This window comes from Luteibacter sp. (assembly GCF_009912395.1).
GTDB lineage: Bacteria > Pseudomonadota > Gammaproteobacteria > Xanthomonadales > Rhodanobacteraceae > Luteibacter.
Genome location: NZ_WNDO01000004.1, coordinates 173015 through 228855, shown reverse-complemented (window position 1 = coordinate 228855; position 55841 = coordinate 173015). Strand labels below are relative to the sequence as shown.

Annotated in this window: 56 protein-coding genes, 1 pseudogene and 1 riboswitch (2 of these 58 running past the window's edge); of the genes and pseudogenes, 29 read left to right on the top strand and 28 right to left on the bottom strand. The window is 66.2% G+C overall.

From position 1 onward, the window contains the following. The 3 genes in view from aroQ to accC are tightly spaced (at most 57 nt apart) and all read left to right on the top strand, a layout consistent with a single transcriptional unit that may run on beyond the window. Positions 1-152, top strand: the end of a protein-coding gene (gene aroQ, locus GAK28_RS06560) for a type II 3-dehydroquinate dehydratase (RefSeq protein ID WP_291776385.1). 298 nt of this gene lie to the left of the window's left edge; only the last 152 of its 450 coding nucleotides appear in the window; its start codon lies beyond the left edge, outside the window; it ends in the stop codon at positions 150-152. A 57-nt stretch (positions 153-209) separates the two neighbouring features. Beyond that, positions 210-677 carry an acetyl-CoA carboxylase biotin carboxyl carrier protein gene (gene accB, locus GAK28_RS06555; RefSeq protein ID WP_291776383.1) on the top strand — a complete coding sequence of 156 codons (468 nt, stop codon included), beginning with the start codon at positions 210-212 and terminating at the stop codon, positions 675-677. Positions 678-687: 10 nt separating this feature from the next. Next, positions 688-2058, top strand: coding sequence for an acetyl-CoA carboxylase biotin carboxylase subunit (gene accC, locus GAK28_RS06550; protein WP_291776381.1), 1371 nt, complete (start codon positions 688-690; stop codon positions 2056-2058). 227 nt (positions 2059-2285) lie between these two features. Here accC and prmA read toward each other — a convergent pair whose 3' ends face one another. Continuing rightward, positions 2286-3185, bottom strand: a complete 900-nt coding sequence (gene prmA / locus GAK28_RS06545) for a 50S ribosomal protein L11 methyltransferase (RefSeq protein WP_291776379.1) — start codon at positions 3183-3185, stop codon at positions 2286-2288. 65 nt (positions 3186-3250) lie between these two features. On the opposite strand from prmA, the gene GAK28_RS06540 reads away from it, so the two are divergent. The 3 genes from GAK28_RS06540 to purH all read left to right on the top strand — a co-directional run bounded on the left by GAK28_RS06540 (position 3251) and on the right by purH (position 6202). Continuing rightward, positions 3251-4084 carry a zinc-ribbon and DUF3426 domain-containing protein gene (locus GAK28_RS06540; protein ID WP_291776377.1) on the top strand — a complete coding sequence of 278 codons (834 nt, stop codon included), beginning with the start codon at positions 3251-3253 and terminating at the stop codon, positions 4082-4084. A gap of 177 nt (positions 4085-4261) precedes the next feature. Further along, the gene (locus GAK28_RS06535; RefSeq protein ID WP_291776376.1) at positions 4262-4543 is read left to right on the top strand and encodes a helix-turn-helix domain-containing protein; all 282 of its coding nucleotides are present in this window, start codon (positions 4262-4264) and stop codon (positions 4541-4543) included. Positions 4544-4612: 69 nt separating this feature from the next. Beyond that, entirely contained in the window at positions 4613-6202 is a 1590-nt protein-coding gene (gene purH, locus GAK28_RS06530) for a bifunctional phosphoribosylaminoimidazolecarboxamide formyltransferase/IMP cyclohydrolase (protein WP_291776374.1), read from the top strand. A gap of 84 nt (positions 6203-6286) precedes the next feature. Here purH and GAK28_RS06525 read toward each other — a convergent pair whose 3' ends face one another. After that, positions 6287-7276, bottom strand: coding sequence for a bile acid:sodium symporter family protein (locus tag GAK28_RS06525; RefSeq protein WP_291776372.1), 990 nt, complete (start codon positions 7274-7276; stop codon positions 6287-6289). A gap of 97 nt (positions 7277-7373) precedes the next feature. Between GAK28_RS06525 and GAK28_RS06520 the strand changes: the two genes are divergently transcribed. Together GAK28_RS06520 and GAK28_RS06515 are read left to right on the top strand one after the other, a co-directional pair. Further along, entirely contained in the window at positions 7374-8264 is an 891-nt protein-coding gene (locus GAK28_RS06520; RefSeq protein ID WP_291776370.1) for a LysR family transcriptional regulator, read from the top strand. 42 nt (positions 8265-8306) lie between these two features. Beyond that, the gene (locus tag GAK28_RS06515) at positions 8307-9005 is read left to right on the top strand and encodes a glutathione S-transferase (protein WP_291776368.1); all 699 of its coding nucleotides are present in this window, start codon (positions 8307-8309) and stop codon (positions 9003-9005) included. A 57-nt stretch (positions 9006-9062) separates the two neighbouring features. Here the strand turns inward: GAK28_RS06515 and GAK28_RS06510 are convergent, their stop codons facing one another. Continuing rightward, a complete protein-coding gene (locus GAK28_RS06510; RefSeq protein ID WP_291776365.1) occupies positions 9063-9578 on the bottom strand; it encodes a DUF2782 domain-containing protein in 516 nt (171 codons plus the stop codon). Between the two features lie 94 nt (positions 9579-9672). Between GAK28_RS06510 and polA the strand changes: the two genes are divergently transcribed. Further along, the gene (polA, locus tag GAK28_RS06505; RefSeq protein WP_291776364.1) at positions 9673-12408 is read left to right on the top strand and encodes a DNA polymerase I; all 2736 of its coding nucleotides are present in this window, start codon (positions 9673-9675) and stop codon (positions 12406-12408) included. Positions 12409-12429: 21 nt separating this feature from the next. Here the strand turns inward: polA and GAK28_RS06500 are convergent, their stop codons facing one another. Together GAK28_RS06500 and GAK28_RS06495 are read right to left on the bottom strand one after the other, a co-directional pair. After that, positions 12430-13944, bottom strand: coding sequence for a hypothetical protein (locus GAK28_RS06500; RefSeq protein WP_291776362.1), 1515 nt, complete (start codon positions 13942-13944; stop codon positions 12430-12432). 420 nt (positions 13945-14364) lie between these two features. Next, complete coding sequence (locus tag GAK28_RS06495) at positions 14365-15099, bottom strand: AraC family transcriptional regulator (protein WP_291776360.1); 735 nt, start codon at positions 15097-15099, stop codon at positions 14365-14367. 439 nt (positions 15100-15538) lie between these two features. Between GAK28_RS06495 and GAK28_RS06490 the strand changes: the two genes are divergently transcribed. The 5 genes from GAK28_RS06490 to GAK28_RS06470 all read left to right on the top strand — a co-directional run bounded on the left by GAK28_RS06490 (position 15539) and on the right by GAK28_RS06470 (position 22061). Next, entirely contained in the window at positions 15539-15757 is a 219-nt protein-coding gene (locus GAK28_RS06490) for a hypothetical protein (protein WP_291776358.1), read from the top strand. A gap of 55 nt (positions 15758-15812) precedes the next feature. Further along, entirely contained in the window at positions 15813-18011 is a 2199-nt protein-coding gene (uvrD, locus tag GAK28_RS06485; RefSeq protein ID WP_291776356.1) for a DNA helicase II, read from the top strand. Positions 18012-18113: 102 nt separating this feature from the next. Beyond that, positions 18114-19829, top strand: a complete 1716-nt coding sequence (locus GAK28_RS06480) for a molecular chaperone HscC (protein WP_291776354.1) — start codon at positions 18114-18116, stop codon at positions 19827-19829. Positions 19830-19833: 4 nt separating this feature from the next. After that, positions 19834-20889 (top strand): hypothetical protein, encoded by a 1056-nt coding sequence (locus tag GAK28_RS06475; protein ID WP_291776353.1) that lies wholly within the window; start codon positions 19834-19836, stop codon positions 20887-20889. Next, the gene (locus GAK28_RS06470; protein ID WP_291776351.1) at positions 20886-22061 is read left to right on the top strand and encodes a hypothetical protein; all 1176 of its coding nucleotides are present in this window, start codon (positions 20886-20888) and stop codon (positions 22059-22061) included. Before GAK28_RS06475 ends, GAK28_RS06470 begins: the two co-directional genes overlap by 4 nt. A gap of 9 nt (positions 22062-22070) precedes the next feature. Here the strand turns inward: GAK28_RS06470 and GAK28_RS06465 are convergent, their stop codons facing one another. Genes GAK28_RS06465 through GAK28_RS06455 form a run of 3 tightly spaced genes read right to left on the bottom strand, consistent with a single transcriptional unit; the run spans position 22071 to position 25282 of the window. Further along, on the bottom strand, positions 22071-23324 hold the full coding sequence (locus GAK28_RS06465) for a heme biosynthesis HemY N-terminal domain-containing protein (protein ID WP_291776349.1): 1254 nt from the start codon (positions 23322-23324) through the stop codon (positions 22071-22073). Next, on the bottom strand, positions 23321-24466 hold the full coding sequence (locus GAK28_RS06460) for a uroporphyrinogen-III C-methyltransferase (protein ID WP_291776347.1): 1146 nt from the start codon (positions 24464-24466) through the stop codon (positions 23321-23323). Before GAK28_RS06460 ends, GAK28_RS06465 begins: the two co-directional genes overlap by 4 nt. Before the next feature lie 45 nt (positions 24467-24511). Continuing rightward, positions 24512-25282 carry a uroporphyrinogen-III synthase gene (locus GAK28_RS06455; protein ID WP_291776345.1) on the bottom strand — a complete coding sequence of 257 codons (771 nt, stop codon included), beginning with the start codon at positions 25280-25282 and terminating at the stop codon, positions 24512-24514. A gap of 124 nt (positions 25283-25406) precedes the next feature. Here GAK28_RS06455 and GAK28_RS06450 point away from each other — a divergent pair, with 124 nt between their 5' ends. Genes GAK28_RS06450 through GAK28_RS06440 form a run of 3 tightly spaced genes read left to right on the top strand, consistent with a single transcriptional unit; the run spans position 25407 to position 26807 of the window. Then, on the top strand, positions 25407-25871 hold the full coding sequence (locus GAK28_RS06450; protein ID WP_291776344.1) for a YiiD C-terminal domain-containing protein: 465 nt from the start codon (positions 25407-25409) through the stop codon (positions 25869-25871). Between the two features lie 29 nt (positions 25872-25900). After that, a complete protein-coding gene (locus GAK28_RS06445; protein ID WP_291776342.1) occupies positions 25901-26314 on the top strand; it encodes a hypothetical protein in 414 nt (137 codons plus the stop codon). A 46-nt stretch (positions 26315-26360) separates the two neighbouring features. After that, complete coding sequence (locus GAK28_RS06440) at positions 26361-26807, top strand: rhodanese-like domain-containing protein (protein ID WP_291776340.1); 447 nt, start codon at positions 26361-26363, stop codon at positions 26805-26807. A gap of 49 nt (positions 26808-26856) precedes the next feature. Here GAK28_RS06440 and GAK28_RS06435 read toward each other — a convergent pair whose 3' ends face one another. Then, entirely contained in the window at positions 26857-27912 is a 1056-nt protein-coding gene (locus GAK28_RS06435; protein WP_291776336.1) for a 2Fe-2S iron-sulfur cluster-binding protein, read from the bottom strand. A 49-nt stretch (positions 27913-27961) separates the two neighbouring features. On the opposite strand from GAK28_RS06435, the gene GAK28_RS06430 reads away from it, so the two are divergent. The 6 genes from GAK28_RS06430 (at position 27962) to GAK28_RS06405 (ending at position 33170) form a co-directional block, all read left to right on the top strand. After that, positions 27962-28414, top strand: a complete 453-nt coding sequence (locus GAK28_RS06430) for a hotdog fold thioesterase (protein WP_291776334.1) — start codon at positions 27962-27964, stop codon at positions 28412-28414. Beyond that, positions 28411-29355, top strand: a complete 945-nt coding sequence (locus GAK28_RS06425; protein ID WP_291776333.1) for a serine/threonine protein kinase — start codon at positions 28411-28413, stop codon at positions 29353-29355. The genes GAK28_RS06430 and GAK28_RS06425 overlap by 4 nt, the downstream gene beginning before the upstream one ends. Before the next feature lie 55 nt (positions 29356-29410). Then, entirely contained in the window at positions 29411-29854 is a 444-nt protein-coding gene (locus GAK28_RS06420; RefSeq protein WP_291776331.1) for a hypothetical protein, read from the top strand. A gap of 29 nt (positions 29855-29883) precedes the next feature. Further along, complete coding sequence (locus GAK28_RS06415) at positions 29884-31053, top strand: class I SAM-dependent rRNA methyltransferase (protein ID WP_291776329.1); 1170 nt, start codon at positions 29884-29886, stop codon at positions 31051-31053. A gap of 48 nt (positions 31054-31101) precedes the next feature. Beyond that, positions 31102-32184: a DNA topoisomerase IB gene (locus tag GAK28_RS06410; RefSeq protein ID WP_291776328.1), complete on the top strand. Its 1083-nt coding sequence runs from the start codon at positions 31102-31104 to the stop codon at positions 32182-32184. Positions 32185-32630: 446 nt separating this feature from the next. After that, positions 32631-33170 carry a hypothetical protein gene (locus tag GAK28_RS06405; protein ID WP_291776326.1) on the top strand — a complete coding sequence of 180 codons (540 nt, stop codon included), beginning with the start codon at positions 32631-32633 and terminating at the stop codon, positions 33168-33170. 193 nt (positions 33171-33363) lie between these two features. On the opposite strand, the gene GAK28_RS06400 is transcribed toward GAK28_RS06405, so the two are convergent. From GAK28_RS06400 to GAK28_RS06320, 17 genes and pseudogenes are all read right to left on the bottom strand, one after another. After that, complete coding sequence (locus tag GAK28_RS06400; RefSeq protein ID WP_291776324.1) at positions 33364-34425, bottom strand: aldo/keto reductase; 1062 nt, start codon at positions 34423-34425, stop codon at positions 33364-33366. 104 nt (positions 34426-34529) lie between these two features. Beyond that, positions 34530-35045 carry a cupin domain-containing protein gene (locus GAK28_RS06395; protein WP_291776322.1) on the bottom strand — a complete coding sequence of 172 codons (516 nt, stop codon included), beginning with the start codon at positions 35043-35045 and terminating at the stop codon, positions 34530-34532. 65 nt (positions 35046-35110) lie between these two features. Then, a complete protein-coding gene (pnuC, locus tag GAK28_RS06390; protein WP_291776400.1) occupies positions 35111-35680 on the bottom strand; it encodes a nicotinamide riboside transporter PnuC in 570 nt (189 codons plus the stop codon). A 1-nt stretch (position 35681) separates the two neighbouring features. Continuing rightward, positions 35682-37853, bottom strand: coding sequence for a TonB-dependent siderophore receptor (locus GAK28_RS06385; protein WP_291776321.1), 2172 nt, complete (start codon positions 37851-37853; stop codon positions 35682-35684). A 54-nt stretch (positions 37854-37907) separates the two neighbouring features. Continuing rightward, positions 37908-38003, bottom strand: a riboswitch (TPP riboswitch). 20 nt (positions 38004-38023) lie between these two features. Next, positions 38024-39157, bottom strand: a complete 1134-nt coding sequence (locus GAK28_RS06380; RefSeq protein ID WP_291776319.1) for a phosphotransferase — start codon at positions 39155-39157, stop codon at positions 38024-38026. A 9-nt stretch (positions 39158-39166) separates the two neighbouring features. Continuing rightward, on the bottom strand, positions 39167-40054 hold the full coding sequence (locus tag GAK28_RS06375) for an efflux transporter outer membrane subunit (RefSeq protein WP_291776317.1): 888 nt from the start codon (positions 40052-40054) through the stop codon (positions 39167-39169). Between the two features lie 95 nt (positions 40055-40149). Further along, positions 40150-40467: pseudogene (locus GAK28_RS06370) on the bottom strand (TolC family protein); the annotation flags it as partial. 158 nt (positions 40468-40625) lie between these two features. Beyond that, entirely contained in the window at positions 40626-43724 is a 3099-nt protein-coding gene (locus GAK28_RS06365; protein ID WP_291776315.1) for a CusA/CzcA family heavy metal efflux RND transporter, read from the bottom strand. Beyond that, positions 43717-44841, bottom strand: a complete 1125-nt coding sequence (locus tag GAK28_RS06360) for an efflux RND transporter periplasmic adaptor subunit (RefSeq protein WP_291776313.1) — start codon at positions 44839-44841, stop codon at positions 43717-43719. The genes GAK28_RS06365 and GAK28_RS06360 overlap by 8 nt, the downstream gene beginning before the upstream one ends. A gap of 229 nt (positions 44842-45070) precedes the next feature. Next, a complete protein-coding gene (locus GAK28_RS06355; protein WP_291776312.1) occupies positions 45071-45289 on the bottom strand; it encodes a hypothetical protein in 219 nt (72 codons plus the stop codon). 327 nt (positions 45290-45616) lie between these two features. Then, on the bottom strand, positions 45617-46351 hold the full coding sequence (locus GAK28_RS06350; RefSeq protein ID WP_291776310.1) for a DNA-binding domain-containing protein: 735 nt from the start codon (positions 46349-46351) through the stop codon (positions 45617-45619). Beyond that, positions 46348-47187, bottom strand: a complete 840-nt coding sequence (locus GAK28_RS06345) for a DUF692 domain-containing protein (protein WP_291776308.1) — start codon at positions 47185-47187, stop codon at positions 46348-46350. The genes GAK28_RS06350 and GAK28_RS06345 overlap by 4 nt, the downstream gene beginning before the upstream one ends. 47 nt (positions 47188-47234) lie before the next feature. Next, on the bottom strand, positions 47235-47501 hold the full coding sequence (locus tag GAK28_RS06340; RefSeq protein ID WP_291776306.1) for a hypothetical protein: 267 nt from the start codon (positions 47499-47501) through the stop codon (positions 47235-47237). Positions 47502-47593: 92 nt separating this feature from the next. Next, complete coding sequence (locus GAK28_RS06335) at positions 47594-48067, bottom strand: DoxX family protein (RefSeq protein WP_291776304.1); 474 nt, start codon at positions 48065-48067, stop codon at positions 47594-47596. Then, the gene (locus tag GAK28_RS06330; RefSeq protein WP_291776303.1) at positions 48064-48816 is read right to left on the bottom strand and encodes a DNA-binding domain-containing protein; all 753 of its coding nucleotides are present in this window, start codon (positions 48814-48816) and stop codon (positions 48064-48066) included. Before GAK28_RS06330 ends, GAK28_RS06335 begins: the two co-directional genes overlap by 4 nt. Beyond that, the gene (locus tag GAK28_RS06325; protein WP_291776301.1) at positions 48813-49646 is read right to left on the bottom strand and encodes a DUF692 domain-containing protein; all 834 of its coding nucleotides are present in this window, start codon (positions 49644-49646) and stop codon (positions 48813-48815) included. Before GAK28_RS06325 ends, GAK28_RS06330 begins: the two co-directional genes overlap by 4 nt. A 4-nt stretch (positions 49647-49650) precedes the next feature. Continuing rightward, positions 49651-49917, bottom strand: a complete 267-nt coding sequence (locus GAK28_RS06320) for a DUF2282 domain-containing protein (protein WP_291776299.1) — start codon at positions 49915-49917, stop codon at positions 49651-49653. Positions 49918-50049: 132 nt separating this feature from the next. On the opposite strand from GAK28_RS06320, the gene GAK28_RS06315 reads away from it, so the two are divergent. The 6 genes from GAK28_RS06315 (at position 50050) to GAK28_RS06290 (ending at position 54930) form a co-directional block, all read left to right on the top strand. Then, on the top strand, positions 50050-50691 hold the full coding sequence (locus GAK28_RS06315; RefSeq protein WP_291776297.1) for a DUF1109 domain-containing protein: 642 nt from the start codon (positions 50050-50052) through the stop codon (positions 50689-50691). 55 nt (positions 50692-50746) lie between these two features. Further along, positions 50747-51319 carry a sigma-70 family RNA polymerase sigma factor gene (locus tag GAK28_RS06310; RefSeq protein WP_291776295.1) on the top strand — a complete coding sequence of 191 codons (573 nt, stop codon included), beginning with the start codon at positions 50747-50749 and terminating at the stop codon, positions 51317-51319. Beyond that, positions 51316-51957, top strand: coding sequence for a DUF1109 domain-containing protein (locus tag GAK28_RS06305; RefSeq protein ID WP_291776293.1), 642 nt, complete (start codon positions 51316-51318; stop codon positions 51955-51957). The genes GAK28_RS06310 and GAK28_RS06305 overlap by 4 nt, the downstream gene beginning before the upstream one ends. A 40-nt stretch (positions 51958-51997) precedes the next feature. After that, entirely contained in the window at positions 51998-52591 is a 594-nt protein-coding gene (locus tag GAK28_RS06300) for a hypothetical protein (RefSeq protein ID WP_291776291.1), read from the top strand. Positions 52592-52786: 195 nt separating this feature from the next. Beyond that, positions 52787-53842, top strand: coding sequence for an MASE1 domain-containing protein (locus GAK28_RS06295; protein WP_291776289.1), 1056 nt, complete (start codon positions 52787-52789; stop codon positions 53840-53842). Between the two features lie 32 nt (positions 53843-53874). Beyond that, positions 53875-54930, top strand: coding sequence for an MASE1 domain-containing protein (locus GAK28_RS06290; RefSeq protein WP_291776288.1), 1056 nt, complete (start codon positions 53875-53877; stop codon positions 54928-54930). Positions 54931-55133: 203 nt separating this feature from the next. Here GAK28_RS06290 and GAK28_RS06285 read toward each other — a convergent pair whose 3' ends face one another. Together GAK28_RS06285 and GAK28_RS06280 are read right to left on the bottom strand one after the other, a co-directional pair. Next, the gene (locus GAK28_RS06285; RefSeq protein WP_291776286.1) at positions 55134-55520 is read right to left on the bottom strand and encodes a hypothetical protein; all 387 of its coding nucleotides are present in this window, start codon (positions 55518-55520) and stop codon (positions 55134-55136) included. Between the two features lie 2 nt (positions 55521-55522). Then, positions 55523-55841: the 3' portion of a putative peptidoglycan-binding domain-containing protein gene (locus tag GAK28_RS06280; protein ID WP_291776284.1), read on the bottom strand. The gene runs 236 nt beyond the window's last position; only the last 319 of its 555 coding nucleotides appear in the window; its start codon lies beyond the right edge, outside the window; the stop codon is at positions 55523-55525.

Genomic DNA, 55841 nt, shown 5'->3' with positions numbered 1-55841 from the left:
TCCACCTGTCCAACCCGCACGCCCGCGAGCCGTTCCGGCACCACTCCTATATGTCGGACCTCGCCACGGGCGTGATCTGCGGCTTTGGCGGCGACAGCTACCGCCTCGCGCTCGAAGCCGCCCTGATCCGCCTCAACGTGCCCGCGGCCTGATTTTCCTTTTGGGGCGCCCGAGGGCGCCCGTCCCATCCACAGACATAGGGTTGCCCCATGGACCTGCGCAAGATCAAGAAGCTCATCGACCTGCTCGAGGAATCCAACCTCGCCGAGCTGGAAATCAAGGAAGGTGAGGAAGTGGTTCGCCTGTCGCGCGTGCCGAAGGGCGGCGTGGCCGTGGCCGCTCCGGTCTACCAGGCGGCGCCGATCGCCGCCGCGCCCATCGCTGCCGCTCCGGTGGCCGCTGCCGCCGCTCCGGCCGCCCCGGCTGCCGATGCCCTGCCCGCCGGCCATGTCGTGAAGGCGCCGATGGTCGGCACTTTCTACGCCGCCTCCACGCCGGGCGCTCCGGCGTTCGCCACGGTCGGCAAGCAGGTCAAGGCCGGCGAGACCATCGGCATCATCGAAGCGATGAAGATGTTCAACCAGATCGAAGCCGACGTGTCCGGTACCGTCGTCGCCGTGCTGGTGGAGAACGGCCAGCCGGTCGAATTCGACGAACCGATGTTCGTCATCGCCTGAGGCCCTCGCCATGCTCGAGAAGGTCGTCATTGCCAATCGCGGCGAAATCGCGCTGCGGGTGCTGCGCGCGTGCCACGCGCTGGGCATCAAGACGGTCGCGGTGCACTCCACCGTCGATCGCAACCTCAAGCACGTCGGCCTCGCCGACGAATCGGTATGCATCGGTCCGGGTCCCTCGGCCGAGAGCTACCTCAACATTCCCCGGATCATCGCCGCGGCCGAGATCACCGACGCCGCCGCGATCCACCCGGGCTACGGCTTCCTGTCCGAGAACGCCAACTTCGCCGAACAGGTGGAGAAGTCGGGCTTCGTCTTCATCGGCCCCACGGCCGACGTGATCCGCCTGATGGGCGACAAGGTCGAAGCCATCCGCGCCATGAAGTCGGCCGGCGTGCCGTGCGTGCCGGGTTCGGGCGGTCCGCTCGGCGACGACGTGGACGAAAACCTGCGCATCGCCCGTGAGATCGGCTACCCGGTCATCATCAAGGCCGCCGGTGGCGGTGGTGGTCGCGGCATGCGCGTCGTGCGCAACGAGGCCCACCTCGCCGCCTCCATCGTCATGACCAAGCAGGAAGCCAAGGCGGCTTTCAGCAACGATCAGGTGTACATGGAGAAGTTCCTGGAGAATCCGCGCCACGTGGAGATCCAGGTGCTGGCCGACGGCCAGGGCAACGCCATCCACCTCGGCGAACGCGACTGCTCCATGCAGCGCCGTCACCAGAAGGTGGTGGAAGAAGCGCCGGCTCCGGGCATCACGCCGGAACTGCGCGCCGAGATCGGCAAGGTCTGCGTGGACGCCTGCATCCGCATCGGCTACCGCGGCGCGGGCACGTTCGAGTTCCTGTTCGAGAACGGCCGCTTCTACTTCATCGAGATGAACACCCGTATCCAGGTGGAGCATCCGGTGACGGAACTGGTCACGGGCATCGATCTCGTGCGCGAACAGCTGCTCATCGCCAGCGGCCACAAGCTGTCGATCCGCCAGGAGGACATCGTCCTCACCGGTCACGCGATCGAGTGCCGCGTCAACGCCGAAGACCCCGACACCTTCATGCCGAGCCCCGGCACGGTGAAGCGTTTCGAGGCACCGGGTGGCCCGGGCGTCCGCGTCGACACGCACCTGTACGACGGCTACCGCATCCCGCCGAACTACGACTCGATGATCGGCAAGATCATCGTGCACGGTCCGGACCGCGCCACCGCCATCGCGCGCATGCGCATGGCGCTGAACGAGACGGTAATCGAAGGCGTGAAGTGCAATATCCCGCTTCAGCAGCGCATCATGGCCGACATCGGCTTCCAGCAGGGTGGGCAGAACATCCACTATCTGGAAAAGCGGATGGCGGAGCAGAAGGAAAAGGAAGCGCCGCAGGGGGAGTGATACAACTCCTTCAAAAAAAATCCCGCCGAAAGGCGGGATTTTTTTATCGGCGGAAAAGCCTGTGTAGGCCCCCTTCGCGAAAACCGTCTTCACCGCACTGGGTCCCTGCGTTCGCAGGGACGACGTGAGGGATAGGAACCTTACGCCACTCTTGCCGCCCGTCGTTCCAGCGAATGCTGGAACCCAGCGCCCCGGTTTCCGGTTATCGCGAGCGCACTACCTACGCATCACGCCTTGCGATACCCACTGATCCGCACCCAGTCTTCCAGCGTGCGCACTTCCAGCCCATCGAACCACTCGGCGTAGCGCACGAGCAATTCCTCATGCTGACCCTGCAGGATGCCCGACAGCGCGAATGGCGCGCCCGGCTTCACGGCGGCGGCGAAGGTCGGCGCAAGCTCGCCCAGCGGACCGGCGAGGATGTTCGCCACCAGCACGTCGGCCAGTTCCACCGGTGCCTCGCCCGGCAAGTACACCGTCAGGTCCGCATGCACGCCATTGCGCTCGGCATTGTCATGCGAGGCCAGCAGCGCCTGCGGATCGTTGTCGATGCCTACGGCGCGCGCCGCACCGAGCTTCAGCCCGGCAATGGCGAGAATGCCCGAGCCGCAACCGTAATCGAGCACGTGCTTGCCCGCGAGTTGCTGGCCATCGAGCCATTCCAGGCACATCGCGGTGGTCGGATGCGTACCCGTACCGAAGGCCAGGCCCGGATCGAGACGCACGACGACGATGCCCCCGTCCTGCGGCGGCTCGATGTTCCACGGATACACCCAAAGCCGGCGACCGAACGGCATCGGCTTGAACTGGTCCATCCACGCGCGTTCCCAGTCCTGGTCCTCGACCTCGCGCCACTCGATATGCACGGGCTCGATGAACGGCAGGTCGTCGGCGATGGCGGCGGTGAGACCGCGGCGATCCGCGTCGATGTCGAACAGCGCGTTCAGCACGATCTGATTCCACAGCGGGATCTCGCCCACGCCGGGCTCGAAGATGGCTTCTTCGTCGGGCGTCTCCGCATCGGCGTCGCGCAGGGTGATCGACAAGGCGCCGAGATCCTCGAGCGCGGCTTCGACGCGCGGCTGCTCAGCGGCGCGGATGGTGAGGGAAAGTTCGAGCCAGGGCATCGTGGGATCGCGATAAGGAGGACAGGAGCCACGATTCTACCGGCCACGCAGGCTATGATCGAACGATGTACACGCAGTGCCCCGAATGCCTCACCGTCTACAAGCTGGAAGCCGAGCAACTCGTGCCGGCCTGTGGCTGCGTGCGCTGCCGTCATTGCGACACCGTATTCAATGCGCTGGGCACGCTGGCCACCCAGTTGCCCCCCGAGCCATTCGCCCGCCTGCCCGAGCACGCCCTCGATCGCGAGCCTCCCCTGGTGGACGTGGCCGTCTTCCGCCCGCGCCCCGAGCCGGAGCCCGTGCCCGTCGAAGCCCCCGCCATCGAATCGATCGAGGCGGCCCCGGAGGCCGATCTCCCGGACGAACCACCCCCGGAAGACTTCTCGCAGCTCACCTTCACGCCCGCCTTCGCACGGCGCAAGCGCCGCTCCTGGCAAACCGCCGCCTGGGTCATCGTCTGCCTGGTGTTGCTGTTCGGCCTGCTTGCTCAGTTGGGCTGGGCCAAGCGCGAGGCCTTGATCGCCGATGACACGGCGGGACCACTCCTGCACGAAGTGTGCGATCTTTTCGGTTGTCATCTGCCCTTGGTCGCTGCACCCGAGCGGCTTCGCTTGCTTGCACGCGATGTCGAACAGCACCCGTCGGTGCCCGACGGCCTGCTGATCACCGCCAGCGTACGCAACGATGCATCGTTCGCGCAGCCGTATCCCGTGGTAACCATCGTGCTTTCCGACGCCCAGGGACAACGCCTGGCGATGCGTCGATTCCAACCGGAGGACTACGTCGGCGACACGGGTGCCCGCACGCGTGGGTTGCCCGCTGGCGCCACCACCGCGATGGTGTTCGAGGTGCAAGACCCGGGCCAGCGTGCGGTCGCTTTCTCGTTCAGCTTCGAGTGACCGTTCGAAAAAATTTCTTTTTGCAAGCCTGCACTTCCCGCGTCGGGGCGAGTACACTCGGTCCCCTTCGCGACGCTCGGCCCCCTTCCGCGGGGTGTCCTTGTCGCACCCAAGCGACCATTATTCGAACAAGAACTTACCGGGGACACGTGTCCCGGGCTGCGAGAGGGGAATGCCTTGAACGCTGTGAGACTGACTGCCAGCGAGGCCGCCAACGAGACCTCCGTGCAGAGCGCCCTCAGCGAATGCGTCAGCCTGACCGTACGCCGCTACCTCGCGGACATCGGTGACACGGAGTTCGGCGAGGGTCTCCACGCCCTGGTGATCCGCGAGGTCGAAGGTCCCCTCCTGCGTGAAGTGCTGGCCTTCCACGAAGGCAACCAGAGCCGTGCCGCCGCCGCCCTCGGCATCAATCGCGCCACCCTGCGCAAGAAGCTGGCCGCCCACGGTATCTCCTGACCCGGCCATGCCGGGCCGCCCGGACGTCCGGGCGGCTATAATGACGCGCTTTCGTCCCCGGAAGTGCCCATGCCCACGCCCGACCTCGTCCCCGTCCGCCGCGCGCTTGTCAGTGTCTCCGACAAGCAGGGGCTGATCGATCTCGCCCGCCGCCTCGTCGCGGCCAACGTCGACATCCTTTCCACCGGTGGCTCCGCGAAGGCGCTTCGCGACGCCGGCATCCCGGTGCGCGATGTCGGCGACCTCACCGGCTTCCCCGAGATCATGGACGGTCGCGTGAAGACGCTGCACCCGCGCGTGCATGGTGGCCTGCTCGGCCGTCGCGGCACCGACGACGCGGTGATGGCCGAACATGGCATCGTGCCGATCGACCTGCTGGTGCTGAACCTCTATCCGTTCGAGCGCACCGTCGCCGATCCGACGTGCACGCTGGAGAACGCGATCGAAAATATCGATATCGGCGGCCCCGCGATGCTCCGCGCCGCGGCGAAGAACTGGAACGATGTCGGCGTGCTCACCGATCCGGCGCAGTACGACGCGGCGCTTGCCGAAATCGAATCGAAGGGCGGTCTCTCGCGCGCCACGCGCTTCGGTCTTTCCGTCGCCGCGTTCAATCGCGTGTCGAACTACGACGCCGCGATCAGCGATTACCTCTCGGGCGTGAACCTCGACGACACGCATACCGCCGTCGCCGGCCATGCCGAATTCCCCGCCCAGTCGAACGGCCGCTTCGTGAAGGTGATGGACCTGCGCTACGGTGAGAATCCGCACCAGGCCGGCGCGTTCTACCGCGACCTGTATCCCGCTGCCGGCACGCTCGCTACGTTCCGTCAGTTGCAGGGCAAGGAACTCTCGTACAACAACATCGCCGATGCCGACGCCGCCTGGGAATGCGTGCGCCAGTTCGACGCGCCCGCCTGCGTGATCGTGAAGCACGCCAACCCGTGCGGTGTCGCCGTGGCGGCCGATCCGCTGGCCGCGTACGAGCTCGCCTATGCCACCGATCCCACCTCGGCGTTCGGCGGCATCATCGCCTTCAACCGCCCGCTCGATGCGGAAACGGCCAAGGTCATCCTCAAGCGCCAGTTCGTCGAAGTGCTGATCGCCCCTGTCGTCGAAACCGGCGCGGTGGAAGAAGCCACGAAGAAGGCCAACGTGCGCGTGCTCGAAATCCCGATGGGCGAAGGCCGCAACACACACGATGTGAAGCGCGTCGGTTCAGGCCTGCTCGTGCAGACCGCCGACCATCGCCAGGTCACGCGCGACGAGCTGAAGGTGGTGAGCAAGCGCCAGCCCACGCCCACCGAACTCGACGACCTGTTGTTCGCATGGCGCGTGGCGAAGATGGTCAAGTCCAACGCCATCGTCTACGCGAAGGACAACCGCAGCATCGGTATCGGCGCAGGCCAGATGAGCCGCGTGGTGAGCGCGAAGATCGCCGGCCTGAAGGCCGAGGAAGCCGGCCTTACGGTGCCGGGTAGCGTGATGGCTTCCGATGCCTTCTTCCCGTTCCGCGATGGCATTGATGCCGCCGCCTCGGCAGGCATCGTCGCCGTGATCCAGCCGGGTGGCTCGATGCGCGACAGCGAAGTGATCGAAGCGGCCGACGAACACGGCATGGCCATGGTGTTCACGGGCATCCGTCACTTCCGTCATTGATGACACTTCGCCGATGCGATCGGCTCCCACCCCTTCGGTAGCAACGTTGCTACCGAAGGGGTGGGAGCCGATCGCATCGGCGATTCAATGTGCGGCTGCGGTGGCCGCCGCAGCCTTTTCCTTCCGCACCGCATACTTCCGCGCCAGCACCGCACAGGTCATCAACTGCACCTGGTGGAACAGCATGATCGGCAGCACGATCAGGCCGAGCGGATGACCGGCGAACAGCACCTTCGCCATCGGCACGCCCGAGGCCAGGCTCTTCTTCGAGCCGCAGAACACGATGGTGATCTCGTCTTCCGTCGCGAAGCCCAGCGCACGCGCGCCGTAGCGCGTCGCCAGCAGCGCCAGCGCCAGCAGCACGATGTTCACGACGACCAGGCCGCCCAGCACCGGCAACGGCAGCTGGTGCCACAGGCCCTGCAACACGGCGGCGCTGAATGCGGTGTACACGACCAGCAGGATCGAGCCACGATCGACATAGGTCAGCAGCGTCGCGTGGCGACGCACCCAGCCACCGATCCAGCGCTGGGCCACCTGGCCGGCGACGAACGGCACGAACAACTGCAACACGATCACGCCGACCGAATGCCATGACAGGCTGCCCTGCCCCGTACCGGCGATCATCAGGCCCACAAGCAGCGGCGTGATGAAGATGCCGAGCAAGCTGGACGCCGACGCCGAGACAATGGCGGCCGGCACGTTGCCGCGCGCGATCGAGGTGAAGGCGATCGACGACTGCACCGTCGAGGGCAGCGTGCACAGGAACAGGATGCCGAGATAGAGATCGGGCGACACCAGCGGCGACAACACCGGCTTCAGCAGCAGACCCAGCACGGGGAACAGCACGAAGGTGCTGGCGAGCACCGTGAGGTGCAGGCGCCAGTTGGTCATGCCGGCCACCACGGCGTCCCGCGACAGCTTGGCACCGTGCAGGAAGAACAGCAGGGCGATCGCCGCGTCGGTCAGCACCTCGAAGGCCTGGGCCGCCACGCCACGACAGGGCAGGAAGCTCGCCAGGAGCACCGTGGCGATCAGGGAAAGGGTGAATCCGTCGGGCAGGAAGCGGCGCATGGCGGCGGCACGGGCGAAGTGGAGAATGGTTCGTATTGCACCGCCGCAGGGTTGATAAGGCAAATCGTTTTATCTGATTCAGTGATAGATTTATGACATGAATGTCTCGCTACGCCAGCTTCGCGCCTTCCTCGCCGTGGCGGGGCATCGGCATTTCCGCCGGGCGGCCGATGCGCTGCACCTCACGCAGCCCGCCGTAAGCCGGCTCATCGCCGACCTTGAAGACGAACTGGACGTGCGCCTGTTCGACCGGAGCACCCGCGAAGTGGTGCCGACCGAGGCCGGGCGTTACCTGGAGCAGGCGGTGTCCCGCGTGCTCGACGAACTCGACGGCGTGCTGGGCCATGCCCGGGCGCTGGCCGACCCGCTGCGTGGCCGCATCCGCCTCGCCGCCGTGCCCACGGTGTCGGCTGGCCTGGTGCCTGCCTGCATCGCCCGCTGCGCCATGGACCATCCATCGCTGGAAATCCTGCTGCGCGACCAGAGCCAGGCCCAGGTGCTGGATGCGATCCGGGGTGGCGAGGTCGACTTCGGGCTGACGGTGGAGCCGGCTACCACCGAGGAATTCGACGCCGAGACGATCCTGCACGATCCGTTCGTCCTGGTCTGCCGCGAGGACCATCCCTTCGTCGAGCGCGCGTCGGTGCCCTGGAAGGCCCTGGTGGACCAGGCGCTGATCCTGCTCGACCACGCCTCCGGTAGCCGCCGCCTCATCGATGCGGCGCTGACGCAGCGGCAGATTCCTGCCCGTGTGACGCTGGAAGTCGGCCACCCGCACACGGCCTTCCGTATGGTCGAGGCCGGGCTCGGTGTCACGATCACCCCGGCATTGTCGCTGGACGCCCTGCGCCCCGGCCTGGCCGTACGTCCGCTGACGCCGGCCGTGCACCGCGAGGTGACACTGCTTCGGCGCCGGGCACGCTCGCTGTCACCACCGGCACAGACCGTCTGGGACACATTCCGGGACGTGGCGCTCACGCTCGCTTGAACGCGAAAGGCGCATGCTCCGGGTTTCATGCCGGAGATGCCCATGAGCTACCAGCTTTATTACTGGACCGGACTGCAGGGACGCGGTGAGTTCGTGCGCCTGTGCCTGGAAGATGCCGGCGCCGCCTATACCGACGTGGCGCGGATCGAAGGCGACGACGCGATCATGCCGTTCCTTCAGGGCCAGGAAGACGGCGCCCTGCCCTTCGCACCGCCCTTCCTCAAGAGTGGCCGCCTGCTGATCGCGCAAGTCGCCAACATCCTGCATTACCTCGGTCCTCGCCACGGCCTTGTGCCGGAGAGCGAATCCAAGCGCCTCTACGCGCACCAGCTCGAACTGACCATCACGGATTTCATCGCCGAGGTGCACGACACGCATCACCCTGTCGCCAGCGGCCTCTACTACGAGGACCAGCGCGACGAGGCGAAGCGGCGTTCGAAGGATTTCCGCGAATCGCGGATACCGAAGTACCTGGGGTATTTCGAGAGGGCAATCGAGCGCGGCGGCGGGCGATTCCCGCTGCGCGAGCACTCGTATGTGGACCTGTCGCTGTTCCAGGTGATGGCGGGGTTGGAGTACGCCTTTCCGAAGGCGCTGGCGAAACAGAAGGTGCCGTTGTTGCGGGATCTTGCGAAGCGGGTGGCCGACCGGCCGAACATCGCGGCGTACCTGGCCTCGGAGCGCCGGGTGGCGTTCAACGAGACGGGGATTTTTCGGCATTACGCCGAACTGGACGGTTGAGCTGTCGCGCGCAAGCGCGCCCCTACGGGAGCGTGCTTGCGCGCGATCGGACCGGAATCAGTTCTGGCCCGCCGGCTTCGGCGCGTTGCCCCACTCGTAGACCTTGTACTGCACCGGGCTCACCGGGCCATTCGCACCACCGGCCTCATGACGGCGGCCCTGGTCGTCGACGCTGTAGTACTGCGGCACGCCGTTCTTGGGCGTGACGATCACCTGGTAGAGCTTGCCGCCCGAGCGGTACTCCTCGACACGGTTGTCGCCTTCCTGATGCACGGAGACATCTGGTGGCGGATTGCCGCGGCCGTCCATCGCGGGAAGGTTGGCGGCGGAAACCTTGCGCCCCATCGCATCGGAGGTGGCCGGCGTGGACTTGCCGTCCTGAGCTTCGTCGTAGGGCACCGGCCGCTCGATCGGCTTCTGGCCGGAACGGTCCGGCTCGCCGGCCTTGTGACCCGGATCGTTGAGCGCCGGCGGCGGCAACGCCTTCAGCTGGGGATCCTGGGCGGTCTGCGCCGCGGCGGGCAGCGCCAGGGCGATGGCGAGCGCGGCGACGAGGGCGTGCGTGCGGTTCATGGGTGGTCTCCTTGCGGGCCTGCGAGCATAGCAAGGCCCATACCTCAATCCACGTGAACGGGCGGCACACAGCCGGCCATGAGAGAATCGACGTATGCCTACGCTCACGCTTATCGACGGGTCCTCGTACCTGTATCGCGCGTTCCACGCGCTGCCGCCCCTAACCAACGCCCACGGCGAGCCGACCGGGGCGCTGTTCGGCATCGTCAACATGCTGCGCACCACGATGAAGTCCGGCTCCGACTACGTCGCCTTCGTGTGCGATGCGCCGGGGCGCACCTTCCGCGACGATCTCTACGCCGACTACAAGGCCAACCGGCCGTCGATGCCCGACGACCTGCGCGCCCAGGTCGAGCCCATGATGAAGATCGTCGGCGCGCTGGGCTTTCCCATCCTGTGCATTCCCGGCGTCGAGGCCGACGATGTCATCGGCACCCTGGCCACGCAGGCCTCGGCCGCCGGTATCCACACGATCATCTCCACCGGCGACAAGGACTTCGCCCAGCTGGTCGACGGCCATGTGCTGCTGGTCAACACCATGACCAACACCACTATGGACATCGAAGGCGTGATCGCCAAGTTCGGCGTGCGCCCCGACCAGATCGTCGACTACCTCACGCTCGTCGGCGACACGGTCGACAACGTGCCGGGCGTGGAGAAGTGCGGACCGAAGACCGCCGCGAAGTGGCTGGCCGAATACGACAACCTCGACGCACTGTTCGCCAACGCCGAACGCGTCGGCGGCAAGATCGGCGAGAACCTGCGCGCCGCGATGCCGCGCCTGCCGCTGTCGCGCGAACTGGTCACCATCCGCACCAACGTGCCGCTCGACCAGGGCCCGGCCGACCTCACCATGCGCGAGCGCGATATCGATGCGCTGCGCGAGCTGTACGCCCGTTACGACTTCAAGGCCGCGCTGAAGGAACTGGACACCGGCGCCCTGTCCGCGCCGGCCACCGCACCGGTCGCAAGCCCGTCCCCGGTCGCGACCGCCAGCACGACGGACGTCGAGCTCTTCTCGGGCGAGGCCGAGTACGAACTGGTCTTTGACGAAGCGCACTTCGCCACGTGGGTGGAGAAACTCCAGACCGCTCCGCTGATCGCCTTCGACACCGAGACCACCAGCATCGATGCCATGCAGGCGGAGATCGTCGGCGTGTCGCTGGCGGTGGAGCCCGGCAAGGCGGCGTACATCCCGCTGGCCCATGATTATCCCGGCGCGCCGAAGCAGCTGTCGCGCGAGCACGTGCTCGGCGCGCTGAAGCCCATCCTGGAAGACGCGACGCGACCCAAGGTCGGCCAGCACGGCAAGTACGACATCAACGTGCTGTCGCACTACGACATCGCGGTGCGCGGTCTCGCGCACGACACGATGCTCGAATCCTACGTCTACAACGCCACCGCCACGCGTCACGACATGGACTCGCTGGCCACGCGCTATCTCGGCTACACCACGATCAAGTACGAGCAGGTCGCAGGCAAGGGCGCCAAGCAGATCCCGTTCTCGCAGGTGGACTGCGATACCGCCTGCCGCTACGCCGCCGAGGATGCCGACATCACCCTGCGCCTGCACCACGCGCTGTGGCCGAAGCTGGAGGCCGAACCCTCGCTGCGCTCCGTGTACGAGGACATCGAGATTCCGCTCGTGCCCGTCCTGGCGAAGATGGAACGCACCGGCGTGCTGATCGACGCGAACGAGCTGCGCAAGCAGAGTCAGCAGCTCGGCAAGCGCATGCTGGAACTCCAGAAGCAGGCCTATGCGGTGGCCGGCCACGACTTCAACCTGGATTCGCCCAAGCAGTTGCAGGCCGTGCTATTCGAAGAGCTTGGCCTGCCCGTCAAGGTGAAGACCCCCACCGGCCAGCCCTCGACCAACGAGGAAGCGCTGGAAGCCATCGCCGAGGCGCACGAGCTGCCGCGCGTGATCCTCGATTACCGCGGCCTCGCCAAGCTGCGTTCCACTTACACCGACAAGTTGGCCGGCATCGTCAATCCGCGTACCGGACGCGTGCACACGAGCTACCACCAGGGCGCGGTCGCCACGGGTCGCATCAGCTCGTCCGATCCGAACCTGCAGAATATTCCCGTGCGTACCGAGGAAGGCCGGCGCATCCGCCAGGCCTTCGTGGCACCGGAGGGCTGGCGCATCCTCGCGGCCGACTACTCGCAGATCGAGCTGCGCATCATGGCCCACCTCTCCGGTGACGAAGGCCTGGTGCGCGCCTTCGCGGAAGGCGGCGACGTACATCGCGCGACAGCAGCGGAAGTCTTCGGCGTGACACCCGAGGAAGTCACCACGAACCAGCGCCGCGCGGCGAAGGCGATCAACTTCGGCCTCATGTACGGCATGAGCGCCTTCGGTCTCGCGCGCCAGCTCGGCGTGGACCGCGGCGAAGCCTCCGACTACATGGCCCGCTACTTCTCGCGTTATCCCGGCGTGCGCGCATTCATGGATGCCACGCGCGAACAGGCCCACCAGGACGGCTACGTGAAGACCTGGTTCGGCCGTCGCCTGTACCTGGACAACCTCAGCTCGCGCAATCAGGCGCTGCGTGCCGGTGCCGAGCGCGCGGCCATCAACGCACCGATGCAGGGCACCGCCGCCGACATCATCAAGCGCGCCATGATCGCCGTGGCCGCCTGGATCGAACCACGCGACGACGTGCGACTGCTCATGCAGGTGCACGATGAACTGGTCTTCGAGGTCCGCGAGGATGCGGTCGACGAAGTACGCGCTGGCATCGAGCAGCGCATGACGGGCGCCGCCTCACTCAGCGTGCCCTTGCAGGTGGATATCGGCGTGGGAGCCAACTGGGACGAGGCGCACTAGCGCCCCGTCCCACCGCCGGCGTTACTTGTCGTCGCTCGGCAAGGGAGCGCCGGTGTACTGGTTGTACTCCATGGGCGCACCAGGCCTGCTCAACAGCTTCAACTGCGGTGCCGGCTTCTTCTGCGGATTGGTCGCCGTGTACCAGAGCTTCAGCGCCTTGAACGAGAACACCTCATCGAAGTCCGTGGCGAACGAGCCCGGATCCATGGCGACATCGCCCTTGCGATTCTTGAACCATTTCATCCATTCCGCGGAGCCCGGCACCGGCGAGCAGATGTAGCTGTACGCGTCGCCCTGGCCTTCCTTGCCTTGCTCGTTGCACGTCTTGAAACCCGGATCCTTATCGGGATCCTTGATTTCCGCGTAGTACGACGGCAGCAGGAACGACATCATCCGATTCTTCGTCGTGTTCCACTCCGCCGTGCTGTGGCAGCTCATGCAGCTGGAATCGGGGTAGTTCTTGTATGACTTCCCACCGAAGGCGATGTTGTTACGCGCACCATCGTTGGGACCAGACAGGCGATCACCCCAGCCCAGGGTTTGCGTGGAATATTTCGGTGCCTTCGGATTGTTCCAGTTTTCCACGAGCTTCTTCGGATCGGCACCCGCGGCCTCGTCATTGCCCCACTGCACGCCGAGCGGAACCATCTTGTCCCATGCGTCCTTGCCTGGCGCGTCGGCATCGTAGACGAGCGTCATGAACACCCAGCCCGTGTCCGGCGATGACGCCCGATCCTTGACGATGATGTCGAACTGCGCCACGTAGCCCGTCCACAGCGTGGGCTCATCCGGTGGCTTCTTGTGCGAGTTGATCGGAATCATCATCGGCCATTCGGCCGCCCCTTTGAGCACGGGCCACCAATCCCTCGGCTGGTCCTTGTCCGTGGAAGAGAACACCGCCGCCTTCACGATGATGGCATCCTCCATGAACTGGGAGCTCCGGGTATTCAGCGCCGGCGTCATCGCATCGGCGCCCCAAAAGCTGCGTAGGGTCAGCGCCGCCATGGGGTCGTAATACGTCAGGACATTGGTCTGGAACTTCACCTTCAGGCCCGTGCCGGGGAACGAATCGTCCCCGAAGACGCCGGCCTGGTAGGTGCCGTGAATGGCGTCACGCAGGCTGCCCAGCCAGGGCTCGTTGTACCAGCCCGCTTTGGCGGCATCCCAATGGGCATAGTCCAGGATCAGCTTGCGCGCGTTGGGTGCCACCGCCTCTTTCAGGGCGTTCGCATACGCCTCGGCGTTATGGATGTTGATACGGCCATTGTTGATGGCCTTCCTCCAGGGAGGCGGTCCTACTTGGCTCTTGGCGAACTTCGGCCAGTCGTGGTTGAGGCTGAACAGCGGTCCGGTATAACCCGGCGGTGGCGCGTAGCCATTGTTGTTCTGGAATGGCGTCGCCTGCTGCATCGCAGCCAGCGACGGCAGGGCTGTCGCGTCGAACGCGCTTTTGGCCGTCTGCGCCTCCACGCCACCGCTGGCCGCGAAAAGCGACAGACAGGCGGTGACGATCAGGGTTCGATTGAAGCGTTTCATGCACTTTCCTCCACGGAATGCCGGCGGGTCTTCGGGAAGAAAGGAGGGGGAATGGACGCACACCCTCGCGCACGACCCGGTCGGGCCGCGGTATCGGAGTTGGCGTTATCCCCTGTCCTTCCGCATCCGCCCGGCACCTGCGCCGGACGAGCAGGCGCAGTATCCGCGCCCCTCGCGGCAACGATACGGGCCGTTCCGGCAAGGACGCGTGCGATGGCAGGCCACGGGCAAAAAAATGCCGTCCTCATGGGGATTCGGACGGCAATGCATGGGGGAGCTGGCGTGAACGGGTGCTTCCGGGAACCCATCCCCGCCTTGTTCTTGTCGTTATCCGGCAGGTCCTTCGACGATGCGCATGGTGGGTAACAGGCGAGGGTGCCGTCTTGAACGGAACCCCGCACGGAACGTGGACAAAACCGCTCAGGCCGATGGCAGGGTCTTCAGCGCCCAGCGCCGCCAGGTACCCGGCGGCACGCCGACCAGTCGGGCGAATACCCGTGAGAGATGCCCCGCCTCCGAGAAGCCGCAGGCCGCGGCGATGTCGCCCAGCGGGCGGTCGCTGTCGCGAAGCAGTCGCTGGGCACGTTCCACGCGCCGGCCCATCAGCCAGCGATGAGGCGGCTGTCCGGTGGTTCTCGCGAACGCGCGTGAAAAATGATTGACCGTCAGGCCGCAGGCCTGCGCCACCGAGGTGGTCGTGATGCTCAGGTGCATCCGTTCCTCCATATAGGCAATGGCCCGGTCGAGGCGCCAGGTGGCCAGGCCGCCCGCCAGCGTCTCCATGCCATCCTCGTCGGGACGATGCTCGCCCAGGGCCGCGCGCAGCGCGAGCGCCGCATGGGCCAGCATCCCCATGTTCGCTTCGCCAAGCGCCACCTGGTCGATCATGGCGTCGGCCAGCGCCGCGACGATCGGGCAGACCTTGCCAGCCTCGGGGCTGCGCCTGACCAGCACGCCCTCCGATATCTCGCCGGGGCGGAAAACGATATAGAGGCTGGCGTCGTCACCGCCGATCTTCACCTCCGTGAAATCGCCACCGGTCGGTCCGATGAGGCGATCGAGGAACGCCCTCGCCGCCGACGTATCCACGGTGACGAGGAAATAGGGATGGGGCATCGCAGCGGATCGGTACATCGGGATGTCGTCATAGGGCATGCAAGCTCATCAGCAAAGCCCATGCCATGGCAGAAAGGCCGCCGCGAGGGGATCGCATCGATTCGCCGGGTGTCCGCGAGCGCCACGACCGGCGTCCGCGGACAGCGACCACCGGACAAACAGCCGTCCAAACGTAAGAATTTCGTTGCGTCATCGAAGAATGAACGCCTCCTGACTTTTTCTTTTCCGAGGGCTGCAACTTTCCCTGCTTTCGGACGTCTATAGCTTCGGACGTACGCAACGGCGTCCACATCGGTGTGTCCCACCTCCCTGGGGCAACCCTGCGGTAGGGCCCGGCTTTCCCCTGGGTCGAGCCCTCCACCCGCCCCGGAAGCTCCCCTGGCTTCCGGGGTTTTTTTTGATCGTTTCCGGGTGGATTTTGCGTATCCGTTCACATCCTGCGCGGCATGCTTCGCTCCACTTCGACACGGAGATACCCATGCGCGCAGGACTCATCATCGTCGGCGTCATCCTCATCGGCCTCGGCATCTGGGTGACGGTGGGCAACGGCAGCTACAGCAAGACCGACACGCTGGCGCAGGTCGGCTCGGCGAAAATCACCGCCACGCACGACAAGGCGGTCCCGCAATGGGTCGGCATCGCCGGCATCGTGATCGGCGGCCTGGTGGCCGTGGCCGGCATCGCCCGCAAGAACTGAGACGTGAGTCGGTCCGGGCACCGCCCGGACCGACTCTCCCCGGTACAATGGGCGGATGGATGTTTCCCACCTTCTCGACTCCCTCAACGACGCCCAGCGTGAAGCCGTCAGTGCCCCGCCCGGGCATTACCTGATCCTCGCTGGCGCCGGTTCCGGCAAGACCCGCGTTCTCACCCACCGCATCGGCTGGCTGACCCAGGTCGAGCGCGTGCCGCCCTGGGCGATCCTCGCGGTCACCTTCACCAACAAGGCCGCCGGCGAGATGCGGGCGCGCCTGGACAGCCTGATCCCCGGCGGCACCCAGGGCCTGACCGTAGGCACCTTCCACGGCATCGCCCATCGCCTGCTGCGGCGCCACTGGCGCGAAGCCGGGCTGGTCGAAGGTTTCCAGATCCTCGACTCCGACGACCAGCAACGGCTGATCAAGCGGGTCGTCGCGGGCATGGGGCTGGACGAGGCCCGTTTTCCCCCGCGACAGGCCGCGTGGCAGATCAACCAGTGGAAAGACGAGGGCCGTCGCCCCGACGGCATCGAGCACCGCGACCACCCGGTGACGCGCACCTTCGTCGAGATCTACAAGACCTACGAGCAGCAGTGCCAGCGCGCCGGTCTCGTCGATTTCGCCGAGTTGCTGCTGCGCGCGCACGAGCTGTGGCTGAAGGACCCGCAGGTGCTGCGTCATTACCAGGATCGCTGGCGCTACCTGTTGATCGACGAGTTCCAGGACACCAACACCCTGCAGTACGCGTGGATCCGCGTGCTCGCCGGCACGACGGGCCAGGCCTTCGTGGTCGGCGACGACGACCAGGCGATCTACGGCTGGCGCGGAGCGAAGGTCGAGAACGTGCAGCAGTTCCTGCAGGACTTCCCCGGCGCGAAGACGATCCGCCTGGAGCAGAACTACCGCTCCACGTCGACGATCCTCAACGCCGCCAACGCGGTGATCGCGCGCAATGGCGGACGCCTCGGCAAGCAGCTGTGGACCGACGGCGAGGAAGGCGACCGCATCGCGCTGTACGCGGCCTACAACGAGCAAGACGAAGCACGCTTCGTCATCGAGCGCATCCGCGAGTACATCGCCGAGCATGGCAACGCCCGCGACTGCGCCATCCTGTATCGCTCGAACGCGCAGTCGCGCAACTTCGAAGAACAGCTCATCCAGCGCGACCTGCCCTACCGCGTGTACGGTGGCCTGCGATTCTTCGAGCGTGCCGAAATCAAGGACGCCCTGGCCTACCTGCGCCTGGCATCCCATCGCCATGACGACGCCGCGTTCGAGCGTGCCGTGAACACACCACCCCGTGGTATCGGCGACCGCACCCTCGACGAACTGCGCCGGCGCGCACGCGCCGAGAGCACGTCGATGTGGGAGGCCTCGCTCACCGAGGTCTCCACCGGCAGTCTCGCCGGGCGCGCCAAGAACGCCGTGCGAGCCTTCCTGGGCCTGATCGACACCCTGCAGGGCACGTTCCGCGGTGACGGCAAGGACGGTGAAACCAACGACGCCCTCAGCCTTGCCGAGCAGATCGAACACGCGATCGTGCACACCGGCCTGCGCGATTTCTACGAAAACGACAAGCGCGGCAACGGCGAAGCCCGGGTGGAGAACCTCGACGAACTGGTCAACGTGGCCAGCCGTTTCGAGATGACGCCCGAGGACGTCGATGCCGGTCTCAACGAACTGTCCGCCTTCCTCTCCCATGCCTCGCTCGAAGCGGGCGAAGGTCAGAGCGAGGCCTGGGACGACTGCGTCCAGCTGATGACGCTGCACTCCGCCAAGGGCCTGGAATTTCCCATCGTGTTCCTCGTAGGCATGGAGGAAGGCCTGTTCCCCAGCCAGCGTTCCACCGAGGAAGACAACCGCCTGGAGGAAGAGCGGCGCCTGGCCTACGTGGGTATTACCCGTGCACGCCGCAAGCTGTACATGTCGCACGCGGAATCGCGGCGCATGCACGGCACGGAGATGCTCGCCCGGCCCTCCCGCTTCCTGGGCGAGATCCCGCCCGAGCTGATCGATGAGCTGCGGCCGCGCGTGCAGGTCTCGCGCCCGGCCTACGCCGACCGCTTCTCCAGCCCGTCCCTCGAAGAACCCATGCCGATCCGCCTCGGCCAGCGCGTGAGCCACCCGAAATTTGGCGAAGGCACCATCGTCAGCGCCGAGGGCGCGGGCGCGCACATGCGCGTGCAGGTGAACTTCGTGGATGAAGGCAGCAAGTGGTTGGTTTACGCTTATGCGAACCTGACCGCGTTGTAAGGGGCTCCACGCCAGCCGGAAACGTGCCTCTCACGGGGCGCGTCCGGGTGCACGCAAGGACGCGTCCGCAACACGGCCCATGCAGCCTAAGGAACGAATCGCATGATCGTCGGTATCGATCTGGGAACCACCAATAGCCTCGTCGCCGTCTGGAAGGACGGCGGGCCCCGACTCGTGCCCAACGCGCTGGGCTCGTTCCTCACCCCGTCCTGCGTGGGTGTCGACGACGATGGCCAGATCCTGATCGGCGAGGCCGCGCGCGAGCGCCTGCAGACGCATCCGCAACGCACGGCGTCGCTGTTCAAGCGGCATATGGGCAGTATGCGCACGTCCCGCTTGGCGGACCGCGACTACCGTCCCGAAGAACTCTCCGCGCTCGTGCTCCGTTCGCTCAAGGCCGATGCCGAGGCCTTTCTCGGCGAAGCCGTGACGGAAGCGGTTATCACCGTCCCCGCCTATTTCTCCGACGCACAACGCAAGGCTACCCGCGTGGCCGGCGAACTGGCTGGCCTCAAGGTGGAGCGTCTGCTCAACGAGCCCACCGCCGCCGCGCTAGCGTATGGCCTTCACGACGGCGGCACCGAAACCCAGTTCCTCGTGTTCGACCTGGGCGGCGGCACCTTCGACGTCTCCATCCTCGAAATGTTCGACGGCGTGATGGAAGTACGGGCCAGCGCGTGCGACAACATGCTCGGTGGCGAGGACTTCGCCAACCTGCTCGTCGAGCAGGCCTTCGCGAACGGCATCCCCGACAAGGCACGCAACGACGCCGTCTTCATGCAGCGCCTCGTCGCCCGCGCGGAAAGCGCCAAGCGCGACATCGGCGCAAACGGCTCCGCCAGCTTCGACGTGCGCTGGGAAAACAGCGAGGCGAACGTTGCCCTCGACGCCGAAGCGTTCGAGAAACTCTCGCAGCCGCTGATGGATCGCCTGTGGCGCCCCATCGAGCGCGCCCTGCGCGATGCGCGCATCCGCGCCGCGGACCTCAACAACGTGGTGCTGGCCGGCGGCGCCACCCGCATGCCGATGATCCGCGCGCTGGCCACGCGCATGTTCGGCCGCTTCCCCGTGATCGGGCTGAATCCCGACGAAGTCGTCGCGCTCGGCGCCGCCGTGCAGGCCGGGCTGAAGATGAAGGACAAGGCGCTGGAAGAAACGGTGATGACCGATGTGTGTCCGTACACGCTCGGCACCGGCGTCATCAAGCGTCTGGACAACGGCAGCCATGCCGAGGGCTTTTACGCACCGATCATCCAGCGCAACACCGTCGTACCCGTAAGCCGGGTGCAGCGATTTTTTCCGGTATCGGCGGAGCAGAAGGCGATCCGCATCGACGTCTACCAAGGCGAGTCGCGGCTGGTCCGCGACAACATCAAGCTGGGCGAACTGGATGTCCAGGTCCAGCCCGGCCCCGGGCACGCCGATGGCGTGGATGTCCGCTTCACCTACGACGTCAACGGCCTGCTGGAAGTCGAGGTCATGGTGGTCGCGACGGGTATCGTGCAGCGCCTGGTGATCGAAAGCGGCGAGACGCATATGTCTCCCGAAGAGATCGCGAAGCGATTGGCCACGCTGTCGGCCCTGAAAATCCATCCTCGCGATACGCTGGAAAACCGTGCCCTGCTCGCCCGCGCCGAACGCCTGTACGAACAGCTTCTGGGCGACATGCGCGAGCACGTCGGCCAGATGATCCTGCACTTCGAGCAGACGCTGACGACACAGGACACGCAGCGGATCGCCCGCGACGCCGAGGCGTTCCGCAAGGCCCTCGCCTCGATCGAAACCGATGGCTATTTCGCTCCCGACCCGGGCGCCTGAGGCCATGTCGAAACCGTGGTTTCTTGAACTACTCGAGCTGGACGAACCGTTCGACGAACGCATGGCGAAACGCGCGTATGCGGTGCGGTTGAAGGCCATCGATCCCGCTACGGACCCCGGCGGTTTCGCGACCCTTCGCGAGGCCTATGAACTCGCGTGCGAAATCCGGGGCCGAACGACCGACAGCACGGCGGAGATCGAAGCGAAAGATCGATCATCCGCACCCCAGCAGCCCAGGGACACCGCCACCGACCTGTTCATGCGATTCCATCGCGAGCTGGTCGCCTCGGACGACGAGGACGATATTTATGCCCTGCTCGACGATTACCTGGCCGCATTGCGTCGGGAGCACGTCGAAGTCATCCGCAGCTTTGAAACACATCTGATCGATGCGCTGGCGATCAACGCCCTTCCGTGGCGCGACGTGGTTTTCGATGCGGCGTCTGAACTGTTCTGCTGGATCGAACTGCGCGACGCGGAGCCCAGGTCGGGGGCGTACGCATGGGTGACCGCCGTCGAAAGCGAACGGGAAGCACTGGTACGCCAGATGGGGCCGGCCCTCCAATCCGTTCTCCGTCGTGCTGCATCCCGCAAGGACCTTCCTGATGATCTTGTCCATCTCTGGCCGAAAATCCAGGAAGCCTCGGCGCGCTACCCTCGATACGTCGATCTTCACGTCGGTGCGGCGGTACGCGACGCATGGAAGGAGCGATACGAAGCACGCCATGGCGGCATGCCGGATGTACCGCCCGCGCCCTTGAACGTGCCCCCGCCCCGCCGTCCATCTGTCCACGCCAGGGCCTTCATTGCGGTGGCACTGGCCCTGACGGCGTTTTGGCTGTACAGCAGGCTAGGCAGGGAAACCATACCCGACGACGTCCTATCCGACAGGATCGACGAGTCGAGCTGCCATGGGCTGACGTCCTATATCCGTGGCCATAGTCCCCGGGTGAGGGGATCGATGGATCGGATGCTCGGTCGATGCGTCGACGCCGGGTTCGTCGCACCCGCAGCGGCCGAACGGCTCCGAGCCTCGGACGAGGACTCGACCTCTTCATGACTTCCCACCCGTGGTTCCTCCAGGTGCTCGGCTTGTCGCCTTATGCGGATCGCGCAGCCGTACGCAAGGCATACGCGATGGCATTACGGCAGATCGATCCGGGCATCGATCCGCAGGGCTTCGCGCGTTTGCGCGAAGCGTATGAGACCGCATGCCTTTGGTGCGAGCAGGAACGCACCACCGAAGCCCCCGACGATACGCCACGGCATCCGCCGCCGACCGAGCGTCATCCCGACGCGCCGCAGGATGAGGATGTGCCGACACAGGACGATGCGGACGCGGTGGAGGCGGATCCCCGCGCCGATGCGCGACGCGACGCGGCGATACTGATGGACGGCTTCGTCGCTGGTGCGCGCCGGGGTAGCGCCGTGGATGCCACGGATCTGCTGGATCGCACCGTCATCGCCCTGCGGCAGCGCTATATCGACGCGCCGGGTGAACTGGAAGAACGCCTGATCGACCTGCTCGCGCGCCAGGAACTTCCCCATCGGCATGCCTTGTTCGAGACAGCCTCTCGACTGTTCCACTGGGAAGATATCGGCCAACTGGGCCCCCTGGGGCAACGCGGCGAATGGGTCGAGCATGTCCTCGCCCAACGCAACGTATGGATGCGCCTGACTGAATCCCGTCGCAAGCAATGGCTCGAACGCATCGGCCGTGCACGACGCCCCATCGATGGGGCGCTCGTGCGGCATTGGCCCGATATGGAGCAACTGCAGTCGCAATATCCGCACTGGATCGGGCTGCATATGGACCATGACGTGCGGCTGGCATGGAAGGCGGCATTCGACGCGCTGCCCGCCAGCACGCAGAAAAATCACCGGCAAAGCGGCGCGACCGCCGCCGCGTTCCGCCCCGTGGTCGACAAGCCGTCTGCCCGCAGGCGGGTTCCGCTACGCCGATTGGGGTGGATCGTCCTGCTGTACGCGCTGATGCAGATCTACCGGGCCATCGCCGACCAGGGATCGATATCCGAGTGGTTCTCTCTCGGGTCACGCGATACACCGGCGACCTGCGCTGAACTCTATCGTCGCCTGTCCCGCAGCGACGTGTTCGCCGGCTTGTCCCGGGACGAGATCCGCGAACTCACCTCGCGAGGCGAACGCTGTGAGCGACAGGGTGACTGGCATGCACCGACTGGCAACGGCACACCGGCGGAGGCGCGACCCTGATCCCCCTGATCAGGGTGACAGGCGCGGCACGCCGTGCTCGTCGCGCTCTTCCACCGCCGTCACGCGCGTATCGATGCGACGTGCAGGTACCTCGGGCAAGGCTTCGGTCGCCTCGCCGCGAGCCAGCGCCAGCGCATTGCGATAGCAGCGCTGCGCCAGTTCGGGGAAGGTTTCCGCGACGAAGACATCGCCCAGGGCTTCCCACGCATCCGACGACGGCTCGATGGCCAGCGCGCGTTCCAGGTACGGACGTGCCTTGCCCCACAGGTGGACGCGGGCGCACATGCGCCCCACCGCGGTGAGCAGCACGGCGTCGTTAGGATGCGTATCCACCCAGGATTCGGCACGACGCAGGCGTTGCTCGATATCTTCGGAGCCCATGCCGCCATAGGTGGCGACGAGCTGCGGTGACCATTCGCGACGCAGCGCGGTCTCGATCTCGTCCATCGCCGCCATGTTCTGGCCGAAGCGCACGGCCTGTCGCGCGTAGGCATCCACCGCTGCCGGAAGCCGACGCTGTCCCTTGGGCAGTTGCGACCACAACGCGGCGAGCGAGGCACCATCGACCGCGCTGGCGACATACGCACCGACGATCCGCGATTCCGTGAGCGCATAGGCTTTGGCGCCGATCTCGCCACTTTTCTGCAACGGCGCGAGCGCGCGCAAGGCGCGCGCCGGCTCTCCGATCTCAAGCGCGCCCTCGGCATATTCAAGCCAACCGGCCGGCGTGAGTTCACCCGTATCCGCCTCGGCGGCGAGCAGGCTCACGGCCTCCTGCGGCTTGCCGGCGCGACGCAGCAATCGCGCGCGCAGCACGCGCGCGGCACGCGGTGTTTCCTGCGCCGCTTCATCGAGGGTTTCCAGCGCACGCGTCGATTCACCGTGCCGCTCGGCGGCTTCGGCGGCCGCGAGCAAGGCCGGGCCACGGACGGACGGATAGCGCACCGCACGGTTGAGATCGCGTTCGGCTTCGGCATGGCGACCCTCGACCAACGACACCAGGCCATCCGCGAGACGGCGACGACTGAGGCGGCGATGACGACGGGTAAGCGCACCGAATGGCCAGCGGATCAAGGCGACGATGGCGGCGATCGCGGCCCACGCAACCACGAGGATGACCAGCAGCGTGACCAGCGTCATCTGCACGTTCGTGCCACGCCAGTGCAGCAGTACGTAACCGGGATCCTGCGCGACCCAATGCCAGCCGAACGCGGCGATCACCGCGACCAGGATGAGGCCGACGATCCAGCGCCAGAGCTTCATGGCGTGTCCTTCTGCGGCGCGGGAGCGGCGGAGGACGCAGGAGCGGGTGCCGCGGTGCTGGCGGCATGCGCGGGCGCGGAATGATCGTTCAAGGCGTGCACGGAGCGCAGGTTGCGCAGTTCGCCCAGCGCGGCACCGAGTTGCGGCGCGGCGCCCTTCGCCTGAGTGGTGAGCAAGGCAGCGACGCGCGCCCGGGCGGCCTGCACATCGGGTGCGTTCGTGTCGAAGCGCGCCACCAGGGTGGCGTCGACGCGCTTGAGCGCGGCATCGCGGCCGACATCGTCATAGGCGAGCACAGCGGCTTCCGCATGGGCCACGTCCAGCGCCGCCATTTCGCGGGCGATGCGGTCATCGGCAAGACCCAGTGGCGTACCGTCGTCGTGGCTCACCTTCACGATACCGCCCAGGGCGTCGCCAGCGCGCTGCCAGAACGTGCGCTCGCCGTCGTCGGCCTTACGGTCGTCGGACGAGCGCAGCGGCAAGGTGGGAATCGTCGCGCGCAGGTCGGCCAGCGTGGCGAGATCGTTCGCCCTGGCCTTGGGCACCACGGCGGCCAGGGCGTCGCGCTCGGCGCCCATGCTGCGACGAACCGCGGAGAACGCGCTGTCGTTCACGGCGCCCAGGGCCTTGTCGGCAAGATCGTAGGCGGACAAGGCGCCACTGGCGTCGCCGAACAGGGCGAAACGTTCCTTGGCCATGCGCAGCAGCGACTCAGCTTCGTCGAGCAGCATCGCGTCGTGTCCGCTCAGGCTGCGCTCGGAGAGATTGGCGACGGCGTCCTCGAGGTTCTTCGTGCGCTCGGAGACCCCGAGCATTTCTTCACGGGCGGAGCGGTTCACCCCGTCGGCGTCGCTGAGCCGACGACGCAGGGTGGCGTTCTCCTCGCGCAGGCCGTCAACGGCCGTCTGCAAGGTGTCCACCTGGCCACGCAGGCCATTGGCGGCGCCCAGGTCGGCTCGCATGTTCCATAGCGTCCACCCCGTGTAGCCCGCCGCCCCCAGGGCGGCCAGCGAGAACAGGATGCTGACGGCCAGCGCGCCGCCGCCGCGCCGGGGCGCGGGAGCAGGCGCCCGCGCGGACGCCGGGCTGGACGGGGCCGGCGCGGCCGGGATGGTGTCGGTCGTTGGGGTCTCGGTCGTCATGGCGGCATCCTAGCAGGCCATACGCGAACGCACGGAAGACATCGTTCAACGGCGGGTGAACGAGACGGCCGAGGCTGCTTCCAGAAGGTCCGTCGGTAGGGCAGAGCGGGCCACCGCGACCCGCTCGAAACCGGCCTCGATGGCGATTCCCCGTAGGCGTTCGCTGCTGACCACGGCCACGGCCTGGACCAGCCGGCGCCAGGCCGGGGCGATGAGCGAGCGCTGCAAATGTTCCAGGGCCTCGGCACTGGACAGCAGCACGGCCGACCGCTTGCTCAGCTTGAGCAGCGGATCGATGTGACGGCGGTCGATCCGTGGCGCCACGCGGTGATAGACGTGGATCTCCTCAAGCCGGGCGCCGCGCGCCGCCAATTGCTCGCGCAACAGGCCCCGTCCTCCCGGCGCCCCTACCAGGGCGACTCGGCGGCCAGCGATATCCGTCAGTTCGGGCAGGCCGAGTACGCCCTCGCTGTCCTGTCGGGACTGCGGGAAATGAACATCGGTGATGCCCGCGGTCTTCAGCGCGCGGGCGGTGCCGCGCCCCACCGCGATCACCGTGGCCTGGGTGGCCAGGGGCAGCAGGTCGGCGGCGAAACGCACGGCGGCGGGGCTGGTGAACACCAGGGTGTCGCCTTCGAGGGCGTCGCGCAGCGAGGCATGGGTGGTGGTGGCGTCGGCCGTCGCGCGCAGCGAGAGGCCAGGCACGGCCACGGGAATCCCGCCCAGCTTGCGAACCCGCCGGGACAGCGGCCCCGCCGTCCCGGCGGGTCGGGTGATGACGACGGTGACGTTGCGAAGGGGATGGGTACGACTCACGGAAGCATCCTGCAGGTGACGGGCAAGCATAGGAACATGTGAACCATGTCACCAATGCCGAAGGTATGGGCCCCCTCCCGTACGGATGCGAACGGTCGACGCGCGGCCGTAGACTTCACCTCTTATGATCTCGATCGACGACTCCCTCAAGGCCCTCGAGGCCTTCATCCTGGCCAGCATCCCCCTCGCGCGGGCCATGGACCTCCGCATCGCCGGTTTCGACGGCGAATGCCTGCGCCTGGACGCACCGTTGAAGCCGAACATCAACGACAAGGGTTGCGCCTTTGGCGGTAGCCTCGCTGCCGTCATGACCATGGCCTGCTGGACCCTCGTCGAGGCCACGCTGCGCCGCCGTGGCGACGACTGCGACGTGTTCGTGGCCGACTCGAGCATCCGCTACCTCGCGCCGGTATGGGGTGATTTGCACGCCGAGGCCCGCCTGGCGCCGGGCGCGGACTGGTCTACCTTCTTCACGACGCTGGACGCGCGGGGCCGTGCGCGTGGCGATTTCACCTACGTGGTGCCCGGCGACGACGGCAAGCCGGCCGCCAGCCTGGAAGCGCGCTTCGTCGCCAAACGCCGGGCATAATGCCCGCCGACGCCCCGACGGAATCCACCATGCGCCGTATCGCCCTGCTCGCCCTGGCCCTCGTCCTGACGACCCTGGCCGGTTGCGCCACCGACAAGCGCAACAACGCGCTCACCACGACACTGTCGCGGTACGCGTCGGCGATCCGCTGGGGCGACTTCACCACCGCCCAGGCCTTCCTCGACAAGGACTACGCCACCGAGCATCCGATGAGTTCCATCGATATGGGGCGCCTCGACCAGCTCCGCATCACGGCCTATGACGAGGGCGGCGGTCCGCAGCCGGACGGCAAGAACGAGGTCGTCCAGGTGGTCCAGATCGGCGTGGTGAACATCAACACCCAGGCCGAGCGCAGCATCATCGACCGCCAGCGCTGGCGCTACGACGCCGAAAAGGGCCGCTGGTACCTCATGACCGGCCTGCCGGACTTCTCCCCGCACTGAACCCGATATAATCGCGCGTTTTGATCCCTGCGGCCCGGAAGACCCGATGAACGACGTACTGCACAAGCTGCCCGAATTCGCTGGCAACCATCTCGCACTGGTGGCCCTCTTCGTGGCCCTGCTGATCGCGCTGATCGTCGGCGAGGTCCTCAAGCTGTTCCGCAAGTGGAAGACCCTGACCCCGGCGGGCCTCACCCAGCTGATCAACCGCGACAACCCGCTCATCATCGATCTCTCGGCCAGCGCCGATTTCGAGAAGGCCCACATCCCCGGCGCGAAGAACGTCGCGATGAGCCAGTTCGACCCGGAGACCCAGAAGGACCTCTCCAAGGCGAAGGAGCTACCGGTGGTGCTGGTGGACAAGGACGGCCGTGGCGTCGGCAAGGCCGCCAACCGCCTGATCAAGGCCGGCTTCCCGCGCGTCTTCGTGCTCGACGGCGGCACCTACGCCTGGCAGAACGCGCAGCTGCCGGTCGCCAAGGGCAAGAAATAACGCGACCCGTAGGAGCGCGCTTGCGCGCGATCCCCGGCCGCGACACCCGTCAAAGGCCGTGGATCCCCGCCCGCCCCTTCAGGATCTCCGCCAGCACATCCGGCGCAAGGTCGAACGAGTCGAAGTACAACCGGTCGTCAGGCAACCCGGCGGCCGCGAAGGCATCGCGACCCAGCTGGATCATCGCCGGCGGCCCGCTCATGTAGAGGTCGAACCCGGAAAGGTCCGGATGGTCCGCCAGCAAGGCATCGTGGACGAGGCCCGCGCGAATGCCCGCCGCCTGCGCGGCATCGGCGTCGGACAACACAGGAGTGAAGCGTAGCGTCGGCACACGACGCTCCCAGTCCCGCGCCAGCTCGATCAGATACAGATCTTCCGCCTGGCGCGCACCCCAATAGACGTGCATCGGCCGGCGCGTACCCAGTTCGAGGAAATGCTCGACGATGGCCTTCACCGGCGCGAAGCCCGTGCCGCCCGCCATGAACAGCATCGGCCGCTCGGAATCCTCGCGCGGCACGAAGGTGCCCAGCGGGGCCTCGATCACGAGGCGATCGCCGACCTTCAGCGATTCGTACACCCGCGAGGTGAAGCCACCGCCCGGTACGTAGCGCACGTGAAGCTCGATCGTGCCATCCGCGACGGGGCCGCTGGCGATGGAGAACGGGCGATGCTTGCCGTCGTCGAGGATCACGTCGAGGTATTGCCCGGACAGCCATTTCAGGCGGTCGCCATCCAGCGGCCTCAGCCACACGCCCACCACTTCCGGTGCCAGCGCGCGACGTTCCACCACTTCGGTCAGGACGCGACGATGCGGAATATCTTCCACCGACGCGATTTCGCGAGCCCTTATGGCGATATCGCCCTGCGGCACTGCCTGGCACAAGAGGATCGCGCCGTGCGCCTGAGCGTTGGCGGTCAGCGCCACGGGCGGATTGCGCGGGTACGCGCAGGCACCCTCGACCAGGGTCGCCTTGCAACTGCCGCAGACACCGCCACGGCACGAGTAGGGAAGCGCGATGCCAGCCCGCTGGGCGGCCTCGAGCACGGTTTCGTCTCCGGAGGCCGCGAATCGCTTGCCGGACGATGTCAGGGTTACGGTGTGCACCCGCCCATTATAGGACAATGGATGCTTGTCCCCTGCAAAGCCACCGCACATGGCCATCTGGAAGCAATCGACCGACCTCGCCCGCATCAACGCCTGGAGCCGGGGCACGATGATGGAGACGCTGGACATCCGTTTCACGGATATCGGCGATGACTGGCTGCGCGGCACGATGCCCGTCGACCACCGCACCCAGCAGCCCTTCGGCCTGCTCCACGGCGGCGCCTCGGTGGTGCTGGCCGAAACGCTCGGCAGCTCCGCCGCGCTGCTCACGCTGGATACCGAGAAAGAAGTCGCCGTAGGCCTGGACATCAACGCCAACCACATCCGTGGCGTGCGCGGCGGCATCGTCACCGGCACGGCCAAGGCCGTGCACCTGGGACGCACCACCCAGGTCTGGGAAATCCGCATCGAGGAAGACACCGGCAAGCTGGTCTGCGTCGCGCGCCTCACCATGGCCGTGATCCCCTCGCCGGGCGGCGCGCCGGGGAACCTTCGCTCGTGAGCCATGCCGCGCCGTATGCGGTCCTGTCGCCCGACATCGTGCTCGCCGCGGTGGATGCGGCCGGTTCCTGGAGCGATGGCCGCCTGCTCACGCTCAACAGCTACGAGAACCGCGTGTTCCAGGTGGGCCTGGAGGACGGCGGTTTCGTCGTCGCCAAGTTTTACCGTCCCGGACGCTGGAGCGACGACGCCATCCTGGAAGAACACGCCTTCGCACAGGAACTGGCCGATGCCGAGATCCCCATGGTCGCGCCGCTGGCCTTCGACGGTCGCACGCTGCTGGAACACGCGGGCTTCCGCTACGCGCTCTATCCCCGTCGCGGCGGCCGCGCACCCTCGCTGGAATCGACCGACCAGCTCGAATGGCTGGGCCGGTTGATCGGCCGCATGCATGGCATCGGCTCGCGCGAGGGCTTCCACGATCGCGCCACGCTCGATCGTGCATCCATGATCGACACACCCGCCCGGGCCGCACTCGCCTCCCCGCTGCTGCCACATCACCTGGGCAACGCCTACCGCGACGCCGTCACCCGCGTGGACGACGCCGTGGCGAACCGCTTCGAAGCTGTCGGCCCCGTCCGTCGCATCCGACTTCACGGCGACTGCCACCCGGGCAACGTGCTGTGGACGGACGATGGCCCGCACTTCGTCGACCTCGACGACGCACGCATGGGTCCCGCCGTGCAGGACCTGTGGATGCTCGCCGCCGACGATGCGATGTTCGACGCCCTGCTTGAAGGGTATGGCCAGTTCCGCGACTTCGATCCCAGCGAACTGGCGCTGGTGCCCGCGCTGCGCGCGATGCGCCAGGTCCACTACGCGGGGTGGATCGCCGAGCGCTGGAACGATCCGGCGTTTCCCGCCGCCTTCCCTTTCGCGGCGGAACCGCGCTGGTGGGAGCAACACATCGCCGACCTGCACGAAGCGGTGGACGCGCTTTAGCCTCCGCTCACCCGCGATCGTCATAATCCCCCGTTCGTCGTCCCAGGGCCCCCGCATGCAATCGATCCTTACCCGCATCATCGCCGTCTTCGAGATCGCCGGCGGCCTTTACGGGCTGGTCCGCCAGTTCGACCACCTGCTCGGTTCGCGGATGAACGGCCTGGACGCGGTGGTGACGGTGCTGGGCGTGCTGCTGTTCGGCTTCATCCTCGTCGCCGGCGTGCTGCTGGCGAGCAACGACGGACGCGGTACGCAGATGTCGGTCTGGGCCCAGTTCCTCCAGGTGCCCCTGGTCGCCACGCCGGTCTTCAGCTATGCGCTTTCCGCCGGTGCCTTCGCCAACCTCTCCTTCACCCTGCAACGGTCGCCGCGCCTGGGCTTCGACTGGGCCATCGCCGAGCACGGCTGGCTGCTGAGCCTGGGCGGCCCCTCGGCGGCGCATATCGGCGTGAACCTGCTGGCCCTCGGGTCCTGGCTGGTCCTGCGTTACGGAAGGTGATCCGGGCGCAGGCGCGATATCATTCGCGAATGACTATCCCCGCCTCCCCCACTATCCATCTCAAATCCGACCGCGTTCCGGGCCATCCCTGGGTCTGGTCCGCACAGGTCGTCAAACCCGCCGAGCGCATTCCGCCGGGCAGCGTCGTGGAGGTGGTGGACGCGAAAGGCCGCTTCGTCGGCCGTGGTTTCTGGAACGGCCACGCGCGCGTCGCGCTGCGCATGCTCACCAGCTCGGCGGACGAGGCCATCGATGCCGGCTGGATCGCCGCCCGTCTCACCCGCGCCGTCGAACTGCGCCGTGAACTGCTGCGCCTGGACGAGGTGAGCGACGCCTGGCGCGTGGTGCACAGCGAAGGCGACGGCCTGTCCGGCCTCGTGGTCGACCGTTACGCCAACCACCTGGTCGTGGAATACTTCGCCGCCGGCATGTGGCGCTTCCGCGACACCATCCACGCCGAACTGCTGCGCCATTTCCCGGGTGCCTCGCTGTACTGGTTCGCCGAGCAGCACGTGCAGCGACAGGAATCCTTCGACGTGCGCTCGAACGACGCGCCTGCCGCTGTCGACGTGCACGAGCACGGCCTCGCCTTCCACGCGGCGCCGGGCCTCGGCCACAAGACCGGCTTCTTCGCCGACCAGCGCGACAACCGTCGCCGCTTCGCCGAGCTGGCCCGTGGCCGTCGCGTGCTCGACCTGTGCTGCAACGCCGGCGGTTTCGCGGTGCACGCCATGAAGGCGGGCGCGAGCGAGGCCATCGGCGTCGACGCCGACGCGGCCATCCTCGATGTCGCCCGCGCCAATGCGAGCATGAACGGCGTGGACGCCACCTTCGAACAGGGTGACGTCTTCGAATGGCTGCGCGCGGCCATCGCCGCCGGTCGCACCTGGGACGCCGTGGTCCTCGACCCGCCCAAGCTCACCCGCGATCGCAACCAGGTGGTCAACGCGCTGAAGAAATACTTCGCGATGAACCGCACCGCGCTCGACGTGCTGGCGCCGGGTGGCATCCTGCTCACCTGCTCGTGCACGGGACTGGTCGGCGAAGACGACTTCATCGAGATGATCCGCCGCGTCGCCCTCAACGCCGGACGTGAGATCCAGCTGCTTCACGTGGCCGGCGCTGGCGCGGACCATCCGGTGGCCAGCAACGTCCCGGAAAACCGCTACCTCAAGGCGGTGTTCTGCCGGGTCGACTGACGACTCGTTCACCGTGTTTTGATCGTGCGCCGGCCCACACTGCCGGCCATGTCCAGGAAACCGCCCGCCGACGCCCTCGTGGTGCCCACCGTGGAACGCGCGCATGCGAAGGCGGCGGGACTGGTCTATGTATGCGACACCGACGAGGGCCTCACGCGCTGCCGGCGCGGTCGCGGTTTCGTCTACCTGAGCCCAGCCGGGCGACCGGTGAAAAACGCGGACACGCTCGCACGCATCCGTGCGCTGGCCATTCCGCCGGCCTATACCGACGTCTGGATCTGCCCGCAGGACCGCGGGCATCTCCAGGCGACCGGCCGCGATGCGCGCCAGCGCAAGCAGTACCGCTACCACGCGAAATGGCGGGCGATCCGCGATCGCGGCAAGTTCGAACGCCTGCTGGAGTTCGGTGCCACCCTTCCCCGGTTGCGCCGACGCTTGCGCAAAGATCTCGCGCTGCCCGGCCTGCCACGCGACAAGGTACTGGCGCTGGTCGTGAGCCTGCTCGAAGAGACCATGATCCGCGTCGGCAACGACGCCTACGCGCGTGAGAACCACTCCTTTGGGCTGACCACGCTCAGATCGCGACACGTCGCCGTGCATAAGAACCGGATCGAATTCCATTTCCGCGGCAAGAGCGGCCAGTGGGCTGACATCGTTCTGGATGATCGACGCCTGGTGAAGGCGATACGCCGCGTGCAGGAACTGCCCGGGCAGCGCCTGTTCCAGTACGTCGACGACGAGGGCGTCCGGCAGCCCGTGGATTCGGAGATGGTCAACGAGTACCTGCGCGACGCCACCGGCGGCGAGTTCACCGCCAAGGATTTCCGCACCTGGGGCGGCACCGTCCACGCCGTCGCGATCCTGGCGGCCACGCCGCTGCCTGAGACCGGCGGCGAGCGGGCGTTGAAATCGACGCTGGCCGCTGCCGTCAAGGAAGTGGCCGGCGTGCTCGGCAACACCCCCGCGGTGTGCCGCAGCTCGTATATCCATCCGGAAGTGTTCGCCGGCTGGATGGAAGGCGACCTGCACCGTAGGGTGCCACCCACCGATCCGCGTTTCACTCGCAAGCTGGAAGCGTCGACGCTGTCGTTCCTTCGTCGTCGCATTCGTGCCGTTACCCGCTCCCGCTGACGCGTACGGATGGCTATAGTGCGCACACGGGGATTCGCGTTGGATTTTTCAGGGGCAGTGTTGACGATGTCGCGGTGGAAGGTGATCCCCTTGCTGGTGGCCTTGGGCATGGCACCGGTGGCGCATGCCCAGGAGCAGTCCGACGCGTCCGCGCCGCTGCCCGGCATGCCCGCGCACCGGGGCGTCATCGACGACACCTGGATCATCGCCCCGCGCCGCCTGGGCAACGCCACGCTGAGCGCCGTGAAGAACTACGCCGACGAAGGCGACATCGCGGCCGGCGTCTCGTTGCGCTATCGCATCGACCACGCCGACTGGATCGCCGCCGATGTCTTCATCTACCCGGCCGGCGAAGGCGACCCCGATCGCATGCTCAAGCGGGCGGTCGACGACTTCCGCGAATCGGTGAGCTTCGCCGAGAAGCAGGAGATCTACCGCAACGTCTGGTGGGCGAGGAAGGCCCATACACGGCGACCCTCGCCGGTGGGCGCAAACTGGTGGGCCGCTTCCTGCCGATCGTGTTCGACGCGCAGCAGGACATGCTCACCTCGCGCACCTACCTGTTCTACCGGAAGCTCTACTTCACCAAGATCCGCCTCACCACCACCACGGATGCCGTGGACTCGCTGGTGGACACCTCGGACAAGTTCATCCGCAACCTGCTCGACAGCGTGGACATCGTGAGCGTGGGCGGCTGCGGCCGGCAGATGGACGTGGTGGCACTGGCCCCGGGCCAGTCGCCGCCGCCCGAGCTGGCCGACGGCAGCAGCGCCGATGGCTATCGCGTGGCGCTCAAGGCGAACCGAAGCGGGCAGCCGATCGTTGGCGAAGCGATGACGAAGGTGATGGCCCTGGCCGCGAAGCGACAGCTGTCGACCGGCTGCACGGTGCTGGACTACAACCCGCCACTGGAAGACGGTACGCGCACCGTGCTGCATCTGTCGTTCAGTACCGAGGACTGGGGCGCGGCGCCAAAGCAACAGTGAAGATGCGGCCGGGACGCGTCCCACGCCCCGGCCGCAGCCGTACGACCCGCGACCGTGCCACCCACTGATGAAACCGGTCGCCGCATCGTGACGGCCTGCGCAGAATGCGCGGATTCGGCCAGTTCACGTATGGAAGGATTCTGAAAAACGGCTTCCCCGGATACGAATTCTCTCACCCGGGGAAGCCGTGCCGTCAGCGCTTGTCCAGGTGCGGACGCAGCAGCGGCATGTCGGCCTCGCCGAGTCGATCCGACGCCGTGAACAGCTGGTGCCAGTACGGGTAGAGCAACGGCGGCGCGCTCACCTCGTCGAGGCGCTGGCGCTCTTCGACGGTGAGCTTCAGTTCGGCGGCGGCAAGGTTGTCGCGGAATTGGGCCTCGGTGCGCCCACCGATCACCAGCGAGGTCACGGCCGGCCGTTCCAGCAACCAGGCCAGCGCGATCTGCGCGGCCGACACGCCGCGCTCCTGGCCGATCGACACCAGCACATCGACGATACGCCACAGGCGTTCCTCGTCGCGGATCGGCGGCTCGGTCCAGCCGGCGAGCTGGCGCGAGCCTTCCGGCGCCTTGGCATCACGGCGATGCTTGCCCGAGAGCAGGCCCGCCGCCAGTGGGCTCCACACGAGCACACCCAGGCCCTGGTCGATGGAGATCGGCAGCAGTTCGTACTCGGCCTCGCGCGCTTCCAGCGTGTAGTGGATCTGCTGGCTGACGAAGCGCTGGCGATGCTCGCGTTCGCTGATGCCCAGCGCCTTCATGAGGTGCCAGGCGGAATAGTTGGAGCAGCCGATGTAGCGGACCTTACCCTGCTTCACCAGCGTGTCGAGCGCTTCGAGGGTTTCGTCCAGCGGCGTGAGGCCGTCCCACTGGTGGACCTGGTAGAGGTCGATCACGTCCGTGCGCAGGCGGCGCAGGCTGGCCTCGCATTCGCGGATCAGGTGATGGCGCGACAGGCCGACGTCGTTCGGGCCGTCCCCCATGCGGAAGCGAGCCTTGGTGGCGAGCAACACGCCCTTGGGACGCTTGCCGTTGAGCACTTCGCCGATGATTTCTTCCGAACGGCCGGCGGAATACATGTTCGCCGTGTCGAGCAGGTTCACGCCCGCATCCAGGCACATGTCGATGAGACGACGCGCTTCATCGACGCCGCTGCTGCCGACGGTGGCGAACTTGCCTTCGCCACCGAACGTCATCGTGCCCATCGTCAGCGTGGAGACCTTCAGGCCGGAACGGCCGAGCAGTCGATATTCCATGGGAAACCTTCGGGTGGTGGGGGTATCCCATCGAACTTAAGGCCCACGCGCGCGACCGGCAATTGAAACGTTCTCAGCGCACCGATGACCTGCGCGCATGCGACTCAGGGTTCGCCGTCCCAGTAGTCCAGGCTGTTTTCCACGCGTTGCACGAGATTCAGGCGCGTACCGTCCGGCAAATTCACCAGGGCGGCCGTCTTGCCCGAATCAGGGTACTCGCAAAATTCCGGCGATTCACGCGTGCTGATCGAAAGATATTTCAGCGGACGCTCGGAGGTGTTGATCAACTGGTGCGGGTACGCCGGCCCCGGCGGGATGAACAGCACGTCCCCGGCCCTGATCGGCAAACGCTCGCCGGCCACGCGCAGCGTGCCCTCGCCTTCCAGTACGACGAACATCTCTTCCTGCGCATGATGGAAATGGTAGGGGCAGGACATCTTGCCCGGCGCCACGATGTCGATGGATGCGCCGAGCTTGGTCGCAGCGGTACCGGTGCCCAGGCGCGCACCCAGGGCGTCGTACAGAGGCTCACGAACGAGGCGCTCCTTCGGCGCGTCGTCCATGTTACGAATGAGCTTGTCGGCCAGTTGGCGGGCGCGCTCGGACAGTTCATCAGTCATGCGGCTGGCTCACGGGGAGATCGCTGCATGCTACTCCAGGCGGTGAAGTCGTGCGAAAACGCGTCTCAGGCCGTCGCGTGGGCGTGCAGATCGCGACGCCACGCACGCAGTCCCATCGAGGCGAGAATCACAAAGCCCGCGTAGAGTACGGCGGTGACCGGAAGATCCTTATAGACGTACTCGCCCACGTAGATCACGTCAACGACGATCCACAACCACCATGCCGCCGCGTGCCGACGCGCCTGCCACCATTGCGCGACCAGGCTGAAGGCAGTGAGTGCCGCGTCCAGCCAAGGGAGCGACGCGTCAGTCCAGCGATGCATCGCATAACCCAGCGCCAATGCGGCAGCGGCACCGATCGCAAGGTGTATGCCCGCGCTACGCCGGTCCAGCGCCGTGACGCGCACGTGGCCGGATGCGTCCAGGTGACGCATCCATCGCTGCCAGCCGTACAGGATGAGCACGGCGAACACGACCTGCAGCAAGGTGTCCGAGTAGAGCTTCGCGTCGATGAACACCCACGCATAGGCGATCACGGAAACGAGGCCGACCGGCCACGACCACGGACTGCGTCGCGCCGTCAGCCACACGCCCGCCGCGCTCACCAGCGCGGAGAACACCTCGAACGCGGACAGCTCAAAGGTCATACGTCACCGACAGGCGCGCAAGACGCGGCATGCCCGGGAACAGGTAGCGGTCGCCGCCGGAGCTGCCGGTATCGCGCCAGTAGAAATGGTTGAACACGTTGTCGACGTTCAGACGCAGCGTTAGCGCGTGACCATCCAGCGCGGTCGTGTAGCGCAGGCCCGCGTCGAACACGTGGTAGGCCGGCACGCGCGTCTTGCCGTCCGGCGTCGCCACGTTGGTGCCCACGTAGCGCCACCCGCCCAGCACCGCGAGACCCGGCGCGAACGGCAGGCTGTAGTCCGCGTAGACGGCGGTGCGCCAGCGCGGCACGTTGATCACCTGATGGCCTTCGTAGGCGGCGATACCCGTGTTTTCCGCATGAGCGCGAATCGCGTTGGCGCTCGCGGTCAGGCGCAGGTTGTCGGTGACACGACCGGCGAGGTTCAACTCGACGCCCGTATGCACTTCCTCGCCCATCTGCACGAAGGTGAAGCCGGACACGGAATCGTCGGGACGAGCGAACTGGTAAGGCTGGCGGATCCGATACACCGCGGCCTGAAGATCCAGCGCATCGCCGAAGGCGTACTTCGCGCCCGCCTCGATCTGCCGCGAATGCAGCGGTGCCAGCGTATCGCCGCCGTTGCTCGTCCAGTACGGCGCCGAACGACCCAGGGACAGACCTTCGCTGTAGCTCACGTACGTCGTCAGCGGCGTGGTCGGCTGCCAGAGTACGGCCGCCTGCGGCAGCGCCTTGCTCAGGCGCGTGTTCCGCTGCAATGCGCCACTGCTGTCGTAGGCCCGCTCATCCAGCCGCACGAAACGCGTGCCCGCCAGCACCTGCCACGATTCGCCCAAATGAATGCGATCGATGGCGAACAGCGTGCGCTGCCAACTGGTGAGGCGGCGCGCGGACGGACCGGGCTCGTTCGGTGACGGTGCGAACACCGGCGGCTCGCGGTCGTCGATGTTGGCCGTGCCGACGTAGTCGTACACATACGGACGCTGGTCCATGGTGCGACGGAAGCTCGATGCGCCAACATTGAGTTCGTGGTCGATGCTTCCGGTGGCGAAGCTGCCGGTCAGCACGGCGCGTACTTCGTCGTTCACGCGCGTATCGTCGGGGCTACGGAAATCGTAGACGTCGTAGTCGCCATTGGGTGCAAAGAAGTAACCCGGCGATCCGTTGGCGCAGGCCGCCGCATAGGCGCAGCCATAGGCGAAGGCGACATTGTCGTCGATGGCCGTGCGGCTATGCCCTGCCGACAGCTGGCCATTCCAGTTGTCGCTGAAGCGATAGTTGAAGCGCAGCGACGTGTTGCTGGAATGGATGCCCACCGGACGCTGCCAGGGCTGATAGCCGAGCAGGCGCGTACGGCTGGGATGCTCGGGAATCGTGGTGCCGCCCAGCAGCTGGTAACCGGACGCCGAACGCTGGCCGCTGGTCTGGTAATCGGTATCGAGCAGCAGCGTCGCGCGGTCGCTGATCTTCCAGTCGGCCGCCACGGAGACGAAGCTTCGCCGCCCATTGGCATGCTCGATCCATGAATGGGTCTGCTCGTTCGCCGCGTTCACGCGCATGCCGAAGGTCGGCGAGAACCACGTGCCAAGGTCCAGCGCCTCGTACGACGAGCCGTGCGAATCGGTGCCGACCGTCACCGTATGGACGTCCGCCGCGCGCTTGCTCACGTAGTTGACCAGGCCACCCGGCTCCACCACGCCGGCTTCAAGGCCGCCAAGGCCCTTGAGCACTTCTACGCGCTCCTTGCCTTCCAGCGCCAGGCGCTGCTCGCCCGTCATGAGCATGCCGTTGAAGCGGAACCCGGTGGCGAGATCGAGCGGAAAGCCACGAATCGATACGTCTTGGTAGTAACCGACCGGCGCGTAGTTGTCGTTGATCGCCGCGTCGCCACGGACCAGCTCGCTGAGCGAGCGCGGCTGGCGATCGTCGATCTGCGCACGGGTGATCACCGTGATCGCGGCCGGCGTGTCGTGCAGGGGGGCGCTACCGAAGCTGCCAAAGGTGTCCAGCTGCGAGTCCGCGGCACGGTAGCCGTTGGTGGCCGTCGCGTGCACGTCGATCGTGGGCAGGGTGCGCGCCTGCGGCGTGGCATCGTCGGCGGCCCACGCGAACGGCGCGGCGGCGATCAGGGCGAGGAAAAGCGGGGTGCGGGAGAAAGTCATCGTCGTCTTCGTGGCTACGGACGAAGCGACGGCGGACCACCCGCCACAACAGCGATCGTGGTCCTGCAAGCTCCCTACGCCGGTGCTAACCGGATCAGGTTCCAAGGGACTCTCTCAGCCCGGCAACGCCGGGCACCCCCGCTTCAGAACGCCTATTGAACCACGAATCGTCAGGCGGCGTGGCGCAGGGCGTCCAGGAAGGCCCGGCCATACGGGCCCGCAAACCAGGCCGCGTGGCCGCGCAGGAAGGTGTGATAGGCCACGTCCGCGTGGTCCGGACGCCGCGTGATGCCCTCGAAATACTCCACCTCGGAGAGGGCGAAATCGATGTGGACCAGCGGCAGCACATCGGCCAGCAAGGCCATATCGTCGGCCGTCAAGGTACGGACCGAGCGGTATCCCTGAATCAAGGCCAGGGCCAGGTCCGCACGTGCGATGTCGCCGCGCGCCACTTCCAGCCAGGCGATGGCATTGCGCTCGATGGCGGTGGCGAGATCGAACAGGGCGAAGGTGCGCGCCGAAAGACCGAAGTCGAGGACGTCGGTGATCCCCGCGTCATCCTCCTCGCCGCTCCAGCACAGGTTGGACACGTGCCAGTCGCCATGCGTCCACAACGGCGCCTGTTGCGTGATGCCTTCCCATGCCTGCGCATGCCAGGGCGCGATGGCGTCGGCGACCTGGACCTTCCAGTCCTGCCGCGAGAGATAGGCATCCAGAGCGGGTCGATGCAACAGCTGCGAGGCGATCGCCGCGACCGGATCAGGGTCGGAGAGGATTTCCGCACGGGCGACCAGGATATCGGTGGAGCGCTGCGGCGCGACATACGTGCTAGCCGCGTCGTGCAGGCGGGCGAGCATCGCACCCGCCGCCTGCGCATGCTTCACGCCGCCGATAGGCGACCAGGAAAACGCATCGCGATAAATGTCCTTGCCGCGTGCCGGCGTATGCACTTCATAGACCCACTGACCCTGCCGCACGACGGTGTTCCCGTCCGTGTCCGGCAGAATGCGAGGCACGGGTAAGCCGGCTTCACGCAGGTGGATGGCGAAACGATGTTCTTCTTCGAGCTGTGCGGGCGTGCGGACGCTTCGATGATGACGCTTGACGAAGACCCGACCCTTCCGCGTATCGACCAGCGCCGCGGCGGACAAGGGACGCGGACTGCGCCAAGCCAGTCCGAGCATGCCACCCAGCTGCGGGTAGTGCTCCAGCACGACGCCCACCTCCGGACCGACCAGGGGCGGCCAGTCCGGTTCGAGCTCGTCACCGGCCAGGCCGTGGGTGAGGTGGACGTCGTCGATCATCCCGCCAGTTTACCCGTGCGGCGGCGACGGGTCGCTGTCGTCATGGCGATTCCACCAGCCACCGCCCAGCGCCTGGAACAACGCCGTGGTGTCGGACAGGCGCGTGGCCCTCGCCTGCGCCAGCGACAGCAGGGACTGCCGCCAGAGCAGTTCGCTGGCGAGCACCTGGGACTGGCTCGCGTCGCCGAGGCTCAACTGCTGCTGGAGGATGGACAGGCTATGTGCCGCCGCCCGTTCCGCACGTTCGGTCGCCGCAAGCGCCTCCGTGTCCGCGCGGATCGCGTGCAGCGCGTCCGCCACGGACTGCAACGCCGCCAGCACCACACCGCGATACTGTGCCGCCGCCTGGTCGTAGGCCGCTTCCGCCGCGCGCTGCTTGTGCTTCAGGGTGCCGCCCTCGAACAGGGGTTGGGTCAGTCCTGCGCCGAGGCTCCAGAAGCCCGTCCCCGTATCGAACAACGAACTCGCCTTCTCCGCCGTGCTGCCGGCTGTCGCGGTGATCTGGATGTTGGGCAAGCGCGCCGCGAGCGCCACGCCGACGTTGGCACTGGCAGCGTGCATGGCCTCCTCCGCCGCGCGCACATCGGGACGCTGTTCCACGAGGCGTCCCGGCAGGCTCAGCGGCAGTTCCTTCGGCAGGTGCAGCGAGGCCAGCGTGAACGTGGCCGGGATGTGCTCGTCGGGCCGGCGGCCCGTCAGCACTGCCAGCAGATCACGTTGCTGCGCCAGTTGCTTTTCGAGCGGCGGCAGCGTCGCCCTGCTCTGCTCCAGCGCGGCGACCTGGGTCGCCACGTCGCCTTCGGACACATCGCCGAGCGCACGCTGCCGCTTGAGGGTATCGAGGATGTGCTGCTGCGCGTCGACGATACGTTGGGTGACATCGATCTGTTCGCGCAACGAGGCCTCGCCAATCGCCGCATTGACCACGGGTTGGTCAGCGTGAGATAGGTCGCCTCCAACTGGAAGCGCTGACCTTCGGCCTGCGCCACGCCGGATTCGACCTGGCGACGCGTGCCGCCCCAGAGGTCCGGCGAGTACGACACGCTGAGCTGCGCCGTGGTCAGGTTGTACAGGCTCGCGTTGGACGCGGCACCGCTGGCTACTTCCGCCGCGGTGTCCTGGCGCGTGCCGTTCACGCTGCCATTCACCGTGGGGAAGTACGCCCCGCGCTGCGCCCGCACATTCTCCCATGCCTGCCTCAGCGCGGCGTGGGCGGCGTCGATGTCGCTGTTGCGGGTCAACGCATCGTTGACCAGGGTGTCGAGCTGCTTGTCGTGGAACAGCGTCCACCACTGCCCTGGGATGTCCATGCCTTCGACGACGCGCTGCGCATCCCGGCCATGCGGCGGCTTCTGCGGGTTCGCATCATACGTGGTGCTTTTCGGTGCATCGGGCCGATGGAAATCGGGACCGACCGCACAACCCCCAAGGGTCGCCACCAGCAACGGAAGGAGAAGATGGCGCATGGTCAGATCTCCTGATGCGGCCACGTGTGACGGCGACGGCGACGCTCGACGAAGCGTTCCATCGCATCGTAGAAGGTGGGAAGGATAAACAGCGTCAGCAAGGTCGCGACGATGAGACCGCCGACGACCACCGTGGCAAGACCGCGCTGCACGTCCGTACCGATGCCCGTCGCCAGCGCGGCGGGCAACATGCCGACGCTGGCGACGGTGGCCGTCATCAGTACCGGGCGGAAACGTTCGCTCGCACCCGTCAGCACCGATTCCCGCACGTCGTGGCCTTCGCGTCGCATGCGGTTGAAGTTCGCCACCATGATGATGCCGTTCTGCACGGCCACGCCAAACAACGCGATAAAGCCGACGGCCGTTGCGATATTCAGTGTCTCGCCCTTCACATGCAACGAGATCAGGCCACCGAGCGCCGCCAGCGGCACCACCGCGAGCACGAGCACGGCCTGGCGCAGGTTGCCGAACTCGGCGAAGAGGAACACCGCCATCACGGCCAGCACCAGACCCATCACCAGTACCAGGCGCGACTGCGCACGCTGCTGGTTCTCGAACTGACCCGCCCACTGCAGGCGGTACTTCGACGTATCGAAGTGCACTTTCGACGCGATACGTGACTGTGCGTCCGCGAGATACTCCGACAGGGCACGGTCGCGATTATCGATACGCACCGTGATCTGCCGGTGGCCCTGTTCGTGCGCGATCGTGCTCTCGCCCGTCTGCATCGTGATCCGCGTGACCATCGCCAGCGGCACGCGCGCACCGGACGGCGCGGTCAGCACGAGGCGACCAAGCGCATCCGGATCGGCCGCGATGGTATGCGGCACGCGGGCGGTAACGTTGTAGACGCGGTCTTCCACATACGCCTGGGTAATCGCGGCGCCACCGACGCCCGTCTGGATCAGCGTATTGATGTCCGACACGTTGATGCCATAACGCGCGGCGGCGTCGCGATCGACGCTGATGGTGAGCTGCGGAATCGGCGGCTCCTGAAACAGCGATGCATCCGCCGTGCCCGGCGTTTCGTGGAGCACGTCGACGATTTCGCTGCCGATGCGGCGCAGTTCCTTGAAGTCGTCGCCGTAGATGCGCAGCACCAGCGGGCTGTGCGCACCACCCACCATGTCGTTCTCGCCGTCGATGATCGGCTGGCTGATACCCACGCTGATACCGGGGATGGCCTGGAGCCGCTTATTGAGACGACGGATGAACTCGGCCTTGGTCTCGCCGGACGGCCACTGGTCGTAAGGCTTCAAACCCACACCCGATTCGATGTGCGAGGGCGTCCACGGATCGCTACCCGTATCGTTGCGCCCCAGCTGGGTGACCACGTAACTCACCTCGGGGAACTCGCGCACGGCGTGGCGATACTCGCTGGCCATCTCGCTGGCCTTTTCCAGCGACAGGCCGCTGGGCAACTGGACCTGCACCCAGAGCGAACCCTCGTCGAGGTCGGGAAGAAATTCGCGTCCGATCGAAGCACCCAACGTCAGCACGGCGATCAGCGCCGCGATGGCGATGGCATAGGCGATACGCGGCCGTCCGAGCAGACGTTCCAGCGAACGCCGATAGCCCAGCTGCAGACGTTCCAACGGCTTGTTGTGGAAGATCTTCCGCGGCTTGCGCAGCGCCAGCCAGGCCAGCGCGGGCACGATGGCGATGGCGCAGATCAACGCGCCGATCAGTGCGTAACCCACGGTGTGGGCCATCGGCGAGAACAGCTTGCCTTCCGCGCGTTCGAAGGCCAGCAGCGGCGCATAGGCCGTGATGATGATCAGCGTCGCGAAGAAAATGGGGCGAGCCACCTGCTTCGTGGCGGCGAGCACGTCGGTCTCGTGCAGCCAGCCTTCCGGGCGCGATTCGCGCTTGCGCAGGATGGCCTCGGTCACGACGATGGCACCATCCACGATCACGCCGAAGTCGATCGCACCCAACGAGAAGAGGTTCGCCGGCATCTTCGTGAAATGCATCACGATGAAGGCGGTGACCAGCGCGAACGGGATCGTCACCGCCGCCACCATCGCGCTGCGCGGGCTGCCCAGGAACAGGATCAGCACGATGCAGACCAGGCCGACGCCTTCGATGACCGTGTGCGAGACCTTTTCCACCGTGGCCTGGACCAATTCGTCACGGTCGAGGAATGGCACAACGCGTACACCCTGCGGGGCCAGTTCCTTGTTCAGCTCGTCGACGCGGGCATGGATGCCTTTCAGCACCTGCGAGGGGTTTTCATGCAGCAGCAGGTCGACGATGCCTTCGATGGCATCCGGATTGTTGTCCTTACCGAGGATGCCTTCGCGGATCTGGTGACCGTATTGCAACTTGCCCAGGTCGCGCACGCGCACCGGGTCGCCGTTGTGCTGGGTGACCACCACGTCGCCCATGTCCTTCAGCGAGCGCATCAGGCCTTCGCCTTGGATCACGTACGACTGTTCGCCGCGCGTCACACGCCCGCCACCGGCATTGGTGTTGTTGGCGCTGAGCGCGTTGACGACATCGTTCATGCCCACGCCGAACTGCAACAGCTTCTCCGGGTCCACCTCCAGCTGGAACTCCTTGGTGAAGCCGCCGAAGTTGTCGACGTTGGCGACACCCGGCACCTGCTGGAGCGCAGGGATGACCTTCCAGCGCTGGATCTCGGACAGCTGCATCAGGTTCTTCGTGTCCGATTCGAGCGTGTAGCGGTAGATCTCGCCCGCCGGTCCCGACACCGGGTCCAGCGTGGGCGTGATGCCCGGCGGCAGGGTCACGCCGGCAAGGCGTTCGGTGACACGTTGGCGCGACCAGTAGTCTTCGGCGCCCTCGCGGAAGGTCAGGGTGATGAGCGAGAGGCCGAACGTGCTGCTGGAGCGCATGGAGACGGCACCCGGCGTGCCCGCCAGCGCACGCTCCAGCGGCGTCGTGATCTGCTGTTCGATTTCCTCGGCGGCCAGGCCGGGCACCTGCGTGGTGACCTGCGCGGTGACGTCGCTGAGTTCGGGATAGGCCTCCACCGCCAGCTGCGTCCAGGCGTAGTAGCCGTAGACGAGCACCAGCAGCGACACGCCAAACACGATGGCCCGGCGGTGCAGGCACCAGGCGATGAAACGATCAATCATTGATGAGCACTCCGCCCGCCGTCACCACGCGGTCTCCCGGGGCGAGGCCTTTCACGATCCGCGCGTCGTCGCCTTCATCGCCACCGAGCACCACCGCGCGGCGGGTGAAGGTCCACGGCGCGGTCTCCACCAGCACGGTGACGTCGTCGTTGTTCATCAGCAACGCCGACTGCGGCACCAGCACGGCCTTCTCGCGCGGCACCTCGAAGGTGGCCGTGGCATACATGTTGGCCTTGAGTTCGCCCTGGTCATTGGGCACCGCGATGCGTGCCTTCACGCGGCGCGAATCCGGGTCGAGCACGTCGCTGACCGACTGCACGACACCCTGGAAGGTACGTCCCGGCCACGCGGGCAACACGATGTCCGCGCGCTGGCCACGCGTCACTTCGCGCACGTCGTTCTCCGCGAGGTTGGCGGTAACCCAGACGTGGCCCAGGTCGGTGATGGTCATCAGCGAGGCGTTCGGGTCGTTCACGAAGCCACCGGTGGCCGCGGACAGGGCCGTCACGCTGCCGTCCACGGGCGACACCACCGCGACGCCACGTGAGCTGCCGCTACCCGACACCTTGCCGAGCGCGGCGAGGCGGTTCGCGGCACGCTGGTATTCGGCCTGGGCCTGCGCATAGGCACTCTGTGTGGCTTCGAGGTCTTTCTGCGCTGCGCCGCCCGCTTCGTTCACGCCCTTGGCGCGTTCCATCGCCTTGGCGGCGAGGTCCAGTGCGTCGTGCGCGCGAGCCTCGTCCGCTGCCGCTTGCGCATAGTCACCGGAGGCGATCACCGCCAGTACCTGTCCGCGCGTGACGCGGTCGCCGAGCGCCACCTTCAGTTCGAGCACGCGGCCGGTCGCCGGCGGCAGGATGTTGAGTGTATGCGCCGGATCGGCCTCGACCATGGCGGGCGTGGAGAGCGGATGGTCGATGTCGCGTACTTCCACCGGCTGCACCTTCAGTCGCTCGCGCAAGGGCGAATGCTCGGGCACATGGCGGACGCCATGGTCGTTCACGACATCAGGGGTGGCGTCCTGCACGGCCGCGCCGTGCGAACAGGCCGCGAGCCCAAGGACGACGGCGGTCGCGAGCAGCGTATGGCGAAGCGGAATGGAGAGGCGGAGCGACATGGAATTCCCTTGTTCGGGCAAAACGCACCCACGGCGCGTCACCTGAGGCGAGCGCCGTGGGGGCATGCGGAAGGGAGTGGCCCATGGTCGAATCCATGGGTGCCCGTCCGCGGTGGAATCGTCACCGTCCGCCGCGTCCGGGGAAGCGGCGTTCAGTACGGTGGCAGGCTGGGGTCAGGGCTAGGGTCTGGGTCCAAGGTCCTCGTTCTCCTTCATGGGACGGGGCCGGTCAGGCCGCGAGATGCGACGCGGCGTGACCATGCCAGCGAGCGACCGGCCGGCCGCAGCCGGGATCGGTCTCCCAATGCATGTCGATAAGAAGCGGGGACACCTGCGCGGCGTCATGCGACGCGGGCACGGTGATGTTCCAGGTGCGCGGACGGACCGGGCGGTCCGTGGCGAAACGGCCTGCGGCGAGCAGGCGGAGTACAGCGTTAACGAGCTTCATGGCCCATCTCCTCGTTACGGCGCCTGTGGCTGCCGTGAGAGGTGGGCCGGTCTTCCCTAGTCGAGGAAGGCTCCGGCCGACCGCTGGCGGTCGCCGCAGGCAATCGGGTTGTGATGCTGCGTCGGCAACCGAAGCGAGCGGCTGTCGACGTGGCGACTAGGGTAGGTGTCCATATGCCTTTGTCTGGTTGGACGGAAAACCCGGAAACGGGAGGTCCCCGGGTGTGCGCATTGTCTTGCTGCGATGCGGCGGAGTCAACGTATATCTGCCGTCTTTCGAGTCGCTTTCCGCGACTGTAAAAAGATCGCAAAAATCGGTGGGAGAGGCCTAGCCCCTGAGGCCCTGGATCATGCCTTCGGCCGTCCAGGCGCCGAGGCAACCGCCGGCGATGCGGGCGGCTTGTTCGCCTTCCCAGGTACGGCCGAGATACGTGCAGATCTCACCGAAACTGGCCCCCGCGAGGGCGAGGTCCAGGCAGGCGGTCTCGTCGGCCGTCATGCTGGCGAACCGGGGCGACAGCCCCTGTCGCCACACGCGTGCCCCGAGCCCTTCCTCCACGAACACGGCGGCCGGCGGCGGAACCTCGTCGGCGATCGCCCGCCAGATCGCCACCGCGTTGCTGCGTACACGACGGAAGCGCAGCGTCGGCACGAAATCGAATTCGACCCGGTCCCAATCGTCGGCGACGAGGTCGCGCACGTCCAGCGACGGGGCATCCGGGCCGGAAAACGCACGGCGCAGGTGCCAGTCGAGCCATGCCAGCTCGGCGATCTCCGGATCGAGGGAATACTCGGTCTCGAGTTGCTGGACGAAGGTCTCGCCGTAGGCATCGAGCGTCCACGACGACGGAGGATGCGCATCGATGTAGCGACCGGCCGCCGCATCGAAGGCGGAGTCACCCAGCCACAATCGCGTCTTCGCGTAGGTCTCGCCGAGGCCGGCGATCAATTGCGTGCGGTAGTTGTTCGCGTAAACGGCCATGCCGCGTGGATCCGTATCGGCGGGCACGAGGCCCGCAGCGAGCGCAGCCACGAAGGCTTTCTGCCAGTCGCGAAGGTTCATGCCACCTGGCGCCGCGACGCGTCGGCGATGTCGCGCGCCTTCGACACTTCAGACAGCAGGTCGGCAAGGGGCGGAATATGGTCGTCGCGTTCGATCATTACCGCGACATCGCCCAGTCGCGCGATGAATCGCGCATACAGATCCCATACCGCGTCGGGCACCGGCGCGTCGTGCGTATCGACCAACATGTCGCGTCCCTGGCTGTGTCCGGCGAGATGGATCTGGCGGACGCGATCCAGCGGCAGGCGATCGAGCCAGTCCTGTGGATCGAATCCATGATTGGTGGCGCTGACGTAGATGTTATTCACATCGAGCAGGAGATGGCAGTCCGTACGGGCGCACAGCTCGGCGATGAAGGCCGCCTCGCTCATGCCTTGCCCCGGAAACGCGAGGTAGGTGGACGGATTTTCCAGCACGAGCGAACGTCCCAGGATGTCCTGGGCCAACAGGATGTTCTCCGCAACGAGGCCGAGCGCTTCCTCGGTATACGGCAGGGGCAGCAGGTCGTGCGAATTGAATCCGGCGATGCCTGTCCAGCACAGGTGGTCGGACACCCATAGCGGGTCGATGCGATCGGCCAGCGCGCGAAGGCGGCGCAGGTAGTCGCGATCCAGCGTTTCGCCGCCGATGTTCATGGAGACGCCGTGCAAGGCCACCGGGTGGCGTTCACGGATGCGGGCGAGTACGTCCAGCGGGCGGCCGCCCTCGACCATGAAGTTTTCGGATATGACCTCGACGAAATCGACCGGCTGGCGATGGTCGAGGAAATCGCTGTAGTGCGGTATGCGCAGGCCCAGGCCGAACCCGTGGAAACCTGGCAGGGAGGATGCGTTCATGACGTACTCCGGTGGCCCGGCCGCCTCGCGACGGCCGGGCCGGCGGATCACTTGGCCGGCGCGGTGGTGCTGCCGCCGGCGGCCTTGCATTCCTTCATGGACACGGCCTTGAAGCCCTGGCCCTTGCAGCTGTTCTGACCCTTGCAGGCATTGTTGGCGGTCTTGCAGTCCGAGGTGCCCTTACAGCTGTTGATGCCGTAGCAATGCACGGCGTCACCGCCCTTTTCCGCCGCCTGCACGGGCGCGGAGATGGCGACGGCCGAGACGGCGAAGATGGCGGCGGCGGCGGCGATGCTGCTGGTCGAGGTTTGCATGGGTCTTTCTCCGGGTTGGGTTGTGCCGAAGTGGCACGATGATATTCGTGCCCGCTGCGGTTCTGGTTACACACGTATACGGACGAATTGCATCAACGGATGCGGAAGATGTGATCGAGCGACAACCGGCCCCCTCCCCGCGCGATGAGATACAGCAGGATGGCCGCCCAGGACAAGTGGGTAGGCCAGGCGTCCGGATAGACGAAAAGCTCGATCACGGTAGTCATACCCAGCAATACGAGCGCTGACGCCCGCGTGAAGAGCCCCATCACGAGCAGGACCGGCACGAAGGTCTCCACACCAGCCGACAGGTGGGCGGCGATCTCCGGCGGAAGCAGCGGCACCTTGTATTCGCTGCGAAACAGCTCGTAGGTGCCCTCGGTAATGGTGAGGAAGCCCTCCACCTTGGTGCGGCCGGACTGGAAGAAGATCGCGGCGATGGAAAGCCGCGCCACGATCGCGAGCAGGTCGTGGCCGATCCACCCACCGATGCGATCGGCGAGCGCGTTCCAGCGGTCGCGAAGGGAAAAGGACTGCTGCGTCGCAACAACATCGTGACGGTTCATGGGGAGGGTTCTCCTGGCGAAAGGGCGAAGACGCCGGCCAGCTGGCAACCGCCGAGGATGCGGTCGATGGCGACATCGGGATAAAGGTCGAGGGTGTGAACGATGGCGTCGCCGAGCGAATGCCCGGAGGCGCACATCTGGATGAGGCTCAAGGCGGCCGGGTCGACATCGAGGACCGTCACGTTCATGTGCGGACGGATGACGATCGCGCACTCGGCACGCCACGGAAGATCGTCGCCGACCGGCCGCCCGTCGCGACTGGCACGCCAGATGGTGACGGCAGGACGCGGTGCACGAAACAGGCGAAGCGATGCATGCGGACGCACGCGCATCGTGGCCAGTTCGTCCGCGCCGAGCATCGCCCATGCCGCCGCTGGCAGCGGTGTATCGTCGGCAGCGTGCTGGCTTTCCGTCCACAGACGGTCCAGCCGGGCGACATCGCCCAGGTAAGGCAGCTCGGCCGCCTGCGGCGCGTCGTCGAGAAAGCTGGCGAAGCCGTCGCCGTAGAAGAGCATGCGCACATCGGTCGGCGGTGAGACCTCGATATACGCAGCCGCCGCGGCGCGAAACCAGTCGCGACCGACAAGACACGCTACGGCCGGATAATTCGCTTCCAGTGCGTCGATGCAGCCACGCAAGGTCGTATTGCGATACACATCGAAGGCGGGCTGTCGCGCGGACGAAAACGTGCTTTCCGTATCGCGCAGCGCATGCAGGAAACGACGCTGATAGCAGGCCAGATCGCTCATGCCGCCACCGCGTCGCCGGCGAGGCGATGGTGCGCGCGACGCCGCTCGTCCATGAGCGTGGCAAACGAGGGTACGTCGCCATCGCGTTCGATCAGGGTGGGCCGTTGACCGGCACGCGCGATGACTCGTTCATACAAGGCCCATACCGTTTCGCCAATCGCCGTATCGTGCGAATCAACGAGCAGGCCGCCACGTACCGTGTCGTCCACCGTGTGGCCGGCGAGGTGGATTTCCATTACCTCGTGCAGCGGGAATCGGTCCAGGTATTCACCCGCGTCGTAACGAAGGTTATGTGCGCTTACATGCACGTTATTGATGTCGAGCAGCAGGCCGCATCCGCTGCGATGCGCCAGCTCGCCGAGGAAATCGGTCTCGCCCCACTCGTGGCCTTCCACGTAGACGTAGTGCGAGGGGTTTTCCACCGCGATGCGCCGACCCAGCGCATCCTGCGTGCGCTGGACGTTGTCCACCACGCGACACAATGCCTCGCTGCTGCGTGGGAACGGCAGCAGATCGGGAAGGTAGCGTCCCTCCCACGACGACCAGGCCAGGTGCTCGGAGACGAGCGCGGGGTCCACGCGATCCACGAGGCGACGCAGGCGTGCAAGGTGATTCGTATCCGGCGGCTCGATGGAGCCCAACGACAACGACACGCCATGCAGCGACAGCGGATGTCGTTCCGCCAGCGCATCCAGCATCGCCAGGCGCGGGCCACCATCCACCATGTAGTTTTCGGGATGCACCTCGAGCCACACGCCGGCCTCGGCGCAGGCCAGCGCCTCGTCGATGTGCTGCGGCTTGAAGCCGATGCCGGCGGTGAGCGAGGTCATGGCATCAGCCCTTGGTCAGCGAACCGTGACCCTTCGGGGTCTGGATCGAGGTGCAGGTGCCGGTCGGCACGTTCTTCCATGCGTTCTTCTGGTAATCGGCCTTGGCGGTGCCGGCGCAGGTGGTGCCCGGGCCGGCGGCGCAGTCGTTCTGACCGGCCTTGGCGACGCCCCAGCACTTCTCGACGGCGGGCTGCTTGGCCTCGTCGGCATGGGCGGCGCCGGCGACGAGGGCGGCAACGGCGAGGGCGAGCGAAGCGGCGTGACGGTTCATGGGGAATCTCCTGGGTTGGCCGGACGACATGTCCGGGTTCCCTTACCCATTCGCCGGCAACTGCCTAGCGGTTACAGCTCGGATCGACGAAATCGGTGTAACCGAGCGGCACGCGCAAACGAACAGCGGTATATGCATACCCAAGAACTCATCGACGCCCTCGTCACCGACCTGCGCCCGGTCGACCGCCATGCGGTCGCACGACGGCTCGCAGGATCGACCGCGATCGGTGTCGGCATGGCCCTGACAATGCTGCTGGCGTTCGGCGGCATGCGCGACGACCTGCCGGCCGTCCTGGACAACCCGGTCTTCTGGCTGAAGGCCCTGTTCCCCGCGTCGGTGGCGACAGCCGCCCTGCTATTGGCCGCGCGGCTCGGACGCCCCGGCGCTCGGACGCGACAGGCATGGGTGCTGGTGGCGCTGCCCATGGTCGCCGTGTGGATCGCCGCAGGCTGGGTGCTGCAATCGGCCCCTGCGGAATTACGCATGCCATTGCTTCTGGGACACACCTGGCGCGTGTGCTGTTTCAACATTCTTGCGCTTTCGGTGCCCACGTTCAGCGCCACGTTCTGGGCGGTTCGGGGGCTCGCGCCTACAAGGCTTGTCCTGGCTGGCACAGGCGCGGGTGTACTGGCCGGCGCACAGGCCGTGCTCGTTTATACGCTTTACTGCACTGAGATGGCCGCGCCATTCTGGGCCACCTGGTACGTTCTGGGCATGCTCCTCTCCACGGCGGCGGGGGCCCTGCTGGGACCGAGGCTGTTGCGATGGTGAAAGTCCACTCGCTATACACGACGGCGTGGCTACCCAGCACGGTACGGAAACACGCATGATGACCCCCATGGATACCTCCGGTCCCTCCGCCGCCGAAATCGAACTGCGCGGGCGCTTCGTCGCCGGCCTGCGCGGCGACGCGTCCGAGTATCGACGTTTCCTCGACGGCCTGACGGGCTTTCTACGCGCCTACCTGCGTCGTCGCCTGCCGCGTGCGCAGGACGACGTGGAGGACATCCTTCAGGAAACCCTGCTGGCCGTTCACAATGCACGCCACACCTACCGCGAGGACCAGCCGCTTACGGCCTGGGTCCACGCCATCGCCCGTTACAAGCTCATGGACTTCTTCCGCGCCCACGCCCGCCGCGAGGCCCTGCACGATCCGCTCGAAGAGGATGCCAACATCTTCGTGGCCCCGGATACCGAACCCGCCAACGCGCGGCGCGATGTCGGCCGCCTGCTTGAAACCCTTCCCGATCGCCATCGCCTGCCGATCGAGATGGTGAAGTTGCAGGGCCTGTCCGTGGCCGAGGCGGCGCAACGCAGCGGCATGTCCGAATCGGCGGTGAAGGTGGGCGTGCACCGAGGCCTGAAGGCCCTGGCCGCCAGCCTGCGAGGCTCGACATGAAGACCGACGATCTGATCTCCCTGCTCGCCAGTGAAGCGCCGGCCATCGATCGACGCCAGCCGACGCGCCGTTACGCGCTGGCCGTGGTGGCCGGACTCGGTGGCGCCCTGCTGCTCATGGCGGTATTACTCGGTCTGCGTCCCGATATCGCCGAGGCCATCCGCCTGCCGATGTTCTGGTGGCGCATGGGCTACGCGGCGAGCATCGCGGCAGGCGCCCTGTGGGCCCTCAGCCGACTCGCCCGCCCTGGCCTGCGCGTGGGACCCCGCTGGTCCGCCATCGCCTTGCCCATCTTCTTGGCGTGGCTCGCGGCCGCGACGATCCTCGCCGGCACCCTCGCGGACGAACGCATCCCGCTGGTACTGGGACATACATGGAAGGTTTGCGCGATCCTCATCGCCACGCTTTCCACGCCGGCTTTCGTCGCGATGCTGTACGCGGTACGCGGCATGGCCCCCACCCGCCCCCGCACGACCGGCGCCACCATCGGCCTGTTCGCGGGTGCGACAGCGACCGTGGCGTACTGCCTGCACTGCCCCGAAATGGCCCCGCCCTTCTGGTCGGTCTGGTACCTGACCGGCATGCTGATTCCAGCGTTGGTCGGCGCCGTGATCGGGCCGAGAGTTCTGCGCTGGTAGCGGCGTTAGACTGGCGCATCTTCTCGAAGGAATCGATTCGATGCGCCTTGCCCCCTGGCTAGCTGCCGCCCTGTTCGTCACCTGCGCCGCCCAGGCCGACAGCGTGGGAGCACCCCGCGTGATACCCGTGAACAACGGTCCTAACGACATTACCCTGGCAGGCCAACCCGCCATGGCGATGCGTGCGTGGCGCGAAAATTTCAACGCTCATGGCTTCGACGTCATCAGCTTCTATGTGCGCGAATCGAGCGAGGGCAAATCGACCTGGAACCTCGTACCGGTATTCAGCAACTCACCGAAGGGAGGCGACGACGAGAAGCTGACTATCGGCGTCAGCGGAGGCGCCGACTGCACGCTGCACGATTTCCGCCTTCTTCGATCCGCCGATGGGAAAACGGAAACCCTGGTCATCGCGCAACGCGATGCAGGAGAAAGCTATGCCGACGCGGCGCTCGTCCACTTCACCTGGTACAACCTGACGAAGAATGAAGACGGCCTAGTCGGCTATCCGGCGCTGTACTTCAAGCAGGCGCGGGAGACGCAGGCGAAGAAGCGCTATTGCGATGTCAACGAGGCATTCCAGCACGAACTCCACTTCGGCAAACGCAGTGGTACGGGCGGCCCTGAACATTGAGTCGGGGCGTCACATCAATGCTCAAAATCGGCAATTACTCGCTCGGAGTACCCGTTCGCTGGACGAGAACGATCCTTTATTGATTCCGATGGAAACCCTCATGGCAATGGCCATTTCCGTAAGGCTCAAGGCGCCCCTCAGACCCATCCTCTGGTCGCGATCAATGCACAACCCAAACCACACGGAGTCGTACCCTTGATCGATCAACACGTGGACCGCACCCTGCTGACGCCATGGTGGCAGCACCTTTGTGTCATGGCCGCCTACGTGATGACTGATCAGATCCTCAGCGGAATGTCCTACAGGACCTCGGTACTCACGGCCGGATTGCGACTGAGCTGCCTTCTGCTTGTCTCCAGACGCTTCTGGGGCGCCATCATCGTAGGCGAAATCCTGTCGATCGCCGTCATAACGATCCCCTGTGTGTCCGCCTTTGGAACGACGTGGCTGACGGCCGTGCTCATCCCCCCGATGCTGTACTGCATTCCCTTGGTCTTTTTCATGCAGAACCATGTTTCCGTCTTCGATCAGTATGGGTATATCAGACCCGTTCCGCTTCTCATCGCGACATCCTTGTGCGCGCTATTGAGCGCGCTCAGAACGGACCTGACCTTCCTTGCCGTCGTGATGCAGGATGGTTCATCGTTCAGGGGGGTGAGCTGGAACAGCACAGGTCAAATGACTTTTGGATCGTACCTGGGCTCCCTCACGATCACACCTTTCGTTCTGGCGGTCCGGGAGCGATTGCTACGACGGACCCAACCTTTATCGTGGCATGAACTCATGAAGCGTTCGCTTTTCCGCGATGTACTGATGTTCGAATTACCCATCGTTGCCGGCCTGTTCCTGGCGGCCACTTTCCTGATCGGAGGAACGAACCTGGCCTGGTTCCGTGCCTTGATGATCGTTCCCGTCGTCATGCTCGGCCTTCGCCATGGCTGGCATGGCGCAGCGGTCGGCGGCATGGTCGCATCGTTCTTCCTTACCGCGACGGCACTGGATCACCGGGACCCTTCCCTGTTTCCGACCCAGGCCACGTTGGCACTTACCATTTCCTTCTGGCTTCTGTTGGCGCAAAGAGGCACCCCCAAGTCACTACCGCCCGGATCGATTCCCACGTCGGCGTGGGCCAGCCTCATGTCGCTCGTGCCCGTGCAATCGATCCGATACGCGCTCAGCCCCCGCTACAGGGGGCTGGATGGCACACTGTATGGCGCCGATGGCCGAATGATCGCAAGCGCCGCTGGCTGAATACCCAGACTGTACGATTGCAGGAACCTCATGTGACCGACACATCCCTGGACAAAACGCTGCTAACGCCATGGTGGCATCATGTGGCGGTCATGGCTGCCTATGCGGGCACCTATGAGATCCTTTCTTCGTTCGGTACGAACTACTGGATCCTCACCACCGGTCTTCGCCTGACCTGCCTGCTGCTGGTTCCCCGGCGATTCTGGGCGGCCCTCGCCATCGGCGAGCTGATCGATATCGCCACCACCACGTTGCCGAAGGCCGCGCTCTACGGCATCGAATGGGAAACGGCCGTACTCATCCCCCACATGATCTTCTGCATGCCGCTGATCGTCCTCATGCAGCAACGCATGCCCCTCTTCCGCCGAGATGGGCAGATCAATACGTCAGCCCTGCTCGTCGCCTCGCTGCTCTTCGCCCTGGCGTTGACACTAAGAGGCAGCATCGCCATGTCCGCGCTATCGATGCAGGACGGTTCGCCCAACATGCTCCTCACGGGAAGGGTCATCTTCGAATGGGTGCTCGGTGCCTACCTCGGTGCACTGGCCATCACTCCATGCGTATTGGCCATTCGCGAGCGGCTCCTTAGCCAGAAGGTCCCACTGACCTGGAGCGCATTGATGAGAGGCTCCCTCTTTCGCGACGTGCTCGTGTTCCAGTTACCCATCGCGCTGGCCATGGTCCTTGCCGCGAACTATCTCGTCGAATGGCAGGGTCTGACGTACTTCCGTACGGCGCTCGTCTTCCCCGTTGTCGTGCTGAGCGTTCGGTACGGCTGGCATGGCACCGCGGTGAGCGGCATGATCTCGGCGCTCTTCCTGAGCGCGACATCGTTGGACACACGCGATCCCTCGTTGATTCCGACCGAGATCCTCCTTGCCCTGGCTATCTCGTCCTGGCTCATCTGGACGCAGAAGCTGACGCCCCGCCTGTGGTCATACCGCATGGCAGGCGCATCTGCCTGGGTCGCCCTGCTTGCGCTGATTCCGATGCGCTCCATCCGCCATGCCTTCAGTCCGCAGTATCTTGGCGTCGACGGCATGCGATACGACGTTCACGGGCAGTTGATTGGTGGCGGACACGCCTAGCCCCGCCAGGCGTGCTTGCATCACCGGATCAGAACCCCGGAAGCAGGCACGCTCCGGTCGCCACCAGCATCAGTCCCAGTGCCGCCATCCTGGCATGTGGCCATCGGGACGCTAACCGCCTGCCGCCCACATCCGCCAGGACAATCGCCTGCCATTCGACCGGTATCCGGATTCGCTTGATCTGCACGTGACGTTCCATGGGTTCACTCCTCTCCGGCATAGTTCAGGGGCAACGGTCGGCCATCGAGCTCGACCCGGGGGCGCCAGCCATCGACGGCGCGGTAGGAAATGCGCATGCGGTGCGGGCGGCTGCGGGTGAACCAGCGCCAGCGCGGCTTGCCCAGGTTGAGGATCAGTTCCGGCAGCGCCTGGCCACGCAGGCGGCGCATGCGCAGGAAACAATCGAACTCCAGCGAGAGCAGCGTCATATCCGGTTGACGGTGGTCGCGGAAGGTGGACAGCGGCATGGTCAACGGTTCGGCCGGCGACGTGCCGCCCGGCAGGTCCACGCGGACGCTGCCTTCGTCCGCCGCCTTTTCCACGGCATCGCGCAACGTATATAATAAGGTGTCCAGGGCACACTCGATCATGGTCAGTGCTCCCGCGCTCGCTCGACCGCGGGAAAGTCCGGGAAGGCCGCCACCCGCTCCAGCCAACCGTGGAGGTAGCGCGCCAGCACGGGCCGCGACCTCACCAGCTCCCGGTAGTACTCGCCGCGGGCGTGCTTGTAGCGGGTATACACCGCGTACTGGTCGGCCCCATGCAGGGCGGCCAGCGTGACCGGCCCCACCCGGCCGTCCACGTTCAGCGATGACCCCAGGGCATTGAGCACCCGTTGCAGCAGGCGGGTGGCCGCCTCGCCCGAACTCACGTGGAAGTCCGAGACGATGTTCGCCACGGGCTGGAAGGTC

What these genes read in the sequence shown, in the direction of transcription:
- purH (WP_291776374.1), top strand. Translation starts at nt 4,613, where the DNA reads ATGCCCACGCCCGACCTCGTCCCCGTCCGCCGCGCGCTTGTCAGTGTC.
- GAK28_RS06515 (WP_291776368.1), top strand. Translation starts at nt 8,307, where the DNA reads ATGAGCTACCAGCTTTATTACTGGACCGGACTGCAGGGACGCGGTGAG.
- GAK28_RS06415 (WP_291776329.1), top strand. Translation starts at nt 29,884, where the DNA reads ATGACTATCCCCGCCTCCCCCACTATCCATCTCAAATCCGACCGCGTT.
- GAK28_RS06385 (WP_291776321.1), bottom strand. Translation starts at nt 37,853, where the DNA reads ATGACTTTCTCCCGCACCCCGCTTTTCCTCGCCCTGATCGCCGCCGCG.
- GAK28_RS06305 (WP_291776293.1), top strand. Translation starts at nt 51,316, where the DNA reads ATGAAGACCGACGATCTGATCTCCCTGCTCGCCAGTGAAGCGCCGGCC.
- GAK28_RS06475 (WP_291776353.1), top strand. Translation starts at nt 19,834, where the DNA reads ATGTCGAAACCGTGGTTTCTTGAACTACTCGAGCTGGACGAACCGTTC.
- GAK28_RS06320 (WP_291776299.1), bottom strand. Translation starts at nt 49,917, where the DNA reads ATGAACCGTCACGCCGCTTCGCTCGCCCTCGCCGTTGCCGCCCTCGTC.
- polA (WP_291776364.1), top strand. Translation starts at nt 9,673, where the DNA reads ATGCCTACGCTCACGCTTATCGACGGGTCCTCGTACCTGTATCGCGCG.
- GAK28_RS06520 (WP_291776370.1), top strand. Translation starts at nt 7,374, where the DNA reads ATGAATGTCTCGCTACGCCAGCTTCGCGCCTTCCTCGCCGTGGCGGGG.
- GAK28_RS06350 (WP_291776310.1), bottom strand. Translation starts at nt 46,351, where the DNA reads ATGAACCTTCGCGACTGGCAGAAAGCCTTCGTGGCTGCGCTCGCTGCG.
- GAK28_RS06410 (WP_291776328.1), top strand. Translation starts at nt 31,102, where the DNA reads ATGTCCAGGAAACCGCCCGCCGACGCCCTCGTGGTGCCCACCGTGGAA.
- GAK28_RS06460 (WP_291776347.1), bottom strand. Translation starts at nt 24,466, where the DNA reads ATGACGACCGAGACCCCAACGACCGACACCATCCCGGCCGCGCCGGCC.
- GAK28_RS06310 (WP_291776295.1), top strand. Translation starts at nt 50,747, where the DNA reads ATGATGACCCCCATGGATACCTCCGGTCCCTCCGCCGCCGAAATCGAA.
- GAK28_RS06430 (WP_291776334.1), top strand. Translation starts at nt 27,962, where the DNA reads ATGGCCATCTGGAAGCAATCGACCGACCTCGCCCGCATCAACGCCTGG.
- GAK28_RS06495 (WP_291776360.1), bottom strand. Translation starts at nt 15,099, where the DNA reads ATGCCCTATGACGACATCCCGATGTACCGATCCGCTGCGATGCCCCAT.
- GAK28_RS06380 (WP_291776319.1), bottom strand. Translation starts at nt 39,157, where the DNA reads ATGATCGACGACGTCCACCTCACCCACGGCCTGGCCGGTGACGAGCTC.
- GAK28_RS06400 (WP_291776324.1), bottom strand. Translation starts at nt 34,425, where the DNA reads ATGGAATATCGACTGCTCGGCCGTTCCGGCCTGAAGGTCTCCACGCTG.
- GAK28_RS06325 (WP_291776301.1), bottom strand. Translation starts at nt 49,646, where the DNA reads ATGACCTCGCTCACCGCCGGCATCGGCTTCAAGCCGCAGCACATCGAC.
- GAK28_RS06465 (WP_291776349.1), bottom strand. Translation starts at nt 23,324, where the DNA reads ATGAAGCTCTGGCGCTGGATCGTCGGCCTCATCCTGGTCGCGGTGATC.
- GAK28_RS06480 (WP_291776354.1), top strand. Translation starts at nt 18,114, where the DNA reads ATGATCGTCGGTATCGATCTGGGAACCACCAATAGCCTCGTCGCCGTC.
- GAK28_RS06525 (WP_291776372.1), bottom strand. Translation starts at nt 7,276, where the DNA reads ATGCGCCGCTTCCTGCCCGACGGATTCACCCTTTCCCTGATCGCCACG.
- accC (WP_291776381.1), top strand. Translation starts at nt 688, where the DNA reads ATGCTCGAGAAGGTCGTCATTGCCAATCGCGGCGAAATCGCGCTGCGG.
- accB (WP_291776383.1), top strand. Translation starts at nt 210, where the DNA reads ATGGACCTGCGCAAGATCAAGAAGCTCATCGACCTGCTCGAGGAATCC.
- prmA (WP_291776379.1), bottom strand. Translation starts at nt 3,185, where the DNA reads ATGCCCTGGCTCGAACTTTCCCTCACCATCCGCGCCGCTGAGCAGCCG.
- GAK28_RS06300 (WP_291776291.1), top strand. Translation starts at nt 51,998, where the DNA reads ATGCGCCTTGCCCCCTGGCTAGCTGCCGCCCTGTTCGTCACCTGCGCC.
- GAK28_RS06510 (WP_291776365.1), bottom strand. Translation starts at nt 9,578, where the DNA reads ATGAACCGCACGCACGCCCTCGTCGCCGCGCTCGCCATCGCCCTGGCG.
- GAK28_RS06490 (WP_291776358.1), top strand. Translation starts at nt 15,539, where the DNA reads ATGCGCGCAGGACTCATCATCGTCGGCGTCATCCTCATCGGCCTCGGC.
- GAK28_RS06500 (WP_291776362.1), bottom strand. Translation starts at nt 13,944, where the DNA reads ATGAAACGCTTCAATCGAACCCTGATCGTCACCGCCTGTCTGTCGCTT.
- GAK28_RS06330 (WP_291776303.1), bottom strand. Translation starts at nt 48,816, where the DNA reads ATGAGCGATCTGGCCTGCTATCAGCGTCGTTTCCTGCATGCGCTGCGC.
- GAK28_RS06365 (WP_291776315.1), bottom strand. Translation starts at nt 43,724, where the DNA reads ATGATTGATCGTTTCATCGCCTGGTGCCTGCACCGCCGGGCCATCGTG.
- GAK28_RS06355 (WP_291776312.1), bottom strand. Translation starts at nt 45,289, where the DNA reads ATGAAGCTCGTTAACGCTGTACTCCGCCTGCTCGCCGCAGGCCGTTTC.
- GAK28_RS06315 (WP_291776297.1), top strand. Translation starts at nt 50,050, where the DNA reads ATGCATACCCAAGAACTCATCGACGCCCTCGTCACCGACCTGCGCCCG.
- GAK28_RS06335 (WP_291776304.1), bottom strand. Translation starts at nt 48,067, where the DNA reads ATGAACCGTCACGATGTTGTTGCGACGCAGCAGTCCTTTTCCCTTCGC.
- GAK28_RS06395 (WP_291776322.1), bottom strand. Translation starts at nt 35,045, where the DNA reads ATGACTGATGAACTGTCCGAGCGCGCCCGCCAACTGGCCGACAAGCTC.
- GAK28_RS06360 (WP_291776313.1), bottom strand. Translation starts at nt 44,841, where the DNA reads ATGTCGCTCCGCCTCTCCATTCCGCTTCGCCATACGCTGCTCGCGACC.
- GAK28_RS06340 (WP_291776306.1), bottom strand. Translation starts at nt 47,501, where the DNA reads ATGCAAACCTCGACCAGCAGCATCGCCGCCGCCGCCGCCATCTTCGCC.
- GAK28_RS06450 (WP_291776344.1), top strand. Translation starts at nt 25,407, where the DNA reads ATGATCTCGATCGACGACTCCCTCAAGGCCCTCGAGGCCTTCATCCTG.
- GAK28_RS06420 (WP_291776331.1), top strand. Translation starts at nt 29,411, where the DNA reads ATGCAATCGATCCTTACCCGCATCATCGCCGTCTTCGAGATCGCCGGC.
- GAK28_RS06285 (WP_291776286.1), bottom strand. Translation starts at nt 55,520, where the DNA reads ATGATCGAGTGTGCCCTGGACACCTTATTATATACGTTGCGCGATGCC.
- uvrD (WP_291776356.1), top strand. Translation starts at nt 15,813, where the DNA reads ATGGATGTTTCCCACCTTCTCGACTCCCTCAACGACGCCCAGCGTGAA.
- GAK28_RS06470 (WP_291776351.1), top strand. Translation starts at nt 20,886, where the DNA reads ATGACTTCCCACCCGTGGTTCCTCCAGGTGCTCGGCTTGTCGCCTTAT.
- GAK28_RS06445 (WP_291776342.1), top strand. Translation starts at nt 25,901, where the DNA reads ATGCGCCGTATCGCCCTGCTCGCCCTGGCCCTCGTCCTGACGACCCTG.
- GAK28_RS06540 (WP_291776377.1), top strand. Translation starts at nt 3,251, where the DNA reads ATGTACACGCAGTGCCCCGAATGCCTCACCGTCTACAAGCTGGAAGCC.
- GAK28_RS06345 (WP_291776308.1), bottom strand. Translation starts at nt 47,187, where the DNA reads ATGAACGCATCCTCCCTGCCAGGTTTCCACGGGTTCGGCCTGGGCCTG.
- GAK28_RS06440 (WP_291776340.1), top strand. Translation starts at nt 26,361, where the DNA reads ATGAACGACGTACTGCACAAGCTGCCCGAATTCGCTGGCAACCATCTC.